Annotated in this window: 47 protein-coding genes (1 of these 47 running past the window's edge); 29 read left to right on the top strand and 18 right to left on the bottom strand. The window is 67.0% G+C overall.

Annotation, left to right across the window (positions count from 1 at the left end; genetic code table 11):
- The 5 genes in view from LDO29_RS24325 to LDO29_RS24305 are tightly spaced (at most 30 nt apart) and all read left to right on the top strand, a layout consistent with a single transcriptional unit that may run on beyond the window.
- A protein-coding gene (locus LDO29_RS24325; RefSeq protein WP_224082305.1) for a carbon-phosphorus lyase complex subunit PhnI crosses the window boundary here: on the top strand, nucleotides 1-427 show its 3' end. The gene continues 710 nt to the left of window position 1, outside the view; 427 of the gene's 1137 nt are visible here — the last part of the coding sequence; the start codon falls outside the window, past its left edge; the stop codon is at nucleotides 425-427.
- A complete protein-coding gene (locus LDO29_RS24320) occupies nucleotides 424-1320 on the top strand; it encodes an alpha-D-ribose 1-methylphosphonate 5-phosphate C-P-lyase PhnJ (protein WP_224082304.1) in 897 nt (298 codons plus the stop codon). Before LDO29_RS24325 ends, LDO29_RS24320 begins: the two co-directional genes overlap by 4 nt.
- Complete coding sequence (gene phnK, locus LDO29_RS24315; RefSeq protein WP_224082303.1) at nucleotides 1317-2093, top strand: phosphonate C-P lyase system protein PhnK; 777 nt, start codon at nucleotides 1317-1319, stop codon at nucleotides 2091-2093. The genes LDO29_RS24320 and phnK overlap by 4 nt, the downstream gene beginning before the upstream one ends.
- Nucleotides 2094-2095: 2 nt before the next feature.
- On the top strand, nucleotides 2096-2824 hold the full coding sequence (phnL, locus tag LDO29_RS24310; RefSeq protein WP_224082302.1) for a phosphonate C-P lyase system protein PhnL: 729 nt from the start codon (nucleotides 2096-2098) through the stop codon (nucleotides 2822-2824).
- 30 nt (nucleotides 2825-2854) lie between these two features.
- A complete protein-coding gene (locus LDO29_RS24305) occupies nucleotides 2855-4078 on the top strand; it encodes an alpha-D-ribose 1-methylphosphonate 5-triphosphate diphosphatase (protein WP_224082301.1) in 1224 nt (407 codons plus the stop codon).
- Between the two features lie 50 nt (nucleotides 4079-4128).
- Here LDO29_RS24305 and LDO29_RS24300 read toward each other — a convergent pair whose 3' ends face one another.
- The 3 genes from LDO29_RS24300 to LDO29_RS24290 all read right to left on the bottom strand — a co-directional run bounded on the left by LDO29_RS24300 (nucleotide 4129) and on the right by LDO29_RS24290 (nucleotide 7047).
- Nucleotides 4129-5145, bottom strand: a complete 1017-nt coding sequence (locus LDO29_RS24300) for a Bug family tripartite tricarboxylate transporter substrate binding protein (protein WP_224082300.1) — start codon at nucleotides 5143-5145, stop codon at nucleotides 4129-4131.
- 82 nt (nucleotides 5146-5227) lie between these two features.
- Nucleotides 5228-6049: a phosphate/phosphite/phosphonate ABC transporter substrate-binding protein gene (locus tag LDO29_RS24295; RefSeq protein WP_224082299.1), complete on the bottom strand. Its 822-nt coding sequence runs from the start codon at nucleotides 6047-6049 to the stop codon at nucleotides 5228-5230.
- Entirely contained in the window at nucleotides 6046-7047 is a 1002-nt protein-coding gene (locus LDO29_RS24290; RefSeq protein ID WP_224082298.1) for an ornithine cyclodeaminase family protein, read from the bottom strand. Before LDO29_RS24290 ends, LDO29_RS24295 begins: the two co-directional genes overlap by 4 nt.
- Nucleotides 7048-7302: 255 nt before the next feature.
- Here LDO29_RS24290 and LDO29_RS24285 point away from each other — a divergent pair, with 255 nt between their 5' ends.
- The gene (locus LDO29_RS24285) at nucleotides 7303-8190 is read left to right on the top strand and encodes a LysR family transcriptional regulator (protein WP_224082297.1); all 888 of its coding nucleotides are present in this window, start codon (nucleotides 7303-7305) and stop codon (nucleotides 8188-8190) included.
- 109 nt (nucleotides 8191-8299) lie between these two features.
- On the opposite strand, the gene ppk2 is transcribed toward LDO29_RS24285, so the two are convergent.
- From ppk2 to LDO29_RS24250, 6 genes are all read right to left on the bottom strand, one after another.
- On the bottom strand, nucleotides 8300-9067 hold the full coding sequence (ppk2, locus tag LDO29_RS24280; RefSeq protein WP_396022712.1) for a polyphosphate kinase 2: 768 nt from the start codon (nucleotides 9065-9067) through the stop codon (nucleotides 8300-8302).
- A gap of 101 nt (nucleotides 9068-9168) precedes the next feature.
- Nucleotides 9169-10143: a beta/alpha barrel domain-containing protein gene (locus LDO29_RS24275; RefSeq protein WP_224082295.1), complete on the bottom strand. Its 975-nt coding sequence runs from the start codon at nucleotides 10141-10143 to the stop codon at nucleotides 9169-9171.
- Nucleotides 10140-11084, bottom strand: coding sequence for a polysaccharide deacetylase family protein (locus tag LDO29_RS24270; RefSeq protein ID WP_224082294.1), 945 nt, complete (start codon nucleotides 11082-11084; stop codon nucleotides 10140-10142). The genes LDO29_RS24275 and LDO29_RS24270 overlap by 4 nt, the downstream gene beginning before the upstream one ends.
- A 122-nt stretch (nucleotides 11085-11206) precedes the next feature.
- Nucleotides 11207-11968, bottom strand: a complete 762-nt coding sequence (locus LDO29_RS24265) for an ATP-binding cassette domain-containing protein (protein ID WP_224082293.1) — start codon at nucleotides 11966-11968, stop codon at nucleotides 11207-11209.
- 450 nt (nucleotides 11969-12418) lie between these two features.
- Nucleotides 12419-13180, bottom strand: a complete 762-nt coding sequence (locus tag LDO29_RS24260) for a GntR family transcriptional regulator (protein WP_224082292.1) — start codon at nucleotides 13178-13180, stop codon at nucleotides 12419-12421.
- A gap of 1051 nt (nucleotides 13181-14231) precedes the next feature.
- Nucleotides 14232-14747: a hypothetical protein gene (locus LDO29_RS24250; protein WP_224082290.1), complete on the bottom strand. Its 516-nt coding sequence runs from the start codon at nucleotides 14745-14747 to the stop codon at nucleotides 14232-14234.
- 368 nt (nucleotides 14748-15115) lie between these two features.
- Between LDO29_RS24250 and LDO29_RS24245 the strand changes: the two genes are divergently transcribed.
- From LDO29_RS24245 to gabD, 6 genes are all read left to right on the top strand, one after another.
- On the top strand, nucleotides 15116-17359 hold the full coding sequence (locus tag LDO29_RS24245; protein WP_224082289.1) for an NADP-dependent isocitrate dehydrogenase: 2244 nt from the start codon (nucleotides 15116-15118) through the stop codon (nucleotides 17357-17359).
- Nucleotides 17360-17609: 250 nt separating this feature from the next.
- The gene (locus tag LDO29_RS24240; RefSeq protein ID WP_224082288.1) at nucleotides 17610-17939 is read left to right on the top strand and encodes a hypothetical protein; all 330 of its coding nucleotides are present in this window, start codon (nucleotides 17610-17612) and stop codon (nucleotides 17937-17939) included.
- Nucleotides 17940-18183: 244 nt separating this feature from the next.
- A complete protein-coding gene (locus tag LDO29_RS24235; protein ID WP_224082287.1) occupies nucleotides 18184-18495 on the top strand; it encodes a helix-turn-helix transcriptional regulator in 312 nt (103 codons plus the stop codon).
- The gene (locus LDO29_RS24230; RefSeq protein WP_224082286.1) at nucleotides 18495-19772 is read left to right on the top strand and encodes a type II toxin-antitoxin system HipA family toxin; all 1278 of its coding nucleotides are present in this window, start codon (nucleotides 18495-18497) and stop codon (nucleotides 19770-19772) included. Before LDO29_RS24235 ends, LDO29_RS24230 begins: the two co-directional genes overlap by 1 nt.
- A 273-nt stretch (nucleotides 19773-20045) precedes the next feature.
- Nucleotides 20046-20246: a DUF3079 domain-containing protein gene (locus LDO29_RS24225; protein WP_224082285.1), complete on the top strand. Its 201-nt coding sequence runs from the start codon at nucleotides 20046-20048 to the stop codon at nucleotides 20244-20246.
- A gap of 322 nt (nucleotides 20247-20568) precedes the next feature.
- Entirely contained in the window at nucleotides 20569-22017 is a 1449-nt protein-coding gene (gabD, locus tag LDO29_RS24220) for an NADP-dependent succinate-semialdehyde dehydrogenase (protein WP_224082284.1), read from the top strand.
- Nucleotides 22018-22037: 20 nt separating this feature from the next.
- Here gabD and LDO29_RS24215 read toward each other — a convergent pair whose 3' ends face one another.
- The 4 genes from LDO29_RS24215 to LDO29_RS24200 form a co-directional block, all read right to left on the bottom strand.
- Nucleotides 22038-22805, bottom strand: coding sequence for a hypothetical protein (locus LDO29_RS24215; RefSeq protein WP_224082283.1), 768 nt, complete (start codon nucleotides 22803-22805; stop codon nucleotides 22038-22040).
- A gap of 187 nt (nucleotides 22806-22992) precedes the next feature.
- Nucleotides 22993-23625 (bottom strand): flagellar transcriptional regulator FlhC, encoded by a 633-nt coding sequence (gene flhC, locus LDO29_RS24210; protein WP_224082282.1) that lies wholly within the window; start codon nucleotides 23623-23625, stop codon nucleotides 22993-22995.
- Nucleotides 23622-23939, bottom strand: a complete 318-nt coding sequence (gene flhD / locus LDO29_RS24205) for a flagellar transcriptional regulator FlhD (RefSeq protein WP_224082281.1) — start codon at nucleotides 23937-23939, stop codon at nucleotides 23622-23624. The genes flhC and flhD overlap by 4 nt, the downstream gene beginning before the upstream one ends.
- Entirely contained in the window at nucleotides 23926-24792 is an 867-nt protein-coding gene (locus LDO29_RS24200) for a helix-turn-helix domain-containing protein (protein ID WP_224082280.1), read from the bottom strand. The genes flhD and LDO29_RS24200 overlap by 14 nt, the downstream gene beginning before the upstream one ends.
- 527 nt (nucleotides 24793-25319) lie before the next feature.
- Here LDO29_RS24200 and LDO29_RS24195 point away from each other — a divergent pair.
- Nucleotides 25320-26468: an EAL and HDOD domain-containing protein gene (locus LDO29_RS24195; protein WP_224082279.1), complete on the top strand. Its 1149-nt coding sequence runs from the start codon at nucleotides 25320-25322 to the stop codon at nucleotides 26466-26468.
- A gap of 45 nt (nucleotides 26469-26513) precedes the next feature.
- Here the strand turns inward: LDO29_RS24195 and LDO29_RS24190 are convergent, their stop codons facing one another.
- Together LDO29_RS24190 and LDO29_RS24185 are read right to left on the bottom strand one after the other, a co-directional pair.
- A complete protein-coding gene (locus tag LDO29_RS24190) occupies nucleotides 26514-27353 on the bottom strand; it encodes an IclR family transcriptional regulator (RefSeq protein WP_224082278.1) in 840 nt (279 codons plus the stop codon).
- Nucleotides 27350-28144 (bottom strand): IclR family transcriptional regulator, encoded by a 795-nt coding sequence (locus tag LDO29_RS24185; RefSeq protein ID WP_224082277.1) that lies wholly within the window; start codon nucleotides 28142-28144, stop codon nucleotides 27350-27352. The genes LDO29_RS24190 and LDO29_RS24185 overlap by 4 nt, the downstream gene beginning before the upstream one ends.
- 289 nt (nucleotides 28145-28433) lie before the next feature.
- Between LDO29_RS24185 and LDO29_RS24180 the strand changes: the two genes are divergently transcribed.
- The 4 genes from LDO29_RS24180 to LDO29_RS24165 all read left to right on the top strand — a co-directional run bounded on the left by LDO29_RS24180 (nucleotide 28434) and on the right by LDO29_RS24165 (nucleotide 32887).
- Nucleotides 28434-29393: an MBL fold metallo-hydrolase gene (locus LDO29_RS24180; protein ID WP_224082276.1), complete on the top strand. Its 960-nt coding sequence runs from the start codon at nucleotides 28434-28436 to the stop codon at nucleotides 29391-29393.
- Nucleotides 29394-29451: 58 nt separating this feature from the next.
- Nucleotides 29452-31179, top strand: a complete 1728-nt coding sequence (locus tag LDO29_RS24175) for an FAD-dependent oxidoreductase (protein WP_224082275.1) — start codon at nucleotides 29452-29454, stop codon at nucleotides 31177-31179.
- Between the two features lie 46 nt (nucleotides 31180-31225).
- On the top strand, nucleotides 31226-31462 hold the full coding sequence (locus LDO29_RS24170) for a DUF2783 domain-containing protein (protein WP_224082274.1): 237 nt from the start codon (nucleotides 31226-31228) through the stop codon (nucleotides 31460-31462).
- 102 nt (nucleotides 31463-31564) lie between these two features.
- A complete protein-coding gene (locus LDO29_RS24165) occupies nucleotides 31565-32887 on the top strand; it encodes an MFS transporter (protein ID WP_224082273.1) in 1323 nt (440 codons plus the stop codon).
- A 60-nt stretch (nucleotides 32888-32947) separates the two neighbouring features.
- Here the strand turns inward: LDO29_RS24165 and LDO29_RS24160 are convergent, their stop codons facing one another.
- Nucleotides 32948-33256 carry a hypothetical protein gene (locus LDO29_RS24160; protein WP_224082272.1) on the bottom strand — a complete coding sequence of 103 codons (309 nt, stop codon included), beginning with the start codon at nucleotides 33254-33256 and terminating at the stop codon, nucleotides 32948-32950.
- 183 nt (nucleotides 33257-33439) lie between these two features.
- Here LDO29_RS24160 and LDO29_RS24155 point away from each other — a divergent pair, with 183 nt between their 5' ends.
- Complete coding sequence (locus tag LDO29_RS24155) at nucleotides 33440-33667, top strand: DUF2188 domain-containing protein (protein WP_224082271.1); 228 nt, start codon at nucleotides 33440-33442, stop codon at nucleotides 33665-33667.
- 71 nt (nucleotides 33668-33738) lie between these two features.
- Here the strand turns inward: LDO29_RS24155 and LDO29_RS24150 are convergent, their stop codons facing one another.
- Nucleotides 33739-34305, bottom strand: coding sequence for a BON domain-containing protein (locus LDO29_RS24150; RefSeq protein WP_224082270.1), 567 nt, complete (start codon nucleotides 34303-34305; stop codon nucleotides 33739-33741).
- 371 nt (nucleotides 34306-34676) lie between these two features.
- Between LDO29_RS24150 and LDO29_RS24145 the strand changes: the two genes are divergently transcribed.
- The 8 genes from LDO29_RS24145 to treY all read left to right on the top strand — a co-directional run bounded on the left by LDO29_RS24145 (nucleotide 34677) and on the right by treY (nucleotide 55617).
- Entirely contained in the window at nucleotides 34677-38075 is a 3399-nt protein-coding gene (locus tag LDO29_RS24145) for an alpha-1,4-glucan--maltose-1-phosphate maltosyltransferase (protein WP_224082269.1), read from the top strand.
- 42 nt (nucleotides 38076-38117) lie between these two features.
- Complete coding sequence (gene treS / locus LDO29_RS24140; protein ID WP_224082268.1) at nucleotides 38118-41483, top strand: maltose alpha-D-glucosyltransferase; 3366 nt, start codon at nucleotides 38118-38120, stop codon at nucleotides 41481-41483.
- Complete coding sequence (gene glgB / locus LDO29_RS24135) at nucleotides 41480-43732, top strand: 1,4-alpha-glucan branching protein GlgB (RefSeq protein ID WP_224082267.1); 2253 nt, start codon at nucleotides 41480-41482, stop codon at nucleotides 43730-43732. The genes treS and glgB overlap by 4 nt, the downstream gene beginning before the upstream one ends.
- A 2-nt stretch (nucleotides 43733-43734) precedes the next feature.
- Nucleotides 43735-45960 carry a glycogen debranching protein GlgX gene (gene glgX, locus LDO29_RS24130; RefSeq protein ID WP_224082342.1) on the top strand — a complete coding sequence of 742 codons (2226 nt, stop codon included), beginning with the start codon at nucleotides 43735-43737 and terminating at the stop codon, nucleotides 45958-45960.
- A 2-nt stretch (nucleotides 45961-45962) separates the two neighbouring features.
- Nucleotides 45963-48149, top strand: coding sequence for a 4-alpha-glucanotransferase (gene malQ / locus LDO29_RS24125; RefSeq protein ID WP_396022711.1), 2187 nt, complete (start codon nucleotides 45963-45965; stop codon nucleotides 48147-48149).
- A gap of 24 nt (nucleotides 48150-48173) precedes the next feature.
- Nucleotides 48174-50720, top strand: a complete 2547-nt coding sequence (locus LDO29_RS24120; protein ID WP_224082265.1) for a glycogen/starch/alpha-glucan phosphorylase — start codon at nucleotides 48174-48176, stop codon at nucleotides 50718-50720.
- 267 nt (nucleotides 50721-50987) lie between these two features.
- On the top strand, nucleotides 50988-52958 hold the full coding sequence (treZ, locus tag LDO29_RS24115; RefSeq protein WP_224082264.1) for a malto-oligosyltrehalose trehalohydrolase: 1971 nt from the start codon (nucleotides 50988-50990) through the stop codon (nucleotides 52956-52958).
- Complete coding sequence (gene treY / locus LDO29_RS24110) at nucleotides 52939-55617, top strand: malto-oligosyltrehalose synthase (protein WP_224082263.1); 2679 nt, start codon at nucleotides 52939-52941, stop codon at nucleotides 55615-55617. The genes treZ and treY overlap by 20 nt, the downstream gene beginning before the upstream one ends.
- 13 nt (nucleotides 55618-55630) lie before the next feature.
- Here treY and LDO29_RS24105 read toward each other — a convergent pair whose 3' ends face one another.
- Nucleotides 55631-56206, bottom strand: coding sequence for a malto-oligosyltrehalose synthase (locus LDO29_RS24105; protein WP_224082262.1), 576 nt, complete (start codon nucleotides 56204-56206; stop codon nucleotides 55631-55633).
- A 400-nt stretch (nucleotides 56207-56606) separates the two neighbouring features.
- Between LDO29_RS24105 and LDO29_RS24100 the strand changes: the two genes are divergently transcribed.
- The 3 genes from LDO29_RS24100 to LDO29_RS24090 are packed head-to-tail and all read left to right on the top strand — an operon-like array spanning nucleotide 56607 to nucleotide 57578.
- Complete coding sequence (locus LDO29_RS24100) at nucleotides 56607-56978, top strand: BON domain-containing protein (RefSeq protein ID WP_224082261.1); 372 nt, start codon at nucleotides 56607-56609, stop codon at nucleotides 56976-56978.
- Nucleotides 56979-56990: 12 nt separating this feature from the next.
- On the top strand, nucleotides 56991-57227 hold the full coding sequence (locus tag LDO29_RS24095; protein ID WP_224082260.1) for a hypothetical protein: 237 nt from the start codon (nucleotides 56991-56993) through the stop codon (nucleotides 57225-57227).
- An 18-nt stretch (nucleotides 57228-57245) separates the two neighbouring features.
- Entirely contained in the window at nucleotides 57246-57578 is a 333-nt protein-coding gene (locus LDO29_RS24090; protein ID WP_224082259.1) for a hypothetical protein, read from the top strand.
- Nucleotides 57579-57671 lie beyond the last annotated feature (93 nt).

The raw sequence follows: 57671 nt of genomic DNA, 5'->3' as shown, positions 1-57671 counted from the left end.
GTTCGTCGAAGAACTGGGTTTTGCGGTGACCATTGGCGAGGTCGAGCTGACCGAATGCCAGATGGTCAGCCAGTTCACGGGCAACGCCAGCGAGGCACCGCGCTTCACGCGCGGCTATGGCCTGGTGTTCGGCTACGGCGAGCGCAAGGCCATGTCGATGGCGCTGGCTGACCGTGCCATGCGCGCCGCCGAGCTTGGCGAAGCTGCCGACGCCCCGGCCAACGACGTGGAATTCATGCTGTACCACAGCGATAACGTCGAGGCCTCCGGCTTCGTGCAGCACCTGAAGCTGCCCCATTACGTGGACTTCCAGGCCAACCTGGAACTGCTGCGCCGCCTGCGTGCGGAACAGGAAACGGCCCGGCCCGAAGCCGCGCCCGCGGCTGCCACGCCCGATATCCAGCCCCAGGAGGAGACGCTGGCATGAGTCAGACCAACGCTACCGCCACACCGGCCACCGTGGCCCGCGACGACCACTACAACTTCGGCTACCTCGATGAGTCGACCAAGCGCATGCTGCGCCGCGCACTGCTGAAGGCCGTGGCGATTCCCGGCTACCAGGTGCCATTCGGCAGCCGCGAAATGCCGCTGCCCTATGGCTGGGGCACCGGCGGCATCCAGGTCACGGCGGCCATCATCGGCACGCAGGACGTGCTCAAGGTGATCGACCAGGGTTCGGACGACACCACCAACGCCATCAATATCCGCCGCTTCTTCGGCCGCGTGACAGGCGTGAAGACGACCGAACGCACCGCGGACGCCACCATCATCCAGACCCGCCACCGCATTCCCGAGTCGCCGCTGCGTGCCGGGCAGGTCATGGTGTTCCAGGTGCCGATTCCCGAACCGCTGCGCTGGCTGGAGCCGAGCGAGCGCGAGACGCGCACCATGCATGCGCTGGCCGAATATGGCTCCATGCACGTCAAGCTGTATGAAGACATTGCGCATCATGGCCATATCGCCACCACCTACGACTATCCGGTGATCGTCAACCAGCGCTACATGATGCGGCCATCGCCGATCCCGAAGTTCGACAACCCAAAGCTCGACCGCAGCCCCGCGCTGATGCTGTTCGGTGCCGGGCGCGAGAAGCGGGTTTACGCAGTGCCGCCGTACACCTCAGTGAAGAGCCTCGACTTCGTCGACCACCCGTTCACCGTGGAGAAATGGAGCAGTTGTTGCGCCCAGTGCGGCGCGACCGACAGCTTCCTCGACGAGATCATTACCGACGATGCCGGTACGCGCATGTTCGTGTGCTCGGACACGGAGTACTGCGGCGACCGCGTCGCCGCGCAGCAGGCTGAAGGAGCCGCACAATGAGCGCCACGCCACTGCTTTCCGTCCGCAACCTCACGCGCACCTGGGACGGCGTGCACGGCTGCCATGACGTCAGCTTCGACCTCTATCCCGGCGAAGTACTGTGCGTGGTCGGCGAATCGGGCTCGGGCAAGAGCACGCTGCTGCAGGCCCTGTCGATGCAGGCGCCGCCGCAGCGCGGCAGCGTCAGCTACGACATGCGCGAAAGCGGCCTGACCGACCTGGCCACGCTGTCCAGCGCGCGCATGCGCCTGCTGGCACGCACTGACTGGGGCTTCGTGCGACAGCACGCGCGTGACGGCCTGCGCATGCAGGTCAGCGCCGGCGCCAATATCGCCGAACGGCTGATGGCTGTGGGCGAGCGCCACTACGGCGACCTGCGCGAGATCGCCGGCGCCTGGCTGGAAAAGATGGAAATCGACCTGGCGCGCCTGGACGATGTGCCATCCACGTTCTCGGGCGGCATGCAGCAGCGCCTGCAGATCGCGCGCAACCTCGTCACGCATCCGCGCCTGGTCTTCATGGATGAGCCGACGGCCTCGCTCGACGTCTCGGTGCAGGCGCGCCTGCTGGACCTGCTGCGCCGCCTGGTGACCGACCTGGACCTGGCCGCCATTCTCGTCACGCACGACCTGGCCGTAGCGCGCCTGCTGGCGCACCGCACGCTGGTCATGCAGGGCGGCCGCGTGGTGGAGCAAGGCCTGACCGACCAGATCCTCGACGACCCGCAGCATCCGTATACGCAGTTGCTGGTTTCGTCCATCCTGCAAGGCTGACCATGACACAAGCCGAACCCAAGCAATCCATGATCGAGGTCCGCGGCCTCGGCAAGATGTTCACGCTGCACAACCAGGGCGGCATCCGCCTGCCCGTGCTGCGTGCGATCGACTTCGACGCAACCGCAGGCGAGTGCCTGGTGCTGTCGGGCCCGTCCGGCACCGGCAAGAGCACGCTGCTGCGCTGCCTGTATGGCAATTACCTGGCCACCGAGGGCACCATCCGCCTGCGCGACACGACTGCGCTAGACGCGCCGTGGGTCACGCTCAGCCATGCGCCCGAGCAGGTCGTCCTGAAACTGCGCCGCGACATGATCGGCTATGTCAGCCAGTTCCTGCGCGCGATTCCGCGCGTGGCCGCGCTCGATGTCGTGGCCGACCCGCTGCAGCAGCGCGGCACCGGCCGCGACGAGGCCCGCACCCGCGCCGCTGCCCTGCTGGAACGCCTGAACCTGCCGCGCCGGTTGTGGGACCTGCCGCCGGCCACGTTCTCGGGTGGCGAACAGCAGCGCGTGAACATCGCCCGCGGGCTGATCGGCGGACATCCGATCCTGCTGCTCGACGAGCCGACGGCCTCGCTCGATGCGGACAACCGCGCCGTGGTAGTGGAGCTGATTGGCGAAGCACTGGCCGAAGGCCGCTGCCTGATCGGCATCTTCCACGATGACGCCGTGCGCGAAGCCGTCGCCACGCGCTTGCTGGCGCTGCAGCCAGCCACGGCCATTGCCTGAACGTCCTGCTTACCGATACAGGAACCGAATATGTCTTCCACCTACCTGACGCACGCCACCCTGGTACTGCCCGACCGCGTGCTGCCAGACAGCGCCCTGCTGATCGAGCAAGGCCGCATTGCAGCCATCGAGCCCGCACCGCATGCCGTGCCCGCCTCCGCACAGGTCTTCGACCTGCGCGGCCACACTGTGATGCCTGGCCTGATCGACGTACATTCCGATGCCATCGAAAAGGAAGCCGAGCCGCGCGCGGGCGTGATGTTTCCGCTCGATTTCGCCGTGGCGCAGGTGGACCGCCGCAACGCCGCGGCCGGCATCACCACGCCTTACCACGCGCTGTCGTTCGCAAGCAACCAGTTCGGCGTGCGCAACAACGAGACCGCATCCACGCTGGTGCGTACCGTGGCCGCGTACCGCAGCCACAGCCTCGTCGACAACCACATCCACTGCCGCTATGAGGTGACCGATGCTTCCGCCGTGCCGGTGCTCGAAGCGCTGATGGCCGAAGGCGTGGTCGACCTGCTTTCGGTCATGGACCACTCGCCCGGACAGGGCCAGTTCAAGACGCTCGATGCCTACCTGTCGTACATGATGGGCAACCATGGCATGAGCCGCGAAGAGGCGGTCGACGCAGCGGAAAAGAAGACCGCGCAGCTCGAAGGTGCGCATGAGCGCGTACATCGCCTGCTGGCACAGGCCCACCGCCTGCAGATCCCGACGGCGAGCCACGACGACGATTCGCCGCAGCGCATTGCCGCCATGCATGCGCTCGGCGTGCGCATGAGCGAGTTTCCGATCAATGTGGCGACCGCGCAGGCCGCGGCCGGCCACGCGCTACCGACCATCCTCGGTGCGCCCAATGTGCTGCGCGGCAAGAGCCAGAGCGGTTCGATGCGCGCGATCGACGCCATCCATGCAGGCGTCGGCCATATCCTGTGCTCGGACTACCAGCCGTCGACGCTGATCGCCGCCGCTTTCGCCGCCGCGCAGCAGGCCGGGTTGCCGCTGAACGAGGCGCTCGCGCTGGTCACGGCCAATCCGGCCGATGCCTGCATGCTGGGCGACCGAGGCCGCCTGGTGCCGGGTGCCCGCGCCGACGTGATCGCCGTGGCCGGCGTCGCCGGCCAGCCATTGGTGACGCATACGTGGTGTGCAGGCCGGCTGGTCTTCTCGGCAGGCTATCCGGCGGTCCAGCACGCGCGTGCCCATGCGCCGTTGGCGGTGCCGCAGACGGCAGAGCGCGAGGTTGCCTGACATGCCGGCGCCCCGCGTGGTGGTCGTCAGCCGCAGCGCCGCACACGCGTTCAGTCGATGGTGATGTGCCGCTGGCGGATCAGCCCTGCCCAGCGGGCGCTTTCCTTCTGGATGGTCGCGGCAAGCTGCTCCGGCGTGCCGCCGGCTGTCTCCATGCCCAGCGTGGCCAGCTTTTCCTTGAGCACCGGGTCTGCCAGCACCGTGCCAGTCTCCTTGCTGAGCTTGCGCAGCACGTCCTGCGGCGTGCCGGCCGGTGCCATCAACGCATACCAGGACACCGCCTCGAACTTCGGCAGCCCCTGCTCGGCAATGGTCGGCACATCGGGCAGCACCGCGGAGCGCCGCGCACTGGCCACGCCCAGCGGCACCAGCTTGCCGGCCTTGATATACGGCAGCGCCGAAGAAAGCTGCGCAAACATCATCGTCACCTGCCCGCCCACCAGGTCGGTCATGGCCGGGCTCACTCCCTTGTAGGGGACGTGAATCAGCTTGACGTTGGCGTCCTGCTGCAGCAGTTCGCCCGCCAGATGTGCCTGGCTGCCGGCGCCCGGCGACGCGAAGGTGAGCTGGCCAGGCTTCTGCGCGGCCAGCTTGAGCAGGTCCGACAGCGATTTCACCGGTGTCGACGCGCTGACCACCAGCACGTTCTCCGCCGTGGCCAGCATGGCGACCGGTGCAAGGTCGGCCGGCTTGTACGGCAGGTTCGGCATCAGGGCCGGATTCACGGCAATATTGCCGACCGGCACGATCGCGAGCGTATAGCCGTCCGGCGCAGCCTTGGCCACCATGTCCACGCCGATGGTGCCGGCGGCACCGGCCTTGTTGTCGACCAGCACGCTCTGGCCGGTGGCCTTGGAAATACCCTCGCCGACAACGCGGCCGAGCACGTCGGCCGGTCCGCCGGCGGCGAACGGCACCACCATGCGCACCGGCTTCGCCGGATAGCTTTGCGCCGCGCCCTGCGCCAGTGCCGGCGCAAACGCAAGCCAGGGCATGCAGGCCGAGGCGCAGGCCAACAGCCAGCGTTTGGCAATGCGGTCGATGATGGTCTTGCTGACTAGCTTCATTGCGGTTCCCCTTGCGTAAGTACGTAACAATGGTCAGGCTTGCTGCGAACGACGGGCAGCGGCAGTGTGCCCGCATCGTGCCTCATACGAGTTCCCCGTCTGCGGTCAGGGCAAAGCCCGCCTCGTCCGACTCCCGGGCCAGCGCGGCCAGGCCGGCATAGTCCTGCGGCTGTACCGCGGCGAAGCACGCCAGCCCCAACTGCGCCATCAGGTCTGCGCCCAGTGGGTCGTGGTCCATGGCCAGCAATGCCTCACGTATGCGCGCGCACGCCTCGGCGCCGATCTGCGCGGATGCCACCAGCGGAGGAATCGGCGCGGCCGGCGTCTGGGCCAGGGTCCGCAACTGCGCGACGCGCTCGGGCGCGTGGCTGCGCAGCAGGTCGAGTACATAGCTGTCGACCACGCCGGCCTCGGCTTCGCCGGCGATCACCGCGTCGATGGTGGCGAGCGGCGTCGGCGTGGGCTGAGCAGTCGGCCTGTACAGCGTGCGCGCCCCGGCCGGCGCTTGCCGCATCAGGAAGTGGCGTGGCGCGTTGTAGCCCGAGTTCGATTCCGGGAGCATGCACGCGAGGCGGCCGCCGAACGTCTGCGCCAGCGTCTGCGCGGGGGAGTCTGCATGCACGACGAACTCGCTGAAATACACCGGCCGACCCTGGTAGCGCGGCGCGGCCGGCACCGGCGCAGCGAGCAGTTCGCGCCCTGCCGGCGCACACGCATAGGGATAGCCGCACATAAACACGCAGCCGCAGTCCGGCCGCGCCCACAGCGCGCTGACCGGTGCCGGGGCAGCGTGCTCGACATAGGCCAGGTCCACCCCGGCGCATTCGGCCACGCGCGCGAACAGTGCCTGCCAGGCGCGCGCCGCGGGCGCGGCCACGGCATACATGCGTGCGCTCGCAATCATGCGTACACCAGGCGCTGGCCCAGCCCCCGCTCCCGGGCCTTCTGCAGGATGGCGTGGCCCAGTGCGATGTCGCTGAGTGACAGGCCGCGGTGCCAGAACAGGTTGGTTTCGTCATCGCTTTGCCGGCCCGGCTTGCGGCCGGCGGCGATCTCGCCGAGTTCCGCATACAGGGTCTGCTCGGACAGCTTGCCTGCCTCGACGTGGGGCCGCAGCGATCCGAACATGCCACCCTTGCACTGGCCCCAGTCGTCCACCACCAGCCTGGTCATGATGTCGGTCAGCGACAACTCCACCGCGCTCATGGTGCCGTACGGCACCACAAAGGCGCCGCGCTTGATCCATTCGGTCTTGAGCATCGGCGTGGGGCGCTCCAGGCGCGACGCTTCCACCACGATATCGGCATCGCGCACGCACGATTCCCAGTCCTCGGTCACGACGATCTTCTTGCCAAGATCGCGTTCCAGCCGCGCCGCGAAGGCGTTCCGGCTTTCGGGGCGGCGCGAGTGCACGCGGATCTCGTCGAAGTCGAACAGGCTGTCGAGCAGCCGGACGTTCCAGTACGACGTCCCACGCGCGCCGATATGGCCGAGCACCTTGCTGTTGCGGCGAGCGAGGTGCCGCGCGCCGAGTGCAGTGAGCGCACCGGTGCGGGCATCGGTGATGAACGTCGCATCGACCATGGCCACGGGCATGCCGGTACGCGGGTCGAACAGGTTCAGCATCGCCATTTCCGACGGCAGGCCGAGCTTGTAGTTGTCGACATAGTCACCCACGATCTTCACACCGGCCAGCCCCAGCGGCGCCACGTAGCCGCGCAGCACATTGAAGTGGCCATTGAAGGCGGGATCCGGCATCAGGTGCACGCGTGGCTCGATCACGGTCTGCCCGTTGCCCTGCGCCACCAGCGCCTGCTCTACCGCAGACAGGATCTCGGCATCGGTCAGTTCCAGCCGCGCAATGTCCTTGCCGTTGATGTAGGTGAGATGGATGTTGCTCATACAGTCTCCTTTCCGCGTGATCGCCTGATCGCCTGATGAAAATGCCTGCACGCCACGAGTGCATCGCGCACCGGATCGCTATCCGCGCGGCCCTGCCTTGGTGCCCGAGGCGTTGCCGCGCTTCCCGTTGGTGCGCCACAGTGTTCGCCGGGTCTTGCGTCCTGCAGTGGCGTGTCGATGGGACTCAGTGTAGATACAGCATCCATAACTGTCATATGCTTATATATGTGCCATTCATAACACTGTGTTAATGCCATGAAGATGAATCTTCGCCAGATCGAGGTCTTCCGCGCGGTCATGCTGACCGGCTCGATCAGTGGCGCATCGAAACTGCTGTATGTGTCGCAGCCCGCCATCAGCCGGCTGCTCGCGCACACCGAGCAGCGGCTCGGCCTGACCCTGTTCCTGCGCACCAAGGGGCGCCTGCACCCCACGCCGGAAGCCCGCCGCCTGCTCGGCGAGGTCAATGCCGTCTACGAAGGCGTGGAGCGCGTCAACGAGATCGCCGAGGACCTGGCGGCCAACCGGACCGGCAGCCTGCGCATCTCATGCAGTCCCAATCTCGGCCTGACGGTGCTGCCGCGTGCCATAGCCGGCTTCCGCCGTGCGCATCCGGCCGTGCGCGTGGTGGTGCGCACCCAGATTCCGGTCAACATGCTGCGCGGCCTGCTCTCGGGACAGGCGGACCTGGCGGTATCGAACATGCCGCTGACGCATCCGAACCTGGACTCGCGCCTGCTGGTGAAGAACCCGATCATGGCGCTGATTCCCGCCGGGCACCGCCTCAGTACGCGAAGCTCGGTACGTCCGTCCGAACTGGCCGGGGAAGATCTCATCGGATACGGGCCGGATGTGCCCTTCGGCCTGCTGGTGCATGAAGTCTTCGGCAGGGAAGGCAGTCAGCCTGACATGCGGGTACAGGTGGAACAGGCCCACGTGGCCCGGGCACTGGCCCAGGCCGGCGCCGGCATCGCGCTGGTTGATGCCATGACGGTGTTTGGCCAGGACTGGCCCGACGTGGTGGCCGTTCCGCTGCGCACCAAGGTCAATGCCTCGGTGCAGATCTTCCACGTGCAGACCGAACCATTGTCACGCCTTGCGCTGGCGTTCGTGGATACGCTGACGGCAATCATGAAACGCTAGTGTCCTGAGTTGCAACGAACTTGCAACTCAGGACACTGGGGTGGCGGGGTCCGGATGGCTGCCGGTACTGCGGTCCGGGCGGCCATCCTGCAGATCCGATACCTTCGTGCTAGAAGCGCTCGGGCACGCGCCGGTACGGATAATCGGGCTCCTGGTAGCCCTGGGGTTTCTGCCTGGCCGGCAGTTTCGGTTTCTTGTGCGGAATCGCCTCATACGGAATGCGGTCGAGGATATGGCTGATGATGTTCAGCCGGGCGCGCCGCTTGTCGTCGGAGCGGGTAACGAACCATGGCGACTCCTCGCTGTCCGTCGCCGCGAACATGGCATCGCGCGCGCGGGAATAGTCGTACCAGCGTGAGTAAGACTTGAGGTCCATGTCGGTCAGTTTCCAGGTCTTGCGCTGGTCGGTGATGCGCGCCTGCAGCCGGCGCGTCTGCTCTGCCTCGCTGACTTCGAGCCAGTACTTCAGCAGCACCACGCCAGACTGGATGATGGCCCGCTCGACCAGTGGCACGCCGCGCAGGAAAACGTCCACCTGCTCCTCGGTGCAGAATCCCATGACCCGTTCCACGCCGGCCCGGTTGTACCAGCTGCGGTCGAAGATCACCACCTCCCCGGCCGCGGGCAGGTGGGGAATATAGCGCTGCACATACATCTGGCTTTTTTCGCGCTCGGTCGGCGCCGGCAGCGCCACCACGCGGAACACGCGCGGGCTCACGCGCTCGGTCATGGCCTTGATCACGCCGCCCTTGCCGGCGCCGTCGCGGCCTTCGAAGAGGATGCAGACCTTGGCGCCGGTGGCCTTGACCCAGTCCTGCAGCTTGACCAGTTCGACATGCAGCCGGTACAGCTCCTCGTCGTACTGCTTGCCCGTCATCTTCTCGCCGGCGACGCCGGCGTCGTCTGCATCGCGCTCGCCCTGCTTTTTCTTGCCCATGCGCAGTCTCCCGTGGATGACCGGTCCAGCCGGTCCACCTATTACTTTGGTGCGTCAGAAGCCATAGGGCAAGCCTTCGTTGCGCTGGCGAGCTGGGCGGGCGGAGCTGGCGGAAATCCCGCCGGCAGGCCCGCTACAGGGGTGAAGCCCTGCAGCGTCACGCCGGGCAGGTATTGTGCTACCGCAGTACGGGCGGCCAGCAGCGCCGGGAGGTCAATGCCAGTACGCAAGCCTACTGCCTCCAGCAGGAATACCAGGTCCTCAGTCACCACGTTTCCGCCCAGCCCTCCGAGCGAGGCATGAACCACGGGCACGCCGGCCTCGACGGCAGTCAGCGCGTTGGCCAGGCCCAGTCCTCGCGTATTGGCAAGATGGATGCCCGATACCGCCTGCACGCCCCCGGCTTCCCGGACCGCCTGCGTCAGCCGGCGCACCTGGCGCGGATCAGCACAGCCCGGTGTATCGCACAGGACGATGTCCTCGCAGCCCGCGGCCATGAGCGCTTCGGCCAGGCAGGCGACGGCGCTCTCGCCCATGGGCCCGGCCAGCGCGCAACCGAACGCCATCTCGAGCCGGACCTGCAGGCGCGGCCTTGCCTGACGCGGCACGGCGCCGATACGCTGGGCAATACGGCGCACCTCGCGCAGCATCTGCGCGTGGGTGCGATTCATCTGGCGCAGGCTGTCGGCCTCGCTGGCAAAGAGCGGCAAGGCAATGCGGTGCACCCCGGCGGCGATCGCGCGTTCCGCACCCAGGAAATTGGGCACCCGGGCCGCTACCGTCAGTCCCGCAATGCCCAGCACGTGCGACGCCGCGTCGGCCACGTCAGCCATCTGCGGCAACACGCCGGGGGGCGCAAACGTGCCGATCTCGATATCGCGCACGCCGGCCGCCGCTTCAGCGGCAACCCAGGCCTGCCTGGCGGCCGACGGCAGCCGCTGGCGCAACGCCCGCAGTCCGTCGCACAGCCCGGCTTCGCTGACCACTATGTCGACTGGCGGACGCCTTTGCGTCATGGCGCCGCCCTGCCCCCGCCGCACTGCTGCCCGGCAAGCGTCTTGACGATTTCACCAGCGCCGGCGCTCCACACGCCTTCGCGCGACATCACGTATTCCAGCGCGGCTTCCACATAGCGGACACGGTGCGGCTGGCCCAGTACCCACGGATGCAAGGAGAAAGAAAGAATGCGCCCGCCCTGCTCGCGCGCCTCTTCCAGCAGCAGGTCGCATGCGTCCTTGAACTGTCTTACCCAGGCGGCTTCCGCATGGAAGCTCTCCATCAGGACAAAGCGATCTTCCTGCTCGGTCGACAACGGCATCGACCACAGGTCGCCGAGCCGCGTATGGAAGCGATAGGGCATGTATTCATTGCCCCCGTCGCAGAAGTAGTCGATGCCCTGCGTGCGCAGCAACTCCGGCGTATGCGCGCTCTGCAGGTGCCTGGGCCCGAGCCAGCCGCGGATATCCCGCCCGCTCTCCTGGCGCAGCGTACCAAGTGAAGCCGCGACCAGCGCGCCCTCGCTGGCATTGTCGCGGCCGCATGCACGGGGCATGTCCAGGCTCGACGAATGGCCGATGATCTCGTTGCCACGCGAGACGATCTCCTGCATCAGTTGCGGGTACTGCTGCGCCAGGCGTTCATTGCAGGCGAAGGTCGGACGCACGCCGTGGCGATCGAAGGCCTGCAGCAGCCGGTAGATGCCGGTGCGATTGCCGTAGTCGCGCAACGTGAAATGCCTGAGGTGCGGATACGGCGCCATCGACTGCCCCTGCTCGGATGACGCCGCGGCGGGATGCAACGGAAGCCACTGCAGGCTGACATTGACCCATAGGGCAAGCAACTTGCCGCCGGGCCAGGTGACGGGATGCGGCTCTGCCAGCATGGACCACGCGCAGCGCTCATCTGCCACGCCATATGGATGCTGGGGATGCTGCAGGGTGTTTTCGTCCAGGGACATCAGGTCTTGCTCCGCGTCGATGACGCAATTTCGCCCGCGGCGGTCCAGGCCACGGTCGGGTCGTGTTCGTTGCGCGAATCGCGCCCGAAGCGAACCCGGTCTAAGTAGAAACGGTGCAGGTCTCACGCATGCGCCGGCCCCCTGGCCGCTCGGCCCGGATCCGGGCGGTTCCCGGCGTATGCACCGAAGACGGCGGGGTCACGCGATACTGCATGCGGCAGGCCCTGTGCGATCAGCTTTCCATCTTCCAGCACCAGCACATCGTCAGCCACCTTCGCGACACAGGGCATGATGCGCTCGGCCATCAGCACGGTCATCCCGTCGGCACGCAGGTCGCGGATCGTGGCCACCATCCAGGCCCTCTCCGAGGCACTGAGGCCCGCCAGGATGCCGTCGAGCAGTAGCAGGTGCGCGCGCCTTGCCACGGCGCTTGCGAGTGCCAGGCGCTTGCGCAGGGCCGGCTGCAAGCTGGCAGCGGCCTTGTGCAAATGGAATTCAAGGCCCAGGCGCCGGGCCACTTCGTCAGCCTGCGCGAGTGCGGCATGGTGGCCTCGCACATGCCACTGCGCGCCAAGCGCAATGCACTCGCGCACGGTCCGGGCGCCTTGCTCCGGCCCCGGGGGACCGATGTACTGCACCCCCAACCGGTTCAACACATGGGGGGACATGCCGGCGACGTTGCGCCCTTCTATCTCAACGGAGCCGCCGCACGGCGACAGGTTTCCCGACAGGACCCCCAGCAGCGCCGACTTTCCCGCCCCGGCCGGGCCGACCAGTGCGGTGACGCGTCCCCGGCTGACGGCCAGCCGGACATTGTCCAGCACGGCTCGACCGTCAAGCTGAAGATTCAGCACGTGGGTGGCGACGATGATGTCCGGCTTCATGCCTGGCTCTCCATGGCAGCGGCGTATGGCAAACCCGCAACACACCAGACAGGCCCGCAGGGGCAATACAACTCGGTACCCTGCAAGCGCTGCGTATAAAAAAAGCCGGCCGCTGCCGCTGGAGCGACAAACGCGGCAATGGCAACCAGACGGCCGCGCATCCGTTCGATGCGCGGCGCTCCGGCTGCACCCCTGTTGTCGCGCCCCGCCATCTGGCAGGCCCCGTAACGCGACAATTGCTGCCACCACCGGACGAGTCGTCCCGCGGCAGCAGACACAAGGGTGCAGCACTGGCAGCCAGCCTTGCCGGCAAACAGGAAATCGGGAAGACGGGGACGCGGACGCTGCAAACTGCCGGGAGTGGCCCATCGCGCCCCGAGGCACGATGGGCGGCGTGTTTGCCGCGCCGGATCATGGATGCTCATTTATGCCCTCTTGCTCTGCCACCGCTTATCGGACGGCGGTTGTGATATCACCGGCCAGCCAGATGCGCGCGGTGGCTTCCCCTGCACGTGTAAGGGCCATGCGGTAGTCGTAGCAATGCGGCCGGTACAGGCCGCGCAGCCATTGCACGGGATATCCGTCCACATCCCGCACGACGCGCACCACCGACAGCAACGCCGATCCCACGGGTTCGTCCAGCAGCGGCGCCGCCACGGCATCCGCAGGGCAACTCGACACCGACTGCTCGGCCGCGCCAATACGTATGCCGCCTTGCTCGAGCAGGGACAGCATGGGCTGCTGCTCAAGGTCGTGCGGCATGAGCAGGCGCGAGATGTGTGACGGCAGGAACGTCGTGATCAGCGACACCGGTTTGCCCTGATGGCTGCGCAGGCGCAAAATGCGCAAGGCGCTCTGCCCTTCGGCCAGCGATAGCCCGGCCGCTGCGTCGGCGGGGCATGGCTGCAGCCCATACTCCAGCAAGCGCACCGAGGTCTGCGCCGCCGAGGCAATCAGGTTGTCCAGCAGCCCCTGCATCTTCGGCTGGCATTCCATGCGACTCGGATGATCCAACTTCACAAAGGTGCCCTGCCCCGGGCGCCGGTAGACCATGCCCTCCCGCACCAGTTCAATGATGGCGCGGCGCACGGTGACGCGCGCCACCTGGTATTGCTCCATCAGCCTGAGTTCGGGCGGCAGTCCCGACTTGTCGTAGATCCCGCTGACGATCTGGTGACGCAAGGCCACATAGATCTGGTGATAACGGGGCATAGGCGAACGAGGGCTGTCCATAATCCTTTTCTTGGTTATCCGATAGCGTCAATGCCGTTGCAGGCTTAACGGACGACAATACCTGTCTATGGCGATGCGCGACCATCGCCGACCTGAATTGCCAAGATCGGTAGATTCTGAGAGTGGCGCCAAATGTAGCTCAGTAATATTGTTACCTCAACAGGACAATAAATGGGACATCCTAGATATTTACCCGAATGCAATTGGTTGAATCAGACCAGCCGAATTCCTGAAAATCCGGATTTCCGGAAATTCGGATTTTTGAACTCGATAATTTCCGGGTTTCCGGAATCTTATTTCAGTGCATACTTAATGTATGCGGCAAGACATATGCCTGAAAGTGGTATCGATCGTATCTTCGGAAGATTCAAGAAGTGATCTGTTCAATATGCGGGTGCGCCATGGAATTACATTTCCCCGCCTAGTCTCTCGATTTTCAAAATTTATCCGACAGGATAATGCAAAGGTGAATTATCCGACCGCAATAGCGATTTATTCACCTGGAATATGCCACTGGCTTATGGCCCCTCCCAAGGCACAGCCCGCCTGCCGGAAGGTCTTGCTCGCAGGGTCTCACCGACGCGTTATCCGTCTTGAAAAGCGTTCGGGTGTCAGCAAGTGCGGTCGGAAGCATGAACCGGTAATTTCGCACTGGGCAAGCGGCGTCAGCATCTCGTTCTCAGGGCGCACGGAATTGTCATCGCCGCAGCTGCCCCGGCCCTCTATACTAAAAATGCTGCAGCACAGCATTTTCTTGTTTCAGAGTAAAAAGCTTCCTGGAGTCAGCCATGTCCCTGTGCGCGCTCTGCATGGCCCAAATCGATCGCCCCGGCCATTATCCGCCCCACGCACGGCTGGTGAGGGCGGGCCAGGTAAGTACCGCCGCTGGGCTGCATGCCTTTGCATATCGGTGCACTGACTGCGGGCATGCCCTCCTGCTCGCAGCCGCGCACGAAGATGCACCGGACCGCTGGGTGCAGGCCGACGACATTGCCGGCACTCGCTGAGCCGATGGCGGCAACCGCCGCCTCTATTTGCTGCTGCTGCGGTCGTCACCACCGAGAGGATCGACGATGATCATGGTGCGGTCCAGCACGCCGCGGTCGTCAAAGTAGGCACTGAAATGCGCGGGCTGGTAGCCCGCCACGTATAGCCGATACGACCAGGCTTCCCGCTTCATCAAGGGGTAGTACTGCACCGGCTCGCGAGGCATCCCGAAACGCTCCGCGACGTCTCGCTTGGTCCAGACACCGGGGCGCGCGGTATAGATCTCTTCCTCGGTCAGCATCTGGCGAAAATTCGTCAACTTGCCGGCCGCATCGAAATCCGCCGCGTAGACCTCGAAGCCCAGTGGCTGCTTCGAATAGATCCAGCGGCTGGTGCCGTCGTGGAGCGGGTAAGTCTCGGTAGGCTTGCCAAAGGCGTCGCGCACGGCGGATTCCGGACTGCCGATCATCTTCTGGCCGGTCTCGACCGGTTGCAGCATTGCACAGGCACTCAACGCCAGGGCGGCAGCCGCCAGCCAGCTGCCAGTTCGAAATTGCATGACCATTCTCCAGTGTCAGCCGGGGCCGGGTGCCTCCTGCCTCACTATCTCAGGATAGTCCGCCCGCGCGTGATCTGCCCACAAGCTCCTAGGGTAAACACTTGCAAACGTCAGAATATTCCGGCGAACACGCTGTGGCGGCTGAAAATCGCGCGCGGACGCCCGATGTGACCGATTTGCCACTCGATTTTCGCACCAAAACCGGGCGGATCGACGATTTCCGCGCAAGAAATGCGGTGGAAGTCAGCCGCCCGAAAGCAAAGTCAGGCAAAATTCAGTGTTTGCCGGAGACTGAATGGTCCAGCCGCCGGCGCGTGGTTCTATTTGTCGTTCTATTCTTTGACATCCCCCCGATCCAGAGGCAAGCAATGAGTACGCAGCAACCCACCATCATCTACACCCTGACTGACGAAGCCCCCCTGCTGGCGACCAGTGCTTTCCTACCCATCATCCGCACCTTCACCAAGCCGGCCGGCGTTGACGTCGTGACCAGCGACATCTCGGTGGCAGGCCGTATCCTGGGCGAGTTCCCCGAGTTCCTGACTGAAGAACAGCGCGTGCCGGACAACCTGGCCGAGCTGGGCCGCCTGACCCAGGACCCGGACACCAACATCATCAAGCTGCCGAACATCAGCGCGTCGGTGTTCCAGCTGGTCAGCGCCATCAAGGAACTGCAGTCGAAGGGCTACAAGGTTCCCGACTACCCGGAAGATCCGAAGACCGAAGAGGAAAAGGCTATCCAGAAGCGCTACTCCAAGTGCCTGGGCAGCGCCGTGAACCCGGTCCTGCGCGAAGGCAACTCGGACCGCCGCGCGCCGGCCGCCGTCAAGAACTACGCCCGCAAGCACCCGCACAGCATGGGCGAGTGGAGCATGGCTTCGCGCACGCACGTCGCCCACATGAAGCACGGCGACTTCTACCACGGCGAAAAGTCGATCACGCTGGACAAGGCGCGTGAAGTCCGCATGGAACTGGTCACCAAAAGCGGCAAGACCATCGTGCTGAAACCGAAGATCGCGCTGCTGGACGGCGAGGTCATCGACAGCATGTTCATGAGCAAGAAGGCCCTGCTGGCCTTCTACGAAGACCAGATGGAAGACGCGCGCAAGACCGGCGTCATGCTGAGCCTGCACGTCAAGGCGACGATGATGAAGGTGTCGCACCCGATCGTGTTCGGCCACGCCGTGAAGGTGTTCTACAAGGACGCGTTCGCCAAGCACCAGAAGCTGTTCGACGAACTGGGCGTGAATGTGAACAACGGCCTGGTGGACCTGTACACCAAGATCGAGGCGCTGCCTGAGTCGAAGAAGGAAGAAGTCATCCGCGACATGCACGCCTGCCACGAGCATCGCCCGGAACTGGCGATGGTGGATTCGGCCAAGGGCATCTCGAACCTGCACGCGCCGAACGACGTGATCGTCGACGCCTCGATGCCGGCCATGATCCGTATCGGCGGCAAGATGTGGGGCGCCGACGGCCGTCCGAAGGACACCAAGTGCCTGATCCCGGAATCGACCTTCGCCCGCATCTATCAGGAAATCATCAACTTCTGCAAGACCAACGGCGCCTTCGATCCGGTGACGATGGGCACGGTGCCGAACGTCGGCCTGATGGCGCAGCAGGCTGAAGAATACGGTTCGCACGACAAGACCTTCGAGATCCCCGAAGACGGCGAGGCCCGCATCGTCGACAATGCCACCGGCGAAGTGCTGACGGCGCTGACGCAGAAGGTCGAGCAGGGCGACATCTGGCGCATGTGCCAGGTCAAGGACGCGCCGATCCGCGACTGGGTGAAGCTGGCTGTCACGCGCGCCCGCAACTCGGGCATGCCGGCCGTGTTCTGGCTGGACCCGTATCGTCCGCACGAGGCCGAGCTGATCAAGAAGGTGGAAACCTACCTGAAGGACTACGACACCAAGGGCCTCGACATCCAGATCATGTCGCAGGTTCGTGCCATGCGTTACACGCTGGAGCGAGTGATCCGCGGCCTGGACACCATCTCCGCGACCGGCAACATCCTGCGCGACTACCTGACTGACCTGTTCCCGATCATGGAACTGGGCACCAGCGCCAAGATGCTGTCGATCGTGCCGCTGATGGCGGGCGGCGGCATGTACGAAACCGGCGCCGGCGGTTCGGCGCCGAAGCACGTGGCGCAACTTGTGGAAGAAAACCACCTGCGCTGGGACTCGCTCGGCGAATTCCTGGCGCTGGCCGTGTCGCTGGAAGAGCTGGGCATCAAGACCGGCAACAGCAAGGCCAAGCTCCTGGCCAAGACGCTGGACGCTGCCACGGGCAAGCTGCTGGACAACGCCAAGAACCCGTCGCCGAAGACCGGCCAGCTCGACAACCGCGGCAGCCAGTTCTACCTGGCGATGTACTGGGCCCAGGAACTCGCCGCGCAAACCGAAGACGCCGGCCTGGCCGCCACGTTCGCGCCGCTGGCCAAGCAGCTCACCGACAACGAGAAGACCATCGTTGGCGAGCTGTCCGACGTGCAAGGCAAGCCGGCGGACATCGGCGGCTACTACATGCCGGATGCCGAGAAGCTGTCTGCCGTCATGCGCCCGAGCAAGACGCTGAACGCTGCGCTGTCGTCGGTCCAGGCCTGATCGGCAGCCCGATCCCCGCAGGCGCCGCAAGGCGCCTGCCTGAAGCCGGAGGTTGGCATTCCTGATGCCACCTCCGGCTTTTTGTTTCAGGCCGCACAGCCATACATCCCCCCTGATAGTTCAAAATAATTGAATAATTTATCCTAAACGCAGCCCGGATGCGAGGCGGCTCCCGGCCTATAGTTGCTCACATGAACGACAAACCTGAACACCAGGCGTTCTGAAAAATTCAACCAAACCGGAGATCATCATGTCGCGCACCCTCGTTATCCGTACCGCCGCTTCCGCCCTGCTGCTCTCGCTCGCTGCCGCCGTCGGCGTCGCCCATGCAGCCCCCTCGACGAGCACGCACGCCGGGGACCGCTATGGCTACGAGTACCGCGTGCGCAATGCCGATCCGTACAGCGATGGCGCCCGCTTCGTGGCCGACACCCATGCTGGCGACCGCTACAGTTACCAGTTCCGCACGGCAGATCCCTACACGGACGGTGCTCGCACGGTGGCAGGCCTGGACCGCAATGGCGTTTCCGAAAGCCCCGCACGCAGCTTCGACCCGTACAGCGACGGTGCGCACGCCTGACGCAGGCGTTGCATCGCGGAACAAGACCGGAGACTGCCATGACCCTTCGTGACAACGCACTGATCCTGGCCGGGTGGGTAACGCTTTGCCTAGCCAGCGGCCTGCTGATGAAGCTGGCGGCTCAGGCACTTTCCGTCTGAGCAGGTTGCCGCGTTCACCGGCGTTTGGATGGCATCTACATAAGGGCAACAATTTCTGCCAGATTTTTGTTGATATTATGGCGAATAACCCTTATTTTTGAGCCATGACATCGACTCCGCCGCGTCGCTCGCCGAAGCACACCCCCATTCTCGTCAAGGGCGCTCTGGAGCGCCTGGGGAAGCGCTTGATCATGGCGCGGAAGCTGCGCGAAATGACACAGGAGCAACTCGCCAGCCTGTCGGATGTGTCGCCCTCCACGCTGCGGTCACTGGAGGCGGGTGCCGACGGCGTGTCGATTGGCAACCTGCTCAAAGTCCTGCAAGGACTGCACTTGCTCGGCCAGTTGGACGAGGTGCTCGATCCACACCGCGACCCTGAGGCCATTTCGTTTGCCGAACGGCAGGTTGGCCGCTGATGACCACGGTTCCCGTCTGGGCTTGGCTGCCAGGTAGCGACACGCCATTGCATGCCGCCGATCTCACGGTCGATCGCGCGGCCCGGTTCAACTATCGGCCCGACTATCTTGCGCGCGGCGATGCGCTACCACTGGACCCGGTTGCGCTTCGCCTCGTGCGTAGTGCCCGCGGCATCGCCATTCCGGCCCCTGACGGCCTCCCCGGCGTGATCCGCGATGCCAAGCCAGCCGGCTACGGGGCGGACCGCCTGAATGCGCATGCGGGCACCGAGCTGAGCCCCCTCGAACTGCTCGAGCGCGGGGTCCCGGATGGTGTTGGTGCTATCGAGGTCTGTGTCGACATCGAACGCAAGCTGGCCTGGCGACCCAAGGGACTGGAGGATCTGAAACCGCTCGCCGAGGTGCTGGATGCGGCAACGCCCGCTAGCCGGGCGCTGCGCCGGCTCAATGAGGACCTAGACACGAGCGCCGGGGGCGAGCGCCCTAAGGCAACCCTCGTGCATGAGGGCCGCCTCTGGCTGGCGAAGATGCAGGACCGCGGTGACCGGCCTGCCATGCCGGCCCGCGAATTCGTCACGATGCAATTGGCGCAAATGGCCGGGCTCGACGTCGCACCGGTGGTGCTGCACACCTTCGGCTCGCACCAGGTGCTGCTGGTCGAGCGGTTTGACCGCGCGGGCGACCCATATCGCCCGCAGCGCCGCTTGTTCGCCAGCGCGCACACGGTGCTGCGGCTACCTTTGGACGCGGTGAGGGGCGATCCGCAGCGCTCCTATCTGAACCTCGGCGATGCCCTGCGAGTATGGGCCAGGGGGCGAGACGATCTGGGCGAGCTATTGCGTGAGTTGTGGCGGCGCATGGCCTTCAACGCGCTGGTTGGCAACGTCGACGATCACCCGCTGAACCACGGGCTGCTGCATGACGGCAATGCCCGACGCGGCTGGCGGCTGGCACCGGCGTTTGACATCACCCCAGCGATGTCGGCGGTGCCTCAGCCGCTCGCCGAAGGCCCCAGCCTTTCCATGGCCACCAGCGCAGACGGCTCGGCCCGCACCGGGGTGCCGCGTCTGACCGCCGCCGCGAGCCATTTCGGCATGGATGCCGACGCGGCGAGAGCCTGGCTGCAAGCCACGGCGGCGCTCGTGGCCACGAACTGGGAGCCGATGCTGCGCGAGGCTGCGCGTCCGGTCATGGAGGACGCCGCCAGGCTGGACGGGCTGATTGCTGAGGCTCGTGCGGCCTTTGCCTACAGTCAGTGGTTGATCGAAAACCCCTGATCGTCCTGCGGGTTCATCTCGCCCCAACCTACGCGCGCGGCCGTGCACCCAACGCCACCTCGGAAGCGCGGGCATCCTCCCAGTCCTGGTCCTCCCGACATAGCGTGTTCCTGATGCAGCATGGATCGCCGCGACGCGGACAGCATCACCGGAACCAAACATGGCCGCGTGCGCCGAGATTGATCTCCGGCAAATCACGTCTGCATCGCCGCGCCATACTTGACTAGATTCAACACTCTCGTTACATCGGCACAACGTCCGATGGGCGTCATCATGGCGAAGAAATTCCCGCTGCACCCCAGCCACCCGGAGCGCATCTGCTGGGGCTGCGATAAGTACTGTCCGGTGGACTCCATGGGCTGCGGCAATGGGTCAAGCCGTACCCAGCATCCCGCCGAACTGCTCGGCGACGACTGGCTGGAGTTTGGCGACTGGGGCATCGAGCCCGAGCAACCGACGACCAGTTCCAGTTGATTGGCAGATAGCACGCCATCTGGCCCATCCTGCGGCCACAACTTCCCTGTAATCCGTAACACGCGCGACTTGCTGTCGCTTCACGCCAGCCTGCCTGGCATTGCCCCGCTGAGATTGACGCGCCATGCAGGCGCGATACATGCTTGAACTCAACAAGCACTCGGGCACTCCTGCGTGAGACGCCTGCGGATTGCGCGGTTCGTCCCATCTTCATGCGCCGCAAATGCCACACCTGGCCATCCCGCCAGGACACGCGGTGGCGATTACAATGCTTCGATCGCGCCATCCCCATCCCGGCAGTTTTTTCAATGGACGAACGACCATGCTGAAGCTCCAAGACCCCTCCCTGCTGCGCCAGCAGTGCTATATCGACGGACGCTGGATCGACGGCGAACGCCGCATTGACGTTACCAACCCAGCCACCGGCGAGCGCGTGGCGCAAGTGCCGCAGTTCGGCGCCGAGGAAACCCGCCATGCGATCGAGGCTGCCAACCGCGCGCTGCCGGCCTGGCGTGCGCGCCTGGCCAAGGAACGCTCGGCGCTGTTGCGCAAGTGGTTCGAGCTGATCCTTGCCAACCAGGACGACCTGGCCCGCATCATGACCGCCGAGCAGGGCAAACCGTTTGCCGAGGCCAGGGGCGAGATTGCCTACGCCGCCTCATTCATCGAGTGGTTTGCCGAGGAAGGCAAGCGCGTCTATGGCGAAACCATCCCGGCGCCGGTCAGCAGCCAGCGCATTGTCGTGACCAAGGAGCCGGTGGGCGTGTGCGCGGCCATCACGCCGTGGAACTTCCCGGCGGCCATGATCACCCGCAAGGCTGGCCCGGCGCTGGCCGCTGGCTGCACCATGGTGGTCAAGCCGGCATCGCAAACCCCGCTGACGGCGCTGGCGCTTGCGGTGCTGGCCGAACGTGCGGGCATCCCGGCCGGCGTACTGTCCGTGGTGACGGGCTCGGCGGGCGCCATCGGCGGTGAACTGAGCAGCAACCCGCTGGTGCGCAAGCTGACCTTCACGGGTTCGACCGAAGTGGGCCGCGTGCTGATGGCGCAGACCGCGTCCACGATCAAGAAGGTGTCGATGGAACTCGGCGGCAATGCGCCGTTCATCGTGTTCGACGATGCCGACCTCGATGCCGCGGTCGAAGGCGCCATCATCTCCAAGTACCGCAACGCCGGCCAGACTTGCGTCTGTGCGAACCGGATCTACGTGCAGGACAAGGTCTACGACGCGTTTGCGGAAAAGCTGGTGGCCGCCGTGGCGCAGCTGAAGGTGGGCAATGGCATGGACGAAGGCGTGCGCATCGGCCCGCTGATCGACGAGAAGGCCGTGGCCAAGGTCGAAGAGCATATCGCCGACGCGCTCGGCAAGGGTGCCCGCGTGCTGCAGGGCGGCCATCGCCACGGGCTTGGCCATACCTTCTTCGAGCCGACCGTCCTGGCCGATGTCGCGCCCGCCATGCTGGTCGCGCGTGAAGAAACCTTCGGCCCGCTGGCGCCGCTGTTCCGCTTCAAGACCGAGGACGATGTCGTGGCCATGGCCAACGACACCGAATTCGGCCTGGCCAGCTACTTCTATGCGCGCGACCTCGGCCGTGTCTGGCGCGTCTCGGAGCGGCTCGAGTACGGCATGGTGGGCGTGAACACCGGGCTGATCTCGAACGAGGTCGCGCCGTTCGGCGGCGTGAAACAGTCCGGCGTGGGCCGCGAGGGCTCGCACTACGGCATCGAGGACTACCTGGTGATCAAGTACACCTGCATGGCTGGGATCTGAGCGTCGCCCGCCGTCTGCGTTCAGCGCTTGCCGTTCGCGTACGCCGCGCGGCGGGTCAGGTCAGACCAGCCGACGGCGTCCGGGCGGCTGGTCTTGTGGAATTGCTCGAGCTGATCGTGGAAGCACCGCATCAGCTCGAACTGGTAGGTCGCGTTCTCGAAGCTGAAACCGGTGCCGAACTCGTAGAGCGCGCCCTCGGCGGCGTGCGAGAGGCGCTCCAGCCGCTGGGCCAACGCCCGCCCTTCCACGCTGCGGTGCCGCCGTAGCCGCCAGCTCAAGGCCTCCTGGCCATCTTCCAGCAGGCTCTGGTCGAGGTAGCCCAGCCGGCCGGCCGCCGCGCGCGCCTCGTACATGGCGGACAGGTAGGCACAGACGGCCGACATCCGCTGGTTCATCTCGCCACCGCGCAGCAACAGGTCGCGCGCGCACGCCCGGAAGCGCTCGGCAGTGCCGTGGTCGGTCTCCGTCCCGACCTGCTGCGCGTAGTCGGCCAGCGGACGAATGCCCAGCGACAGGCCCGGCGGCAATACGCTGGTGATATGTTCCGCCAGCCCTGTCTGCAGGGCGCTGTCCAGTTCACAGCACGTACCGCAGTCTGCATCGACATAGAAATCCAGGGTGGCCCACCGGCCCGGTCCGATGGTGATCACCGAGCGCGCCGGTGGTCGCCCGGCGCTTTCCAGCACCCTCAGGCCGACCCGGACGCAGCGCTCGCGCTCCTCGTCGCCGCCCAGCGCGTTGATGATGTCCCTCGGCTTCATCGGCCCGATAAATTCGGTTCTCGTCATCGGCCGTATCATTGGTCCCAACCTGCGCCAGCCATCGGCTCGCGCCGGCGGCAGCAGCGTCTCGTGGCGACTGAATCCATTGCCTGTCATAGGGATAGGGCCTCCGGTGTCAGTTGTGCAGCCCGGACAGCCGGGCATGAATCGAGGTACAGCAATGCCCCTGGCAATCGGGACAGCACGGCCGTGCTCATAGCGCAGGCACCATCCCGAACGCCGGCTCTGCGACCGGAACTCGGCCGCCCGGCGTGGGCAAGTCAATTTCGGGTACGCGGGAAGGCGCCGCACGGCGCACGCCGCGGCGCACCCGTGACGGTGGCTCGCACAAGCTGCAGATGAACGAAGCCAGCGGCTCGTGGGCATGCGTCACATAGCGACCACCGCAGCAAGGGCATGTCGACAACTGCAGCAGCCCGCCTTCACGGAAGCGCACCAGTGTCCAGAAGCGCGTGAAGCTGATCAGGCATTCCTCGTTGCTGGCCTGCATGTGGCCGGCATACACGCGGTAGCTGTTCAGCACGGCGCGAATGCCTGGCAGCCCGGCCCGCTGCTGCATGAACTCATGGACGCTCAGCAGGTAGGACGCATGCGCATTGGGCCGCCATGTCACGAACCAGTCAGCCGAAAACGGCAGCATGCCCTTCGGCGGGGACGCTCCCGTCAGCTCCCGATACAGCCGGTACACGCGGCTGCGGGATAGCGCCACCTCGGCCTCCACGACCTGCGGACGGGCTCCTAGGCCGATCAGCTCGATGGCTAGCTGGGTATCGTTGGCATCCTGCAGGGCACTACGAGCCGGCGCAGGTTGCGAGGTGGTCTTCATCTTCCTTCCTCCAGGGCTTGTGCGGCCAATACGATGGCCGTATGCATGTTGCACAGCTCGTGCCGGGGCCTGATGCCCGCCAGCGCCTCGAGCAACGCACCGTTGTCCAGCCGGAAGCGGCACAGCACCATGCTCGAGCGCGCCAGGGCCAGCATTTGCGCCGGCGTCAACGCCACCAGCGCTTGCCCGATCTCCTTGCGGATGCCTAGCCTTAGCAGGGCCTCGGCCTCGTCCTGGCGCATCAGGCGCTGCACCAGCAGCAGGTAGGCCAGATTCACGTCCTTGATTTCGCGTACCAGGTCATTGCTGTCCATTGCCAGTCTCCCAAGCGAAAGGATTTGTCTTCACGCCGCTATCTGTATGTCGTGCGCCGCCGGCGGACTGGGGCGGGATCCGCGCCGCCCACGCCTGTTCGGGCGCCAGTGGTATCGCGCCTTGCGCCGGCGCATGTGGTACACCGGCGCGCCGGCTGCTTGTGGACGACGGTACCGCAGAGATCGCGGGACGGGCGGCAATGGCGCGCAGCCCCGCCTTGTCGACCAGCGCCACGCTGCGGTGCTTGACCCGGATCAGTCCATATTCCGCGAGCCGGGAAAACTGCCGGCTGACGGTCTCCAGCGTCAGGCCGATATAGCTGCCGATCTCCTCGCGGCTCATGCGCAGGATGAATTCGCTTGACGAGAAGCCACGCGCGGATTGCCCTTCGGAGATCCACAGCAGGAAGGTGACCAGCCGTTCTTCCGCCGTCATCAGCGCCAGCAGGGTCTGCAGCGCGCGTGTGCGCTGCGCCTGGCGGTCCAGCGCCAGGAACACACGGCTGGCGAGTGCCGGCGTGCTGGCCGCGAGTGTGCGTAGCGCGTCCATGGGGATCATGCATGCCTTGGTGTCCTCCAGCGCAGTCGCATACGAGGCGTATTGATGGCGGCCGATGCTGTCCAGCCCGACGATCTCCCCCGGGAAGTGGAACCCGACCACCTGGGTGCGCCCGTCCTCCGTCGCGACATGCGTCTTGACCGTACCGACCCGGATAGCGAACAGGGTCGCGACCGGATCACCGAGCAGATAGAGCGGTTCGCCCTTGCGCAGCCGGACGACGCGTTGGGCCAGCGTTTCGGCCGGGTCGATGCCGTCGGACTGGCACGGGCCAACCAGGCAGAAGCGTGCCATGGAGCATCCAGAGCAGCACGGTATCGAATCGGGCGATGGCGGTCGGATTGTCAGGGTCATGGGCACCTTGGAAGAAGGGATCTCAATGGATGGTTTCGGGTGATCCTTCGCAGGTATTACCAGTCAATTAGATTGGCTCCGAAAATCGAATCACGAAAACCTTAAATTTGATTTTATTGACCTGCACTCACAGCGCAATCTGTAGTTTCCGAATGCGTATTAGGAGTTTTCCGACCATGGTGCGGTAATGCTCTGGTACAGATCTCGGAAATGGGAGGAGAGTCCGGACGCGCCGGGATTTTTGGCTCGGATCAAGGAAGTCGAGGAACACCCTTCCTATCATCGCGGCGCTTTCCTGTTGATTCCTGTTGCGCCAGATACGATTTTTCTGATTTTTGCGGCATATCCGAAAAACGCTATCAAATCCCTTCCACGCGTTCTCTGCATTAATCCGCATCAGGAAATTGCCGGCCTCCTCCTGGAATATTCCCATGCAACACGCCCTTCGTTCTTTGTCAGCCGTACCCATGCCCGGTCCCCATGATGCCGAGGTACTGCATTTCGGGCGCCAGCCCATCGTCGATGCAGCCGGCATCCCGCAGGCCTTTGAACTGCTGTACCGGGAAGCCGGCGGGAACTGGGCAAACGTGCTCGATGACAGCGCCGCCACGGCCCACGTCATCGCGCGCACGCTCGGCGGTACCGGGCTGGACTGGGCGCTGCGCAAGCATGCCGGATTCGTCAACCTTGGCCGGCAGTTACTGCTTGACGATGTGCTGTTGCTGGCGCCCCCGGGGCATTTCGTCCTGGAAGTGCTCGAAAGCGTGCCGATGGATGCCTGCGTGCTGCACCGCCTGGCATGGCTGCGGGAGGCCGGCTATCGCCTGGCGCTCGACGACGTCCCGGCGCTGTCGGACGATGTCCGCAAGGCGCTGCCCGCGGTCGACTTCGTGAAGGTCGATTTCCGGCTTGCCAGCCGCGCGGAGCTTCCGCGCCTGGCCGATGCCGTGCTGCAGGCGGACCGCCTGCTGATCGCCGAGAAGGTTGAAACCGCGGAAGAATTCGCGCTGGCCCAACGGCTCGGGTTCCATCTGTTCCAGGGCTTTCACTTCGCACGTCCGGAGCCGCTGACGGCACCGTTGCCGCACCTGGACCGTGCTGCGCTGGCACGGCTGCAAGCGCTGCTGGCGCACGGCGGGCCCGGCGATGCGCTATTGGCTGAGCTGAAGGCCAACCCCGGCCTGGTCGCCCAGTTGCTGCGGCTCTCCGTGGCGATGGGCGTGCGGCCCGCCCGCGGTTTTGGCAGCGCGCGAGCACTGCTGCAGGCGGTTGGTCAGGACAGCTTGCTGCGTTGGGTGCAACTGCTCCAGATGTCAGACGGCTTCCGCCTGCCCAGCGAGCCCAGCGTGCGCGCCCAGGCGGCGCACCGCCGCGCCTGCTTCATGGAGCAAGCGGCACGCCACGTCCGGCCGCACGATGCCGCGTTCGCGGAAGCCGCATTCCTGACAGGTGTGCTGTCGCTGGCCCCGCTGCCGCCTGACGGCACGCGACGCGACATCCAGGACACATTTCCGGTGACCCGGGCGATCCGCGATGCCGTGCTCCATCGCCAGGGCGAACTGGGCGGGCTGCTGCATGCGGCGGAGGTCTACGAACGCGGCGGCGGGATGCGCTGATCCGGTCCGCCAATATCCGCGTGGCGCAGCAGCAAGCCGCACATCTCAGCCCGGCGCCTGCATGGCGCCGAAGCGCCACGAAAGCCGGTGCGCCGCCTGGCGCACCAGGTCGGCGGTGGCGCCTTGCGTACTGCTGTCGAAACTGCCGGTCGACCCCATCACCGCCACCACCAGCGCCAGGCTGCCCGTGTGGTCGAATACTGGCGCCGCGAGCGTGTCGATGCCGGGTACCGGCCGGCTCAGCGCGTTGTCGACCTGTTCGCTGCGCACCTGCGCCAGCCGGCTGGCATAGTCCGGGGCAAGCTTTCCATCATCGCCAAGCACCTCGGCACGCGCAACGCCGGCCATGCGCAGGTCATCGCGCGCGAGCAGGCCGGCCAGCACGTTCTCCGGCAGGTACGCCGCCATGGTGCGGCCGATCGCGGTATTGACGAGCGAAAGCACCGTGCCGACGCGCAGGCTCACATGCTGCGGCCGTGCCGACTCCTCCAGCCGCACCACGGTAGGCCCCAGCGGCCCGAGCACCGCCATGGCCACGCTCAGGCCCGTGGCGCCCGCAAGTTCGATGATTTCCGGCTCCGCTTCACGCGCGGGCGACAAGCGCTGCAGGGCGATCAGCCCCAATTCCAGGCTCAGAGGGCCGCACAGGAAATTTCCCGCGGCATCGCGCGCGAGCAGGCCGGTCTTCTGCAGGCTCACCAGGTGCGGGAACGCCTTGGCCGGCGCCATGCCGGCCGCCTGCGCCAGGTCGCGCAGCGACAGCGGCCTGCCTGCCGCCACCAGCGCCACCAGCAACTGGCCGGTGCTGTCGAGCGACTGGATGCCGCGCTGCGGCTTGCCCCCGTCGGCAGTCCGGTCATCGTTCGGTGCCGCTTGCGTACTCATGCTTGTCCAAGGTTTGCGCCGATATCGCGCGCGGTAGCCTGCAATGCCGTTGCCACCGGCCCCTGCCAATCCACATTGATGGCGCCCGTGGAACCCACGACGGTCAGCACCAGCCGCAACGCGCCGCCCGCATCGAGTACGGGCACGCTCAGGCTGCTGACGGCCGGGCTGGGGGTGTCGATGCTGCGCTCCATGCCGCGCGCGCGAATGGCCTGGAGCGTGTCGTCGAATACGGCGCGATCCGCGGGGCTGGCCTGCGGCTGCTGCTGCCGCCAGATCGCCTCCCAGCCGGCGCTTGGCTTGAACGCGCAATACACGCGCCCGGTCGCCGTCGCCGCCAGCGCCATGACGGTGCCAACGTGCAGGTTCACGTGCAGCGGCGCCGCAGCCGGCACGTAACGCACGATGGCGGGCCCCTGCGGGCCGGCAATGCTGATCGCCACACTGAAACCCGTGGCCTCGGCCAGCTCGTCCACGCGCGGCACGGCGGCGCGGTAGGCCGGATCGGAGTCCAGGTGTAGCATGCCGAGCTGCAGCGACAGCGGGCCCGGCTCGTAGCGGCCCGACAGGTGGTCGCGCTTGATCAGCCCGAGCCGTGTCAGGCTGACCAGGTAGGCATGGGCCTGTGCGGGCGCGAGCTGTGCCGCTTCCGACAGTTCGGCGAGCGTCATCGGCACACGCACGGCCGCCAGCGCGCCCAGGAACCGGCCAGCGACCTCCACGCTCTGGATGCCGCGCTGCACCTTCTCCTCGCATTCCGCTTGCGCCGTCTTGCGCCCCGCTGCCGCCATCGTCCTCTCCGGAAAGCCCAGATATTAATCGAGCGTCACCGGGATGGATGCCGCATCTAAGTGTTTACCCTCGATTTTTTGCGCTCCATCCAAAATTAATCATAGGCTAATCACTTAGCTATTGATTAATTAAACGCCGTTTCCTAAGATGGCACTACCCCGTCGCCGAGCACGCACAGCGTCGCTGCGGCAAGACAAAGATCAACGAACGGGGCGAGACAGCCGCGCGGAGCCGCGCAAGGATTCGCGTGCCGCTGTCCCGCCCGCCCCCATGAAGAGGACCGACAGCATGAGCAAGGCATTCGCATCCCAGGCCGACCTGGAAGCCAAGCAGATCACCTTCACCCAGTTGTCCGAGAACGCCTACGCCTACACGGCCGAAGGCGACCCCAACTCCGGCGTGATCATCGGCGACGACGGCGTGATCATCGTCGACACCACCGCCACCCCGGCCATGGCGCAGGACCTGATCGCCAGGATCCGCGCGGTGACCGACAAGCCCATCAAGTACGTGGTGCTGTCGCACTACCACGCGGTGCGCGTGTTGGGCGCATCGGCATACTTCGCCGAAGGCGCGCAGCAGGTCATCGCCAGCCGCGGCACCTATGAAATGATCGTCGAGCGCGGCGAGGCCGACATGAAGTCGGAAATCGAACGCTTCCCGCGCCTGTTCGCCGGCGTCGAGACCGTGCCGGGCCTGACCTGGCCGACGCTGGTGTTCGAGAAGGAAATCACGCTGTTCCTGGGCAAGCTGGAAGTGCGCATTGCCCACCTCGGCTCGGGCCACACCAAGGGTGACACCGTGGTCTGGCTGCCGTCCCAGAAAGTGCTGTTCTCGGGCGACCTGGTCGAATACGACGCCGCCTGTTACTGCGGCGATGCCCAGCTTGCCGAATGGCCCGCCACGCTCGACGCGCTGGCCGCGCTGCAGCCCGAGAAGCTCGTTCCAGGCCGCGGCCCTGCCCTGACCACGCCTGAAGAGGTCAGCAAGGGCATCGCCTACACCAAGGACTTCGTCACCACGCTGTTCCAGGCCGGCAAGGAAGCCGTGGCCGACAAGCTCGACCTGAAGGCAGCCATGGCCCACACGCGCCGCGCCATGGACCCGAAGTTCGGCCAGGTATTCATCTACGAGCACTGCCTGCCGTTCGACGTCTCGCGTGCCTACGACGAAGCCAGCGGTATCCGCCACCCTCGCATCTGGACCGCCCAGCGCGACAAGGACATGTGGGCCGCGCTGCAGGACTGAGGCGCCGGCGGCAACAGGGAATCAAGCACGAGAAGAGAGAGTGGACGGAGACATTGGCATGACCATCGATTACCAGCACCTGACATTCGAGTACCAGCCCTGCGCGGAACAGCGCGGCGGCCACGCGGATGGCGCGGCCTATCCAGTCGTCGTGGTCGGCGCCGGGCCCATCGGCCTGGCGACCGCCATCGACCTGGCCCAGCGGGGCGTGCCCGTGGTGCTGGTGGACGACGACTGCACGCTGTCCGCCGGATCGCGCGCCATCTGCTTCGCCAAGCGCACGCTGGACATCTTCGACCGCCTGGGCTGTGGCCAGCCCATGGTCGACAAGGGCGTGAGCTGGAACGTGGGCAAGGTGTTCCTGCGCGACCAGCAGGTCTACAGCTTCGACCTGCTGCCGGAGGCGGGCCATCGTCGCCCGGCCTTCATCAACCTGCAGCAGTACTATCTGGAAGGCTTCCTGCTGGAGCGCGCGCAGGCGCTGCCCAATATCGAGATCCGCTGGCGCAACAAGGTGGTCGGGCTCGAACCGCGGCAGTCCGGCACGCCCGACGAAACCATCGCGCTGACGATCGAAACGCCGGAGGGCTGCTACACGCTGTCCGCCCGTTACGTAGTGGCTGCCGACGGCTCGCGCAGCCCGGTGCGCAAGCTGCTGGGCCTGGACAGCAAGGGCCGGACCTTCAAGGACCGATTCCTGATCGCCGACGTGAAGATGGAAGCGGACTTTCCCACCGAGCGCTGGTTCTGGTTCGACCCGCCGTTCCACCCGAACCAGTCGGTGCTGCTGCACCGCCAGCCCGACAATGTCTGGCGCATCGACTTCCAGCTCGGCTGGGAGGCAGACCCCGTCCTGGAGAAAGCGCCTGAGCGCGTGATCCCGCGCGTACAGGCACTGCTGGGCCCGGACGCGAAGTTCACGCTCGAATGGGTCAGCGTCTATACGTTCTCGTGCCTGCGCATGGACAGCTTCCGGCACGGCAACGTGCTGTTCGCGGGCGACTCCGCGCACGGTGTCTCGCCGTTTGGCGCACGCGGCGCCAACAGCGGCGTGCAGGATGCCGAGAACCTGGCCTGGAAGCTCGCCTACGTGCTGCAGGGCCGCGCGGCCGACAACCTGCTCGACACCTACGCGAGCGAACGCGAGTACGCCGCCGACGAGAACATCCTCAACTCCACCCGCGCGACGGATTTCATCACGCCCAAGAGCCCGGTCAGCCGCCTGTTCCGCGATGCCGTGCTGGGGCTGTCTCGTCGCCATGCCTTTGCACGCGGCCTGGTCAACAGCGGGCGCCTGTCGGTACCGGCGGTGCTGCACGGCTCGCCGCTCAATACGCCTGATGCGGATGGACTCGGCGGCACCATGGCGCCCGGCGCGGCCTGCGCGGACGCCCCGGTCTCGGACGCGCATGGCGCGGGCTGGCTGCTCCAGCATCTCGGTGGCGAGTTCACCGGGCTGGTGTTCGGCACGCCTGACAGCCTCGACAGCGAGAACCGCCTCGCGCTCGAACAATTGACGCAGTCAGGCTTGCCGATCCGCCTCGTGTACATCGGTACATCGGCGCAGCCCGCGTCCGGCATCACCGTAGTACGTGACGACGAAGGGCTGGCGGCGCAACGCTACAGCGCCGCACCGGGCACCTTCTACCTGATCCGGCCGGACCAGCATGTCTGCGCGCGCTGGCGCCGCATCGACGCGCAACGCATCGGCGACGCGCTGGCGCGCGCGAGCGGCGCGCAACTGCCTGCCGGCAAGGCGCACCAGCCGGCCGCCATGGCGGCATAAGGCCTGACCGATGACAGGCCGCCCCACAGAATCCGGAGACAACGCCATGCCCAGCCAAGCCCAGGCACATACCCTCAATACCGAACCCAACCTGGCCCGTCCTGACGACTTCTACGAAGCGCTGATCGACATGCACCGCGACCTGGACGACGCGCAGAGCCAGGCCGCCAACGCCCAGCTCATCCTGCTGCTCGCCAACCACATCGGCGACCACGACGTGCTGCTCGCGGCGATGCAGGCCGCACGCGAAGGCATCGCCGGCGACACCGCCAGCGCAAGCTGACCCTGCGGGCACGCGTCCCGCGTGCCCGGCCCTTTCCGCCCGACCCGTTGCGAAGGCCTGTCAAAGGCCGGCGCGGGCGGCGCTTACACCGGAGACAAAGCAATGAGCAATCTGGCCTCAGGGGCGATTGCGGCCCCCGCTTACGCCGCGCACGAAGAAGACGCGCTATACCGCAAGGTCTGGCTGCGCCTGATCCCGTTCCTGTTCGTGTGCTACGTGGTTTCATTCCTGGACCGCATCAACATCGGCTTCGCCCAGTTGCAGATGAAGCAGGACCTCGGGTTCAGCGACGCCATGTACGGCCTGGGCGCCGCGGTGTTCTACGTCGGCTACGTGCTGTGCGAGGTGCCCAGCAACATGCTGCTGGCGCGCTTCGGCGCGCGCCGCACCTTCACGCGCATCATGGTGCTGTGGGGCGTGGCCTCGGTCGGCATGATGGCGGTATCGTCGCCGACGCAGTTCTATACGCTGCGCTTCCTGCTTGGCGTGTTCGAGGCAGGCTTCTTTCCCGGCATCGTGCTCTACCTGACCTACTGGTTCCCGGCAAAACGCCGCGCCGCGGTGATGGCGATCTTCTTCGCCGGCGTGGCTATTGCCGGCGTGCTGGGCGGGCTGGTGTCGGGCTGGATCATGCGCGACATGGCCGGTGTGCTCGGCATGCAAGGCTGGAAGTGGATGTTCGCGATCGAAGGTGCGCCGGCCATCGTGCTGGGCGTGATCGCCGCGTTTTTCCTGGTCGACGAACCGGGCCAGGCGAGCTGGCTCACCGACCGCGAAAAGGCGTTCCTGGCGCGGGCCCGCGCCGAAGACCATGGCGTCAAGGCGCACTCGCTGCAGGCGCTGCTACAGGTACTGCGCAACCCGCGCGCCTACCTCTTCGCCTTCATCTACTTTTCGCTGACCTGCGGCTCGCTGGCGCTGAGCTTCTGGATGCCGCTGATGATCCGCGACTTCGGCATCACCGATGTCGTCTCCATCAGCCTCTACTCGGTCGTGCCCAATGCGGTCGGCGCGGTCGGCCTGATCCTGATTGCGCGGCACTCCGACCGCACTGGCGAACGCCACCGGCATTTCCTGCTATGCACGGCCGGCGGCGCGCTGGCGCTGGCCGCGCTCACGCTGCACCTGCAGAGCCTGGCCGCGATGCTGGCCATCCTGTCCGTGGCCGCCGTGCTGATCTTTGCCGCGCTGCCGGTATTCTGGTCGCTGCCGCCAAGCCACCTGCCCGCCAGCGGCGCAGCGGCCGGCATTGCATTCATCAGCAGTGTGGGCATCACCAGCGGCATTGTCAGCCCGTGGGTGATCGGACAAATCAAGGTGCAGACGGGAAGCCTCGACAATGCGCTGTACCTGCTGGCCGCCTTGCTGCTGGCCAGCGGCCTGTCGATGTGGCTGGGCGTGCCGCGCCAGCCGGATCGGTCCTGACGGCCGCCTGGCCGCGCCTGACCTGCGCCCGCGGCGATGCCGCCGGGCGCACCTGCCATCTCAATGCGGATGGCTGCACGGAATCACTGCGGCAATCTCCTCGCGCATGACTTCGACCACATCGTCGATTTCCAGGCCTTCCGCAGTGACGAGCACTTCCTGGCCCCGGCTGATGGCATAGACCACGCCGCGCCAGCGCCCGGGGGCGACGACCTCATTGAGACGGACATCGAACTCCGTGTCCTGGTCCTGGCTATAGACTGTCACCAGGTCCCCGAGTTGTGGCATCCACCCGACCTCGCCGTCGAAAGCGCGGGCCACCACGGTCACTGGAGACTGTGTGAGTCCCCGCGCAAATCTTGCACGCATGGCTTGCTCCTTTGCACGCGATCCCTGTCCAGCTTACAAGAGCAAGCCCAAATGACCAGAAATTTTCGCCGGCAAGTCGCCCTTGCTGCTCCTGTCTTGTCAGAGGGCGACCGATAGACAGCGGCGCTCATGGGGCCACAATGGATTTGCCGACACAAGCATCGGCATTTCAGGAGACAAAAGATGGGCAGTAACCTACACGTCGTGCCGTACGAAAATGGCTGGGATGTCATTTATGAAGACGCACGTTACGCGGAATCCCACCACGCCACGCAGGCGGAAGCGATCCAGGCCGCCACCGGCATGGCACGGCGCAAGAAGGTGGAACTGGTGGTCCACGCCCGGGACGGAAGCGTCCGGACGCGCAGCAACCGCTACGTTGGCCCCGATCTCAGCGCCATCGCTGGCTAGTGCACTAAAAATGATGGCGTCTTGCGCCGCACGCTTGTGCGGCATGCCGCGCAGCACCGGCCGATGCGCAGTCAGCCCGCCGGACTTCGTTGTCCTCCACGGTTTACGCGCAGACGGTTGAGCAGGTCGCGCACGCCAAAGACGTCATCCACGATATCTTCCACGCGATACTTCTGCAGGCGGTCCGGCACGCTGCCTTCCAGCGTGACCACGCCGCTTTCCACGTGGACCTCCACGTCCCGCACATCGAGGCGGCCGCTTCGCGTCAGGCGGTCGCAGATATCCTCCAGGACCCGTGCATCGCTGCGATGATACCCACGCGGCCCCACCGGCCGATACCGCCCGAGAGCCCTTTGCCCGCCGCGCGACACGCGCTCATTGAACCCCGTGAACTGGTGGTAGGCATCGGCGGGCTGGTAGTTGTCGTAGTTGTCCTGCGGTGGCGCACCACGGTATTGCATGTCCTGGCGCCATCGCCCGCTTGCGTCGCGCGGCCCCGTGAACTCGGCGGGATCCACGGGCTGGTCGTAGTCAAAGACGCCATAGGCGCCCACGTAGTGGCTGCGCATATCGGTGTCCGCAAGCGGCGGATCGCGCCATGGCGCGTCCGGCGCTGCAGGTCGGCGGTTTCTGTCCATGTCTGTCTCCGGCAAACATTGCGAGGTGACGACAATTCCCTCGCAAGATGGGCGCCACGCTGTGTGCCAGTCACCGGACCAATCATGAACCGTACCTGACTGGTGCTGGCTGTCCTGACGTCAAGCCGCGCATGCGCCGCGCAGCCAAGGCAATTTTTGCAATCGCCGCGGCGCTGGCTGAAGCTTTTACACGGATGCCCATGGAAGCCGTGGCGCTGGCGTGGCCGGGTGGCCGGCGCGCGCGCCTTGCCCACACACGGATTGCGGCCTCTGCGCCAACCGCCGGAGCACCTGGCACGCACTTCGCATGGCTCCGTTCAATTTCGTCCCGCCCTGGGGATACTGGGCATGCAGGCCTGTACCGGCGCCGCATGTCGGCCAGCCCTTGTTGGCCCAACCAGCCAGGGGAATACTCCGTGCGGATCTGCCTGCTCAACCTCGACCGAACTTCCGACCTGTCCGACGGACAGCACGACACATTGCGGCGCATCGCCGCGCTGGGCTTCGACTACGTCCTGCTGTCCGGATGGCACGCCGCCATACCAGGGAGCCGCGACGCGCTGTCGGCACTGACAGCCCTTTGCGCAGACTGTGCGCGACACGGCCTTTCCCCGTTGCTGGACGTCTCCCTTGACCGCTATCCGGAGAACGGCCCCGCCATCGACCTGGCATGGATCGATCATCGGGCGCCGGCGTTTGCCCCACACGATACCGACAACCACCTGCCCGGCCAGCGGCTGCGCTGGGACGCTTCCGCGATCGCGGCCGGTCTCGTGGACTGGTGGGCCACGCAATTGCGCGCGGCGCTGGCGGCCGGCGTTGCCGGCTTCTGCCTGCGCGCACCCGGTCGGGTGCCCGGCCGTCACTGGGCCACGCTGACCGCTGCGCTGCGCGCCGATCCGGTCGGCACGCAGGAAACCCGGCCGCTGTTCCTGGCCTGGACGCCGGGCCTGACGCCGGAACAGCTTGACGACCTGACCCCCGGGCAATTCGACGGCGCCTTCTGCTCCCTGCCATGGTGGGACTTCCGCAGTGCATGGCTGACCGAGGAGATCGCACGCCTGCGTCCGTTCGGGCGCGTGCTGGCGGCGCCATCGCAGTCGCCCGCGAGCCAGGACGCATTGTCCGCGCGTCGCGCGCTGTGGACCGCCGCGGCGATCGGCGACGGCCTGCTGGTCCCGGCCGGCTTCGAGACCGGCGGTACGAAGGCCCACGATCCGCTGGCCGACGACGGCGGCGCCCGCGACGGTGCTCCGTACGACATCACCCATGAAGTGCTGCAGGCCAACGCCTGGCTGGCCACGCGCCCGCTCGCGCCGGCGGTGTCGGTCAGGCTGCTGAGCGGCCCCGACGCCCCGCTGACCGTGCTGGCCCGCCTGCAGGCGCTGGACGGCAGCGATGGCGACAGCGCTGTCCTGTCGGAATCCGCGCTGACCATCGTGGTCAACCCGGACACACAGGAGCCCGGCACGCTCGGCGTCGACCGCGTGCTCGCAGCGCTGCCCCGCGCGGCAGCGCGGCTCGAGGCGTCGGACGGCGGGCCGGGCGGCACCCTGGACGCCAGCGCCATGCTTGATGCCCTGGCCGACATCACGCTGGCGCCTGCCGACATCCGCCTCTACCGCGCCATTCCCGCGCCTGCGCGCCAGGCCGCGCCCACGCCACAGCCCGGCACCGCCATCAGCGCCAGCGGTCTTGGCAGCGTGGTGGCCGCGCTGGAGGCACCGCGCATTGCGATCGAGGCGGTCGAGCCCGCCTGTGACGGCGGGCGCTTCGCGGTGCGCCGCGTGGTCGGCGAGCGGGTCGAGGTCAGCGCCGATATCTGGATGGACGGCCACGACAAGCTGGCCGCCGCCGTCCTGTGGCGTGCCCCCGGTGAGCAGGCCTGGCATGAAGCGCCGATGCGCCATATCGTCAATGACCGCTGGTACGGTCATTTCCCGCTGGTCGCCCTGGGCCGTCACGCGTTCACGGTCGAAGCCTGGCGCGATACCTTTGCGAGCTGGCTCGACGAGATCGGAAAGAAGCGCGCAGCCGGCGTGGACATCACGCTGGAGATCGAGGAAGGGGCGCGCCTTGTGGCAGACGCGCTATTGCCCTCGCAAGGCGACGCGCCAGCGCCGGACAGCGAACTGGCAGCCCTGGTCGACGAACTGGCTGCCAGTGCCGGCGACGACGCCGCGCGCCTCGAGATCCTGCTGTCACCGCGTACCGCCGCGGCCATGCATGCCGCCATGCAACAGCCCGGAGGGCGACCGTTCGCGAGCCGGCATCCGGTGCCGATGCCCGTGGAAGCGGAGCGGCTGGCCTGCCGCTTTGCAAGCTGGTACGAGCTGTTCCCGCGCTCGGCCAGCGAAGACGAGAACCGCCACGGCACCTTCGACGACGTCATTGCGCGCCTGCCGGCCATCCGCGCGATGGGCTTCGACGTGCTCTACTTCCCCCCCATCCACCCGATCGGCAAGACGCATCGCAAGGGCCGCAACAACAGCCTGCGCGCGGAGCCGCTCGATCCGGGCAGCCCATACGCGATCGGCGCGGAGGACGGCGGCCACGACGCCCTGCACGCACAGCTTGGCACCTTCGAGGACTTCGAGCGCCTGCGCGTGGCCGCCGCGGCGGCCGGCCTGGAGCTGGCGCTGGATTTTGCGATCCAGTGCTCCCCCGACCACCCCTGGCTCAGGCAGCACCCGGAATGGTTCACGCGCCGGCCGGACGGCACGCTGCGCTACGCCGAGAACCCGCCGAAGAAGTACGAAGACATCGTCAACGTCGACTTCTACGCGGCCGCGCCCGCTGCAGCGGCGCTGTGGCAGGCGCTGCGCGACGTGGTGATGTTCTGGGTCGAGCACGGCGTGCGCATCTTTCGCGTGGACAACCCGCACACCAAGCCGCTGCCGTTCTGGGAATGGATGATCGCCGACGTGCGCGCGCGCCATCCCGACACCATCTTCCTGGCCGAAGCGTTCACGCGCCCGAAGATGATGGCGCGGCTGGCAAAGCTCGGCTTCAGCCAGTCATACACGTATTTCACGTGGCGCAATACCCCCGCCGAGCTGGCCGAGTACATGACCGAGCTCACGCAAAGTCCGCTGCGCGAATTCTTCCGCCCGCATTTTTTCGTCAACACCCCCGACATCAACCCGTACTTCCTGCATCGCGGCGGGCGCCCGGCCTTTCTGATCCGCGCGGCGCTGGCCACGCTGCTGTCGGGGCTGTGGGGCATGTACAGCGGCTTCGAGCTGTGCGAGTCCGCGCCGCTGGTGCTCGACGGCAAGGAGCGCGAAGAGTACCTGGACTCGGAGAAGTACCAGCTCCGCGCACGCAACTGGCACCAGCCCGGCAATATCGTGGCCGAGATTACCCGGCTGAACCAGATCCGGCTGGGGCATCCGGCATTGCAGAGCCACCTGGGGCTGCGCATCTACCCCGCCGGCAATGACGCGATGCTGTACTTCGCGCGCTTCGTGCCCGGCATCGGCTCGACATTCGGCGACGACGTGCTGCTGGCCGCCATCAGCCTGGACCCGCATTCGGCGCAGGAAGCCACCGTCGAGATCCCGTTGTGGGAATGGGGCCTGCCCGACCACGGCAGCGTGGCCGTGCAGGACCTGATGGACGAGCACCGCTTCACGTGGCACGGCAAGCGCCAGCACATCCGGCTCGATCCGGCGCGGCGGCCGTTTGCGCTGTGGCACCTGACACCGATCGGCAGGCCTGCACGGCGCGATGCCACGCCGCCCGCGGCCGCCGATCCGCACGGCGCATGAAGGCGCGGCAACGCACGGCAGACATACGGCACGGAGACACGGATGAAACGCCTGACCGAACCCGCCAACGCCCTGCTGCTCAATGCGGATCCGCTCTGGTACAAGGACGCCGTCATCTACCAGCTTCACATCAAGTCCTTCTACGATGCCAATGGCGACGGCGTCGGCGACTTCGCCGGCCTGCTGGCCAAGCTGGACTATCTGGTCGACCTTGGCGTCGACACGATCTGGCTGCTGCCGTTCTACCCCTCGCCGCGCCGGGACGACGGCTACGACATCGCGGACTACCGCAACGTGCATCCCGACTATGGCACGCTTGCCGAAGCACGCCGCTTCGTGGCGGCAGCGCATGCACGCGGCATCCGCGTCATCACGGAGCTGGTCATCAACCACACCTCGGACCAGCACCCATGGTTCCAGCGCGCGCGCAAGGCCAGGTCAGGCTCCGCCGCGCGCCGCTACTACGTCTGGGGCGACAACGACCAGGCCTACGCCGGCACCCGCATCATCTTCTGCGATACCGAGAAGTCCAACTGGAGCTGGGATCCTGTCGCGGGCGCCTACTTCTGGCACCGCTTCTATTCGCACCAGCCGGACCTGAACTTCGACAACCCGCAGGTGCTGAACGAGGTGCTGTCCGTCATGCGGTTCTGGCTGGACATCGGCGTGGACGGGCTGCGGCTGGACGCCGTGCCTTACCTCGTGGAACGCGAGGGAACCACCAACGAGAACCTGCCCGAGACGCATGCCGTCATCCGCCACATCCGCGCCCACCTGGATGCCCGCTATCAGGGGCGCATATTGCTGGCCGAGGCCAATATGTGGCCTGAGGACGCGCAGCAGTACTTCGGCCGCAGTGCCACGGGCGCCCATGGCGACGAATGCCATATGGCCTTCCACTTCCCGCTGATGCCGCGCATGTACATGGCCATCGCGCGCGAGGACCGCTTCCCGATCACCGACATCATGCGCCAGACACCGGAGCTGCCGACCGACTGCCAGTGGGCAATCTTCCTGCGCAACCACGACGAGCTGACGCTGGAGATGGTGACCAGCAGCGAGCGCGACTACCTGTGGGAAGTCTATGCGTCCGACCGGCGCGCGCGCATCAACCTTGGCATCCGGCGCCGGCTCGCCCCACTGATGGAGCGCGACCGGCGCCGCATCGAGCTGATGAACAGCCTGCTGTTTTCCATGCCCGGCACGCCGGTGATCTACTACGGCGACGAGATCGGCATGGGCGACAACATCCACCTGGGCGACCGCGACGGCGTGCGCACGCCCATGCAATGGTCGCCGGACCGCAATGGCGGCTTCTCGCACGCCGACCCTGAACGGCTGGTGCTGCCGCCGCTGCAAGGCCCGCTGTATGGATACGAGGCGGTCAATGTCGAAGCCCAGGCGCGCGATCCGCATTCGCAGCTCAACTGGATGCGCCGCATGCTCGCGCTGCGGCGCAAGCACCGCGCATTCGGCCGCGGCACGCTGCGTTTCCTGTTTCCGGGCAACCGCAAGATCCTGGCCTACCTGCGCGAGTATGAAAGCGAGCACATCCTGTGCGTGGCCAACCTGTCGCGCGCGCCGCAGGCTGTGGAACTCGACCTGGCCAGCTTCAACGGCCGGGTGCCCGTGGAGATGATGGGGGCTACGCCGTTCCCTGCCATCGGTACGCTGACCTACCTGCTCACGCTGCCGCCCTACGGCTTCTACTGGTTCGTACTCAGCGAAGAAGCGCAGCCGCCCGCGTGGCACGTGACCGCGCCCGAACAAATGCCGGACCAGATCACGCTGGTGCTGCAGAGCAGGGGGCGACCCGAATTGACCGAGGCGTCGCGCCACATCCTCAACGTAGAAGTGCTGCCGCCTTATATCCGCCGCCGGCGCTGGTTCGGCGCGAAGGACGAGAACATCCAGCGCGCGTCGCTCGCATACCTGGTGCCATTTGTGCAGGCCGAGACGGGCGAGGAAATCTATCTTGGCGAAGTCGAGGTCTGCCTTTCCAGCGGGCGCACCGAGCGCTACCAGCTTCCGGTTGGCCTGCTATGGGACCGCGAGAGTGCCGATAGCCTGTCCCAGCTTGCGCATGGGCTGTCGATGGCCCGTGTGCGCCAGGGCAGCCGCGTCGGACTGGCCACAGACGGCTTCGTGCTGGAGCCATTCGCGCGCGAGGTGATCCGTGCATTGCGGGCCGGCACCGAACTGCAAGGCCCGCAGGAGACGATCCGGTTCCGAGCGGAGCCGGGCCTGTCTGCGCTGCAGCCGGAGCAGGAGGAGATCCAGTGGATGTCGGCCGAGCAGTCCAACAGCTCGCTCGTCTATAACAACACGGCCGTGCTCAAGCTGGTGCGGCGGCTATCGGGCGGCATGCACCCGGAAGTGGAGATGACGCGCTACCTGACGGCCCAGGGCTATCCGCATTCGCCACCGCTGCTGGGCGAGGTCTCGCGCACCGGCAGCGACGGCGTCCCGCACACGCTGATGCTGGTGCAGGGCTATATCCTCAACCAGGGAAACGGTTGGGACTGGACACTCGACTACCTCGGCCGCGCCATCGACGACGCGCTGCCCGCCCAAGAGAGCGAGGACGAGTTCGCCGAAGCCATGAACGGCTACGCCACCATGGCCGGCACGCTCGGGCGCCGGCTGGCGGAGCTTCATGCGGTGCTGGCGCGGCAGACGGACGACCCGGCCTTCGCACCGCAGCCGGCAGCCGAAGCGCAGACGCGGCAATGGGCGGAACAGGCGATGGCAGCCCTGGCGCGTGCGCTCGAGCTGCTCGAAAAGTGCCCGCGCGATGATCCGAAACCCGCGGGCACGCGTTTCATGGCCGATGTCGATACCCTGCTGAAGGCCCGTGACGCCTTGCCCGAGCTTGTCGCCCGGCTTGCCGCGGCTGCGCCCGGAAGCCTGCAGACCCGCATCCATGGCGACTTCCACCTGGGCCAGGTGCTGATCGCGCAGAACGACACCTACCTGGTCGACTTCGAAGGCGAGCCCGGCCAGCCGCTCGAGTGGCGCCGGCACAAGACCTCGCCGTTGCGCGACGTGGCGGGGCTGCTGCGCTCCATCGACTACGCCGCGGCCACGGTCGGCACCGACCGGCAGGAGCGTACCCACGCCGAGCTGCCGCCGGCGCTGGCCGAGCGGCGCGGCGGCCTGCTGGAGCGCTTCCGGACGACCGCGAGCGATGCCTTCCTGAGCTGCTACAGCCAGCACATGGAGGCCTCCGGCGCGCCATGGGTGCAGCCCGGGCAGCTCCAGCCGCTGCTGGACCTGTTCCTGCTGGAGCGTGCGGCCTACGAAGTGGAATATGAGGCCGCCAACCGCGTGACGTGGATCGACCTGCCGGCCAGCGGGCTCGCGCGCATGGTGCGCAAGCTGCTGGCCGAGAACCTGGAGGCACAATGAGCCGTGTCGACAACCGGCCTGCCGAGCGCCGCACCGGCATCATCCCCGACGGCGAGTTGAGCGCCCTGCTCGAAGGCCGTCATCGCGATCCGTTCGCCGTGCTTGGCCCGCACATGCACGGCGACGTGCTGGTCGTGCGTGCCTGCGTGCCGGGTGCGCGATCCGTGACGCTGACCGATTCCGGGGGCTCGCCGCTGGCGGAAATGGCGCCCGTTCATGCCGATGGCGTGTTCAGCGGGCACTTGCCTGCCGGCATTTCGGTCTACCAGCTGCTGGTGCGCTGGCCGGACGGCAGCGAACAGCTCAGCCACGACCCGTATGCCTTCGGACTGCTGCTTGGCGAGCTGGACCTGCACCTGATCTCGGAAGGACGCCACTTTGAACTGGGAGCATGCCTGGGCGCGCAGTGGCGCCGGATCGACGGTGTCCAGGGCGTGCGCTATGCCGTGTGGGCACCCAATGCACGGCGCGTGTCGGTGATCGGCGACTTCAATGGCTGGCAGCCTGCCCGGCACCCGATGCGCCTGCGCCACCCCAGCGGCATCTGGGAGCTGTTCATCCCCGAAGCCATGGGCGCCCGGCCGGGCTGCCGCTACAAGTTCGACCTGCTCGACCCGCACGGCGCCGAACTGCCCGACAAGGCGGACCCGCTCGCCCTGGCAACCGAACCGCCCCCGGCCACCGCGTCGGTCGTGACCGAACCCGAGGTCTCCGCCCCGCCCTTCCCCTGGCAGGACGATGACTGGATGCGCCTGCGCAATGCGGTCGATCCGTACGCCGCACCGCTTTCCATCTATGAGGTCCATGCCGGGTCCTGGCTGCGTGCGGCAAATGATCCCGAGCACGGCTGGGAAATCCTGGCCGAGCGGCTCATCCCCTATGTCCGCGAGCTCGGTTTCACGCACATCGAACTGTTGCCCGTGACCGAGCACCCGTTCGGCGGCTCGTGGGGCTACCAGCCGCTGTCGCTCTATGCGCCCACGGCGCGGCTGGGGCCGCCGCAGGCGTTCGCGGCCTTCATCGACCGCTGCCACCGGAACGGCATTGGCGTCATCCTGGACTGGGTGCCCGCGCATTTCCCGACGGACCCGCACGGGCTGGCGCATTTCGACGGCACCGCGCTTTACGAACACCAGGACCCGCGCGAAGGCTTCCACCAGGACTGGAACACGCTGATCTACAACCTGGGGCGCAACGAGGTGCGCGGCTTCCTGCTGGCCGGCGCGCTGCACTGGCTCGAGCATTTCCATGTCGACGGGCTGCGCGTGGATGCGGTGGCGTCCATGCTCTATCGCGACTACAGCCGCACCGCCGGACAGTGGGTTCCCAACCGTTTCGGCGGACGCGAAAACCTGGAGGCCGTGGCCTTCCTGCGCGAACTCAACACGGTCGTGCATGAACGCTGCCCCGGCGCGCTCACCATTGCCGAGGAGTCCACCGCGTGGCCCGGCGTCACGGCCAGCGCCGCCAGCGGCGGGCTGGGCTTCGACTTCAAGTGGAACATGGGCTGGATGCACGACACGCTGCGCTACCTCTCGCTGGACCCGATCCACCGCGCATGGCACCACCAGGACATGACGTTCGGGACGGTCTATGCCTGGTCGGAGGCCTTTGTGCTGCCGCTGTCGCACGACGAGGTCGTGCACGGCAAGGGATCGATGATCCGCAAATGTCCGGGCGACAACTGGCAGCACTTTGCCGGCCTGCGCGCCTACTATGGATTCATGTGGGCGCACCCGGGCAAGAAGCTGCTGTTCATGGGCGGCGAACTCGCCCAGTGGCAGGAATGGAACCACGACGCGGAGCTCGACTGGGCGTTGCTCGACCACCCCATGCACCGTGGCGTCCACACCCTGGTGCGCGATCTCAACGCCCTCTACCGGGCGCTGCCGGCCTTGCACGAACTTGACCATTCTCCCGCGGGATTCCAGTGGGTGGTCGGCGACGACCATCAGAACAGCGTCTTTGCCTGGCTGCGCCGGCCCGCGCCCGGCAGCAGCGACGTGGTGCTGGCCGTGGCCAATATGACGCCGGTGCCGCGGCACAGCTACCGCATCGGCGTGCCCTTTGCCGGCTGCTGGCATGAGCGGCTCAACACCGACGCAGCCTGCTATGGCGGCAGCAACGTCGGCAACGACGGTGCGGTGATGGCCGAGGCCGTGCCGGCGCACGGTCAGGACGCCTCCCTTTCCCTCACCCTGCCGCCGATGGCCACACTGGTATTGCAGCACGCCGGGGCGCAGGCATGACCATGACGCTCCAGGTCAACGACCGGCTGATGTCCGGCAAGCCCTACCCGCTCGGCGCCCACTGGGACGGCCTCGGCGTGAACTTTGCGGTGTTCTCGGCCAATGCCTCGCGCGTCGACCTGTGCCTGTTCTCGGCAAATGGGCGCAAGGAACTGTCGCGCATGCCGCTGCCCGAATGCACCGACGAGATCTGGCATGGCTACCTGCCCAACGCCGCGCTCGGGACCTTGTACGGGTTCCGCGCCTTCGGGCCGTACGACCCCGCGCGCGGGCACCGCTTCAACCCGCACAAGCTGCTGCTGGACCCGTACGCGCGCCAGCTCAGCGGGCCGGTGCGCTGGTCCGACGCGCTGTTCGGCTACCGCCTGCAGAGCGCGCGCGGCGACCTGACGCCGGACCGCCGCGACAGCGCGCCGACCATGCCCAAAGCCATCGTCGTCGACGAAAGCTTCCACTGGGGCGACGATCGGCCGCCCGGCGTGCCGTGGCAGGACACGATCATCTATGAAACCCACCTGCGCGGCGTGTCGATGCTGCGCGACGATGTGCTGCCGCACCTGCGCGGCACCTTCGCAGCGCTATGCGACCCGCGTTTCCTGGACCACCTGCTGCGCCTGGGCGTCACCGCCGTGGAGCTGCTGCCGATGCACGCCATCCTGCAGGACCGCTTCCTGCTGGAACGCGGCCTGCGCAACTACTGGGGCTACAACACCCTGTCGTACTTCGCGCCCGAGCCGTCCTACCTCGCAACGGACCAGCTCCACGAACTCAAGGTCGCCGTACGGCGGCTGCACGCGGCGGGCATCGAAGTCATCCTGGATGTGGTCTACAACCACACCTGCGAAGGCAACGAACTCGGGCCGACGGTGTCATGGCGGGGGCTGGACAACGCCAGCTACTACCAGCTCGTGCCCGGCGACGAACGCCGCTACCTCAACGACACTGGCTGCGGCAACATGCTCAACCTGCCTCATCCGCGCGTGCTGCAGATGGTGCTCGATTCGCTGCGCTACTGGGTCCGGTGCTACCACATCGACGGCTTCCGCTTCGACCTGGCCAGCACGCTCGGCCGTGAGCACAACGGCTTCGACCCGGGCGCCGCGTTCTTCGACGCGGTGCTGCAGGACCCCGTGCTCAGCTGCGTCAAGCTGATCTCGGAACCGTGGGACCTGGGGCCGGGCGGATACCAGCTTGGCAACCACCCGCCGGGCTTCGCCGAATGGAACGACAAGTTCCGCGACACCGTGCGCCGCTACTGGCGCGGCGACGCCGGCCAGCGCGGCGAGCTGGCCGCGCGGCTGGCCGGCTCGGCCGACCTGTTCGACCGCCGCCACCGCCGGCCGTGGTCGAGCCTCAACTTCATCACCGCGCATGACGGCTTCACGCTGGCCGACCTGGTCAGCTACAGCGCAAAGCACAACGAAGCCAACGGCGAAGACAACCGCGACGGCACCGACCACAACCACAGCGCCAACTGGAGTCCCGACGGCAGCGTCGAAGGCCCCACGGACGATCCCGCGATCCTCGAACGGCGCGCGCGCGTGGCCCAGGCAATGATGGCCACCCTGCTGCTGGCCCAGGGCACGCCGATGCTGACCGCCGGCGACGAATGGGGTCGCAGCCAGCAGGGCAACAACAATGCGTACTGCCAGGACAATGCGCTGTCCTGGCTGGACTGGAAGCAGGCGCAGACGCCGCAGGGCCAGGCGCTGCTGCAGATGGTGCGCCGCCTGCTGGCGCTGCGCCGCAGGCTGCACGCCATTGGCGCCAACCGCTTTGCCCACGGCAACCATGAGCCCGTGCCTGGCATCGGCGACATCGCGTGGTTCGACACCGACGGGCGCCCGCCGAGCCCGGAAGCGTGGGCCGACCCCGAAATCCGCACGCTCGCGCTGCGCCGGGCCGCCGCACCGCCTCGGGCGGAGCGCCCCGAACTGGCCCGCCCCGCGCGCATTGGCCAGGCGAGCCCGGTGCAGGTGACGCTGGTGCTGCTCAATGCCGGCGACACCGATGTGGTGTTCCACCTGCCCGAGCCGGCGCTGGGCTGGCAGTTGCTCTTCGACAGCAGCCAGCCCGATCTGCCGGAAGCCGGCCTGCCCATGGCCGGCGTGACAGTGCAGGCCGTGCCCGCCCATGCCCTGGTACTGCTCGCCGCGCAGGCCGAGCCGCCACGGCCTCCGCGCCCGGCCATGCCGGCGCGCGCCACCTCGCAGGAGCCAACCGCATGAGCATGCTGACCGACTCTCCTCACGCCCCCTTGCATGCACTGGCGCTGCGTGCGGGCCTGCGGCCGCGCTGGCTCGATGCCTGGGGCCAGCCGCAACAGGTCTCGGACGAGGCCCTGCGCCGCCTGCTGCATGGCCTGGCGCTGGCCTGCGACACGCGTGCGCAGTGCCAGGCCTCATGCGCATGGCTGGACGCCGAGGATGCCGCCCGCGGCCTGCCCCCGCTGATCACGGCCGACCAGGGGCAGCCCATCGCCGTGCCATGGCCGGACGGCACCGAAGCGCGGCCGTACGAGATCGAACTCGAGGATGGCGGCCTTCTCGACGGAACCGCAGCGCCCGCCGCGGACGGGACGCTGCGCCTGGCGCCCGTCGGCGCATGCGGCTACCACCGCCTGCACATCGCCGAAGCAGAAACCATGCTGGCCGTTGCCCCGCAGCGCTGCTTTGGCGTGGGCGACGCCCTGCGCGCAGCCGGCCGCGAGGCGGCAGGCGAGCACGCCTGGGGCCTGGCCGTGCAGCTCTACGGCCTGCGCCGCGGCGCGCCCACGGGCATGGGGGATCTCACCGCGCTGGCGCAGTGCTGCCAGGCCGCCGCGAGCGAGCATGCCGATGCCGTGGCGATCAATCCGCTCCATGCGGGCTTTGCCGCGCTGCCCGAGCGCTACAGCCCCTATTCGCCGTCCAGCCGGCTGTTCCACAACCCGCTCTATGCGGACCCCGCCAGACGCTTCGGGCAGGACGTGGTCGACAGCGCCATCGCGGCGCTGAACGCCGGTACGGCATTCGCGCAGCATGAAGCCCGCAGCGAGATCGACTGGGTGGCCTTGTCCCGCCTGCGCCTGTCCGTGCTGCGCTGGCTCTGGGAGCACCGCGAACGGCTGTTGCCGCGGGCGGCGCTGGATGCATGCACCGCGTTCCGCGCACGCGGTGGCACCGCGCTGCACGACCACGCGTGCTATGAAGCGATCCAGGCCAGCCGCCTCGGCGAGGCGGCCAATGGCATGAACGCCGACGGCGCGGCGGACTGGCGCTGCTGGCCGGTGACGCTGCGCTCCCCCGCCGATCCCGCCGTCGCCGCATTCGCGATGGCCCACCCGCACGAAATCGACTACCACATCTTCCTGCAATGGCTGGCCGACGACGGCCTGGCATGCGCCCAGCAGGCCGCACGCGACGCGGGCATGGCGATCGGCGTGATCGGCGACCTGGCGGTGGGCGCGGATCCGGGCGGCAGCCAGGCATGGTCGCGCCAGCAGGACATCCTGGCCGGCTTCCATGCCGGCGCGCCGCCCGATGTCTACAACCCGCACGGACAGGACTGGGGCGTGACGGTGTTTTCGCCGCGCAGCCTGTATCAGCATGGCTACGGCGCCTTCATCGAGATGCTGCGTGCCAACCTGGCCCATGGCGGCGGACTGCGCATCGACCACGTGCCGGGCCTCGCGCGCATGTGGCTGGTACCTGCCGGCGCGTCGGCGCGCGACGGTGCCTATCTCGATTTCCCGCTGCCGGCGCTGCTGCGGCTGGTGGCGCTGGAATCGTGGCGGCACCGCGCGATCATCATCGGCGAGAACCTGGGCACGGTGCCGGCGCACTTGGACAGCGCGCTGGCCGCGCGCGGCGTGCTCGGCATCGACGTGCTGTGGTTCGCGCGCGAAACGCCGGCGCCGCAAGGCGATGCCGGCACCGCGCCCGAAGTGCTGCCGTTCCTGCCCGCCGAGAACTGGCCCAGGCACGCCGTGGCCACCACTTCGACGCACGACCTGCCCACCGTCGCGGGCTGGTGGCAGGGGCGCGACCTTGCCTGGCGCGAGCGGCTGGGACTGCTCGCGCACACGGAATCCCCGCAGGGCGTGCGTGATGCCCGCGTGCGCGAACGCACGGCGCTGTGGCAGGCGCTGTGCGACGCTGGCCTTGCCGGCGGGGACATGCCCGAGCCGCAACATCCGCCCCTGGACGCCGTGCTGGCCTGGCTTGGCCGCACGCGCACGCCGCTGCGCCTGTTGCCGATGGAGGACCTGCTCGGCATGGCCGAACAAGCCAACCTGCCCGGCACCACTTCGGGTCATCCCAACTGGCAGCGCAGGCTCGATGCGGACGTGCGCCGCCTGTTCGATACGCCGGCCTTGCGCGCGCGGGCACAGGCGGTGCGCCAGGGCCGCCTGCCGGACCCGCCGCGCCAGCGCTGACCGACCTTTGAACGGAGCTCGCCCATGACGGAAACCAGCCGGTCCGAGCATGCCGACGATACCCGCACCGCGCTGTCGAGTGCCACCATCCGGCGCGCCTTCCTGGACCACGTGTTCCATACGCAAGGCAAGCCGCCGGAACACGCCAGCCAGAACGACCTTTACCAGGCGCTCGCGCACACCGTGCGCGACCGGCTCGTGCAGCGCTGGATCAGCACGTCCGAGGCTTACCTCGACCAGCCCTCGCGCACGGTTGCCTACCTGTCCGCGGAATTCCTGATCGGCCCGCACCTGGGCAACAACCTGATCAACCTCGGCATCTACAGCGAGGTGCAGGCGGCGATGCAGGCGCTCGGGCTGGACCTGGAGCAGATTCTCGCGCAGGAGATCGAGCCGGGGCTTGGAAACGGCGGCCTGGGCCGGCTCGCCGCATGCTTCATGGATTCGCTGGCCACGCTGGAGATCCCCGCGCTGGGCTACGGCATCCGCTACGAATACGGCATCTTCCAGCAGGCCATCATCGACGGCATGCAGGTCGAAAAGACCGACAGCTGGCTGCGCAACGGCAACCCGTGGGAAATCCAGCGTTCGGAGTGGGCGGTGCAGGTGCGCCTGGGCGGCCATACCGAGCACTACACCGACGACCGCGGCCACTACCGAGTGCGCTGGGTACCGGCCAAGACCGTGGTGGGCGTGCCGTTCGATTCGCCGATCCTTGGCTACCGCGTCAATACCGTCAACACGCTGCGCCTGTGGCGTGCCGACGCGACCGAGGCCTTCGACTTCCCGACCTTCAACCGCGGTGACTATCTCGGCGCGGTCAGCAAGAAAATCACCTCCGAGAACCTGACCAAGGTGCTCTATCCGAACGATGAAACCGAACAGGGCAAGGAACTGCGGCTTGAACAGCAGTACTTCTTCGTCGCCTGTTCGCTGCAGGACATGCTGCGGCTGCTGGCGGCCGACGGCATGCCGGTGTCCCGCTTCCACGAGAAGTTCGCGGTGCAGCTCAACGACACGCACCCGGCGGTCGGCATTGCCGAGCTGATGCGGCTGCTCGTCGACGAGCATGACCTGCCATGGGACGAGGCCTGGCACGTCACGCGCCATGCCTTCGCCTACACCAACCATACGCTGCTGCCCGAAGCGCTGGAGCAATGGCCGCTGCCGCTCTTTGGCCGCGTGCTGCCGCGCCATCTCGAGATCATCTTCGAGATCAACACGCGCTTCCTCGAAGAAGTCCGCATCCGCTTCTATGGCGATGAATCGCGCCTGGCCCGCCTGTCGCTCATCAACGAGCACGGCGAGCGGCACGTGCGCATGGCGCACCTGGCGTGCGTGGGCAGCTACGCCATCAACGGCGTGGCGGAACTGCATTCGCGGCTGATGCGGGAAGACGTGCTGAAGGACTTCCACGACTTGTGGCCGGGGAAATTCACCAGCATCACCAACGGCGTCACGCCGCGGCGCTGGCTGGCGTTGTCCAACCCGCGCCTGTCGCGGCTGGTGACCGATGCCATCGGCGAGGGCTGGATCACGGACCTGGAGCAGCTGCGCGCGCTGGAGCCGTTCGCCGACGATGCCGGCTTCCGCGAGCAATGGCAGGCCGTGCGGCGCGACAACAAAGTAGCGCTCACGAAACTGGTACGCGATTGCACGGGCGTGGTTATCGACCCGTCGTCGATGTTCGACGTCATGGTCAAGCGCATCCATGAGTACAAGCGCCAGCACCTGGCGGTGCTGTACGTCATCGCGCTGTACCACCGCATCAAATGCAACCCCGGCCTCGACCTCGCGCCGCGCAGCTTCCTGTTCGGCGGCAAGGCCGCACCGGGCTACGAGTACGCCAAGCTGATGATCCGCTTCATCACCAGCGTGGCCGACGTCGTGAACCATGACCCGCAGGTGCGCGACCGACTCAAGGTGGTGTTCCTGCCCAATTTCAACGTCACCTACGGGCAGCGCATCTATCCGGCAGCGGACTTGTCGGAGCAGATCTCGCTGGCCGGCAAGGAAGCCTCGGGCACCGGCAACATGAAATTCGCCATGAACGGCGCGCTTACCATCGGCACCATGGACGGCGCCAATATCGAGCTGTGCGATGCCATCGGCGCCGACAACTTCTTCCCGTTCGGGCTGACCGCGCCCGAGGTCTACGCGCTGCGCGCCGCCGGCTACGACCCGGCCGCCTACTACCACCGCAACCCCGAATTGCGCGCGGTGATCGACCTGGTCCAGCAGGGCTTTTTCTCGCATGGCGATCCCGGCGTCTTCCGCGGTCTTTTCGACGAGCAGTTGCGGCAAGACCCTTACATGCTGCTGGCTGATTTCGGCGCCTATGTGGAGTGCCAGCGGCGCGTGTGCGAAGCCTACGTGCAACCGCAGCGCTGGCAGCGCATGTCGGTGCTGTCCTGCGCGCGCTCGGGGTACTTTTCTTCGGACCGGGCCATCCACGAGTACTGCGAGCGGATCTGGAAGGTCGAGCCTGTACCGGTCCACCTGCTGCACCGCGCAAGCGGCGCGCCACGGCATGCCGACAGCCGGATTCGTGCCGAGGGCAAAGGCCATTAATGATGGTTTCCATAATTCACGACAACGCCCAATATTCGTCGTCCCCGCGCAGGCGGGGACCCAGTGACTTTTTGTCCCCCTTTCGGGGGACTTCAAAGACGCTGGATTCCCGCCTGCGCGGGAATGACGGTGGTTATTTTGATGTTGTCAGCTCAATAGGGATATGCACCTTCTACAAACCGGTGTTCTGACGCCTGACGTGCCATATCGACCGCGCCGCGGCAGGCCCGCAACGGCCCTTCCGGCCAGAACCGTCTGGAGCTGATCTTGAACCTGAATTCATTCTTCCTCGGAACCGGCGCCACCTCGGCGACGCCGCGCCTGGCGCCGCTGGAGAGCTTCTCAGCCGGCGCGCCGGCGGTGCCAGCGGCCAACGACGATCCGCACGGCTATGCGTTCGGCCCGGTGTGGCTGCCCGAGGGCCGCATCGGCTTCCGTCTGTGGGCGCCGGACGCCGCCCAGCGCGGAGAGTCGGTGCGGCTGGAGATCGCGGGCATGGGACCGGTGCGGATGACCCCATCCGAAGACGGCTGGTTCCGGGCCGCCGTACCGTGCAGCGACGGCACGCGCTACTGGTTCCGGCTCGATGACGGCACCACGTTTCCCGATCCCGCATCACGCTGGCAGCCGGGCGATGTGCACGGCCCCAGCGTGGCGTGCCAGCCCAAGGGCGCTGCCTACCCGTGGAAATGCCCCGACTGGCGCGGGCGCCCGTGGCACGAGGCCGTCATCTGCGAGCTCCACGTCGGCCTGTGCGGCGGCTACGCGGGCGCCATGCAGCAACTGCAGCGGCTCTGCGCGCTGGGCTTCACCGCGGTCGAGCTGATGCCGCTTGCGGAGTTTCCCGGCACGCGCAACTGGGGCTACGACGGCGTGCTGCCGTTTGCCCCCGAATCCGGCTACGGCTCCCCAGACGAACTGCGCGCGCTGGTGGACCACGCGCACAGCCTCGGCATGATGGTGCTGCTCGACGTGGTCTACAACCACTTCGGCCCCGAGGGCAACTACCTGCATCACTATGCGAGCGCTTTCTTCCGGCAGGACCGGCAGACCCCTTGGGGGCCCGCCATCGACTTCCGCCGCCGCGAAGTGCGCCGCTTCTTCACCGAGAACGCGCGCTACTGGCTGGAAGAGTTCCGCTTCGACGGCCTGCGCCTGGACGCCGTGCATGCCATCGACGATGAAGGCTGGCTGACGACGTTGCCGTCGGACCTGCGCGCCTGGCCGAACATGCAGGGGCGCCATATCCACCTGGTGCTGGAGAACGACCACAACGACGCCGCGCGGCTGGCCGCAGGGTTCGACGCACAGTGGAACGATGATGCCCATCATGCGCTGCACGTACTGCTGACCGGCGAACAGGACGGCTACTATTGCGACTACGCCTCGGGCCCCCTCCACCCAGGCCAGTCCAGCCGGCAATCACCGCTGCAGCACCTGGCACGCGTGCTTGCCGAAGGCTTCGCCTACCAGGGCGAAGTGTCGCCGTTCCGTTCGGACACCGGGGCCGCGCGCGCACCGGTCCGTCGTGGCAAGCCCAGTGGCCACCTGCCGCCCACGGCCTTTGTCAGCTTCCTGCAGAACCATGACCAGACCGGCAACCGCGCCTTCGGCGAACGGCTGGCCGCCCTCGCCGATCCACGTGCGCTGCGCGCCGCCGTGGCGCTGCAGCTGCTCTGCCCGCAGGTGCCGCTGGTGTTCATGGGCGAGGAATGCGGCGCGCAGACGCCCTTCTACTATTTCACCAGCCATTCTCCGGAACTGGCCGAGGCCGTGCGCCAAGGGCGCCGGCAGGAATTCGCCAGCATGGCTGTCTTCGGGGACGACGCGCGGGCGCGCGAGATTCCCGATCCCAACGACCCGGCAACCTTCGAAGCCTCGCGGCCGCCGATGGATGTCGAGAACGACTGGACCCGCTACTACCGGCGGCTGCTTGCGATCCGGCACGAATGGCTCATGCACCGTCTGCCGCGCGCCCGCAGCGCGGGGGTCGATGTGCTGGGGCAAGCCGCGCTGTGCGCACGCTGGCGCTTGGGCGACGGCGCGTGCCTGTCGATCTGGCTGAACCTGGGCCACGACGCGGTGGCCTGCCAGCCGCCCGCGCCCGGTTACGCCATGCTTCACGAAACGGCTGCCGGCCATGCCGATACCCTGGCCGGCGGTTCGCTGCCCGCGCTGAGCTGCATTGCCATCCTGTCCGGCCGGGGCGAGCCAGGCCATGGCACCGGCGCCCGCTGACCGGACTGTGGCGCCAGGCGCGCCGCTGCCGCCGCGCGCCACGGCTCGCCTGCAACTGCACCCCGGCTTCACGCTGGCGGACGCGGCTGGCGTGGTCAGCTACTACGCCGCGCTCGGTGTCAGCCACCTGTATCTCTCTCCGGTGTGCGGCGCGCGCCCCGGCTCCACACACGGCTATGACGTGACCGACTTCACGCGCGTGCGCGACGAGCTTGGCGGCGAGACGGCGCTGCATGCCCTGGCACAGCGCGCGCGGGACGCCGGTCTCGGGCTGATCCTGGACATCGTGCCCAACCACATGGCCGCCGACCCCACGCACAATGCGTGGTGGCGGGACGTACTCGCGCATGGCCAGGACAATCCGCATGCCGCATTTTTCGATATCGACTGGCAGCCTGCCGACCCGACGCTGCACGGCAAGGTGCTGGTGCCCATGCTCGGCCACCCTTACTGGGAAACGCTTGCGCGCGGCGAGCTCTGCGTTGTACCCGCCCCCGGCGGCGATGCGGCAACACTGCGCTACTTCGAGCACGACTTTCCGCTCGCCCCGGACAGCCTGCTCCGACATGCCTTGAACAGCCCCGACTGGTTCGATGCCACGCACGAGGCCGGCCGCGAACACCTGCATGCCTTGCTGGAGCGCCAGCACTACCGCCTGGCCTGGTGGCGCACCGCGGCAACCGCGCTCAACTGGCGACGCTTCTTCGAGATCAGCGACCTGGTCGGCGTACGGCAGGAAGACCCGGCGGTATTTGCCGCGACGCATGCGCTCGTATTCCGCCTGCTGCGCGAAGGGGTCATCGACGGCGTGCGGGTGGATCACGTCGACGGCCTTGCCGACCCCGCGGCCTATTGCCGGCAACTGCGCGCGTGCCTGGACGAGCACGCAGCCCCTCGATCACCGGCGCCAACCCGGCCGCGCCCGTGGCTGGTGGTCGAGAAGATCCTGGCCCCGGGCGAGATCCTGCCCGCGGACTGGCAGGTCGACGGCACCACGGGCTACGACTTCATGGATCAGGTCTCCGCCGTCCTGCATAGCGAAGCGGGCCACGCGCCGCTCGGCGCCTTGTGGCGGCACGCCGGCGGCCGGCCCGGCAGCTATGCGGCCGCGCTCGCGGATGCCCGCCGCCAGATCCTGATGCATCACCTGGTCACCGAATTCGAAGGCGCCACTGCCCGGCTGCACGCTTGCGCGGCTGCCGATCCTGCCACGCGGGACCTGACGCTGCCGGCCTTGCGGCAAGCGCTGGCCGCCTGGCTGGAGGCCATCCCGGTCTATCGGAGCTATCAGGACGGCGCCTCTTGCGGGCGCGACGCGGCTGCCCTGCGTGCCGAGCAGGCCATGCTCGACAAGGCGACCCGCTCCGCACGCGCCACGCTCGCGCCGGAACAGGCGGCAGCGCTCGATTTCATCGTGGCCTGCCTGCGCACGCCGGACGCACACGGCAGCGCGCCAGCGCAGATCCGTCGCCGCGTGCAGCAGCTGATGCCTGCACTGGCAGCCAAGGCCGGCGAGGACACGGCTTTCTATCGCTACGGCCGGCTGCTGTCGCGCAACGAGGTTGGCAGCCATCCGGACGCCCTGGCGCTGTCGCCTGCCGGCTTCCATGCCGCCATGGCAGCGCGGCGCCAGTCCTTTCCGCATGCGATGCTGGCCACGGCCACCCACGACCACAAGCGCGGCGAAGACGCGCGCATGCGCCTGGCGGTGCTGAGCGAGCTGCCGCAGCAATGGGCGGTCGCGGTGCGCGCATGGGAGACCGATGGCGCGCGCTTGCTGGCCTTGCTGCCCCGCGTTCCGGACGCGGCCGACCGCCTGGTGCTTTACCAGTCGCTACTGGGCGCATGGCCCATGCAGCGCGATGCGCTGGAACAGGGCGAAGCACTGGCGGCATTCCTGCAGCGCATCGGCCAATGGCAGCGCAAGGCCATTCGCGAAACCAAGCTGCATGGCAACTGGACACAGCCGAACCCGGGCTACGAAGACGCCTGCGACGCCTTCCTGCACGGCCTGGCAGCGGACTGGCCGCATGGCGGCCTGCTCGTCCGGATCGGCCAGTTCGTGCAGCGCGTGGCGCCGGCCGGCGCCATGAACAGCCTCGCGCAGGCCATGATCCAGCTCACGGCGCCCGGCGTGCCCGACCGCTACCAGGGATGCGAAGACTGGGACCTGAGCCTGGTCGATCCGGACAACCGGCGCCCGCCCGACTACCGGCGCCTGCAAGCCCGACTGGACTGCGGCGCCGGCTGGGCCGAATGGCTGGCGCACTGGCGGGACGGCCGCGTGAAACAACAGCTCGTGCGGCATGTGCTGGCTGCGCGCCGCGCGCACGAAATGCTGTTCCTGGAGGGCGGCTACCAGCCGCTCATCGCAGAAGGTCCGCTGGCGGAACATGTACTGGGCTTCGCGCGGACGCTGGGCGGAGACGAAGCGTTGACAGTGGTATCACGCCTCGGTGCCACGCTCGTCGACCGTGAGCTGCCGCGGGTTCCGCCAGCCCGCTGGGGCCACACTACCGTCAATGCCGGCACGCGGCAGTCCGGCCACTGGACCGATGCCCTGACGGGACAAACATTCATTGCGGGGCCGGACGGCAAGCTGCCGATGCAGGAAGTACTGGCCGTGCTGCCTGCCGCCCTGCTGCTGCGGCAGGATTAGCGGTACAGACGCTTCACAAAAGGGACGGGGCGCCAGAGGTACGCTGCGCAGCGATCGGCGTCAGGGGATTACCCGTCCCGGCCTGGGTCGGTGACGCGCCCTGCTGCTGCGGCAGGTATGGCCGGATCACCAGCGCCACGTAATCGTCTTCCTTCGGCGTCACGACAATGTACGCCAGGCCCGACATCACCAGGCCGACCTCGCCGAGTTCCGTCGAGATGCGCGCGACGATAAAGCGCTGCAGCAGGCGCGGATCCATCGATTCGTCAATGGCCAGCGCTGCCGTGCAGATGGTCAGGAAGCACCGCTCCACTTCCTGGCAGACCACCACGACCTCGTCGAGCGCATAGCCGGAACGGCTTGCGCGCACCAACACCGATACCCCCGTACTGGGCACTGCCCGGTGCCAGCCAGCCTTGACCTGGAAGGCAGGCAGGGTCAGCCCCGAGCCGGTGTCATGGGCCACGGTATTGAACCGCTGCGAGAAGTCCGTGGGTGTGATGGCGAGGAGCTGCCGCTCGACAGGTGTGGAAGACACCGCCACGGACGAGGCGAGAACAAGGGAAGACAGGACGGCGGCCAGATTCATAGCTTCCTCCCAATCGGTGAGCCGCTCCCCCCGGCCGGCTCCCTGGACGCCCCCCAGCACGCGATCCAAGGCCAGCATCTCTCTTCACTATAGACGTGGCTGCACGCAAGTGCCGCGCCATAGACGCACCGGCTTCGCCTGGGACGAACGCTTGCGCATCACGCGCAGCCACGGGGGCAGCGTCGCGGCACCGCAGGCGCCCATGCAGTTTCTGCAGCCGGTGTAAAAAGTACTGCAGCGCGGTTCCGTCCCCGCCACACGGGCCAACGCATGACGCACTGCCTGCGCGGGAACGGAGCTTGCAGAGATACCGCAGGGCCGGCCTGCGGCCGCGCCATGTCGCGGCCACCGCCGTTGCATGGCGCCCGGCCGGGCCCGCCGCTATCCGGAGGACATCGCCATGAACACCCGTCTGCGCGCCAAGCTTGCATCCACCGCGCCAGCCGTGGCAGCCGCGCTGCTGTTCGCTGGCACCGCTACCCATGCCGCCCCGACCGATCCGCCACTGGCGCCGTCTTCACCGGGCCGCACCGCCGAGCCGCGCGACACGCAGGCCAGCAACGACCGCACCATCACCACCGAAGTCCGTTCACGCCTCTCGGCGGCACGGGGCCTGGACCCGGCGAATATCCGCGTCAGCACCACCGACGGCGTGGTGCGGCTGGAGGGTACGGTGCGCGACGACGCACAGCGCGCGAGCGTGATGGAGATGGCACGCAGCGTGCGCGGCGTCACCGCGGTGTCCGACGAGTTGAAGGCTCGCACCGACTAGGAGCGCACCGCGATGAGCACGCACCGCCAGCATGAGCATGACAACCAGCAGGACCTGAAGCGGACTTTCCGCAAGGGTCCGGATGTTGACCACGAACGCGGCAAGCCCGGACGGGACCGCCGCCGCGACGTGGAACGCGAACACGACATTCCCGACGAGAACGGCGAGCCGCCATCGGTACGGCAACGCGGCGGCAATCCTGGTGCAAAGGAGCCGCCAGTAGAGGGTGGAGAACACCCGAATGTCTGATTTCAATTGGAGAGCAGGATGAGCAAGACCGTACGAACCGGGGGACGCGCTGACAAGCGGGCCTCTGCGGCATTACGCCCGCAGGCTTCGACGGCATCCGCGCGCAAGCGCGACGAAGACCGCAAGCGCAGCGCCGTGAAAGCGGCAGGCGGCAACGTGCCAAGCACGCTTGACCCCGACCTGACCGAGTCCGCGCAAGACATCGACGCCGAACTCGCTCAGGTCGACCGCGACCGGCACGGCCCGCCCGACGAGGCGCTTCCGGAAGAGGAAATCAACGAGGAGATCGAGCGCGCGGCGCAGCGGCTACCCGCCGACGTGCCGGTCGACAAGCGGCGCGAGTCAAGCTAGTTGTCGCCTCGGTCATGCGGCCAATGTCTGTATATTGACGCTCCCAGAATGCGTCTGGACGATGGAATCGCGTTCGGGGTTCAGGGTCACTGC

The sequence above is a fragment of the Cupriavidus laharis genome, assembly GCF_914271435.1.
Classification (GTDB): domain Bacteria; phylum Pseudomonadota; class Gammaproteobacteria; order Burkholderiales; family Burkholderiaceae; genus Cupriavidus; species Cupriavidus laharis.
Note: the sequence above shows the minus strand (reverse complement) of the source record. Positions and strands in the feature narration are given on the sequence as shown.

Excerpts from the sequence above, each read along its gene's own strand:
- LDO29_RS24275 (WP_224082295.1), bottom strand. The coding sequence starts at position 10,143 with ATGACGCAAAGGCGTCCGCCAGTCGACATAGTGGTCAGCGAAGCCGGG.
- glgB (WP_224082267.1), top strand. The coding sequence starts at position 41,480 with ATGAGCCGTGTCGACAACCGGCCTGCCGAGCGCCGCACCGGCATCATC.
- LDO29_RS24235 (WP_224082287.1), top strand. The coding sequence starts at position 18,184 with ATGACATCGACTCCGCCGCGTCGCTCGCCGAAGCACACCCCCATTCTC.
- LDO29_RS24120 (WP_224082265.1), top strand. The coding sequence starts at position 48,174 with ATGACGGAAACCAGCCGGTCCGAGCATGCCGACGATACCCGCACCGCG.
- flhC (WP_224082282.1), bottom strand. The coding sequence starts at position 23,625 with ATGAAGACCACCTCGCAACCTGCGCCGGCTCGTAGTGCCCTGCAGGAT.
- LDO29_RS24090 (WP_224082259.1), top strand. The coding sequence starts at position 57,246 with ATGAGCAAGACCGTACGAACCGGGGGACGCGCTGACAAGCGGGCCTCT.
- LDO29_RS24245 (WP_224082289.1), top strand. The coding sequence starts at position 15,116 with ATGAGTACGCAGCAACCCACCATCATCTACACCCTGACTGACGAAGCC.
- LDO29_RS24200 (WP_224082280.1), bottom strand. The coding sequence starts at position 24,792 with ATGGCACGCTTCTGCCTGGTTGGCCCGTGCCAGTCCGACGGCATCGAC.
- flhD (WP_224082281.1), bottom strand. The coding sequence starts at position 23,939 with ATGGACAGCAATGACCTGGTACGCGAAATCAAGGACGTGAATCTGGCC.
- treY (WP_224082263.1), top strand. The coding sequence starts at position 52,939 with ATGGCACCGGCGCCCGCTGACCGGACTGTGGCGCCAGGCGCGCCGCTG.
- glgX (WP_224082342.1), top strand. The coding sequence starts at position 43,735 with ATGACGCTCCAGGTCAACGACCGGCTGATGTCCGGCAAGCCCTACCCG.
- LDO29_RS24160 (WP_224082272.1), bottom strand. The coding sequence starts at position 33,256 with ATGCGTGCAAGATTTGCGCGGGGACTCACACAGTCTCCAGTGACCGTG.
- LDO29_RS24185 (WP_224082277.1), bottom strand. The coding sequence starts at position 28,144 with ATGGCGGCAGCGGGGCGCAAGACGGCGCAAGCGGAATGCGAGGAGAAG.
- ppk2 (WP_396022712.1), bottom strand. The coding sequence starts at position 9,067 with ATGACGGGCAAGCAGTACGACGAGGAGCTGTACCGGCTGCATGTCGAA.
- LDO29_RS24195 (WP_224082279.1), top strand. The coding sequence starts at position 25,320 with ATGCCCGGTCCCCATGATGCCGAGGTACTGCATTTCGGGCGCCAGCCC.
- treS (WP_224082268.1), top strand. The coding sequence starts at position 38,118 with ATGAAACGCCTGACCGAACCCGCCAACGCCCTGCTGCTCAATGCGGAT.
- LDO29_RS24285 (WP_224082297.1), top strand. The coding sequence starts at position 7,303 with ATGAAGATGAATCTTCGCCAGATCGAGGTCTTCCGCGCGGTCATGCTG.
- malQ (WP_396022711.1), top strand. The coding sequence starts at position 45,963 with ATGCTGACCGACTCTCCTCACGCCCCCTTGCATGCACTGGCGCTGCGT.
- LDO29_RS24250 (WP_224082290.1), bottom strand. The coding sequence starts at position 14,747 with ATGCAATTTCGAACTGGCAGCTGGCTGGCGGCTGCCGCCCTGGCGTTG.
- LDO29_RS24155 (WP_224082271.1), top strand. The coding sequence starts at position 33,440 with ATGGGCAGTAACCTACACGTCGTGCCGTACGAAAATGGCTGGGATGTC.
- LDO29_RS24295 (WP_224082299.1), bottom strand. The coding sequence starts at position 6,049 with ATGATTGCGAGCGCACGCATGTATGCCGTGGCCGCGCCCGCGGCGCGC.
- LDO29_RS24100 (WP_224082261.1), top strand. The coding sequence starts at position 56,607 with ATGAACACCCGTCTGCGCGCCAAGCTTGCATCCACCGCGCCAGCCGTG.
- LDO29_RS24230 (WP_224082286.1), top strand. The coding sequence starts at position 18,495 with ATGACCACGGTTCCCGTCTGGGCTTGGCTGCCAGGTAGCGACACGCCA.
- LDO29_RS24180 (WP_224082276.1), top strand. The coding sequence starts at position 28,434 with ATGAGCAAGGCATTCGCATCCCAGGCCGACCTGGAAGCCAAGCAGATC.
- gabD (WP_224082284.1), top strand. The coding sequence starts at position 20,569 with ATGCTGAAGCTCCAAGACCCCTCCCTGCTGCGCCAGCAGTGCTATATC.
- phnK (WP_224082303.1), top strand. The coding sequence starts at position 1,317 with ATGAGCGCCACGCCACTGCTTTCCGTCCGCAACCTCACGCGCACCTGG.
- LDO29_RS24190 (WP_224082278.1), bottom strand. The coding sequence starts at position 27,353 with ATGAGTACGCAAGCGGCACCGAACGATGACCGGACTGCCGACGGGGGC.
- LDO29_RS24145 (WP_224082269.1), top strand. The coding sequence starts at position 34,677 with ATGTCGGCCAGCCCTTGTTGGCCCAACCAGCCAGGGGAATACTCCGTG.
- phnL (WP_224082302.1), top strand. The coding sequence starts at position 2,096 with ATGACACAAGCCGAACCCAAGCAATCCATGATCGAGGTCCGCGGCCTC.
- LDO29_RS24270 (WP_224082294.1), bottom strand. The coding sequence starts at position 11,084 with ATGTCCCTGGACGAAAACACCCTGCAGCATCCCCAGCATCCATATGGC.
- LDO29_RS24305 (WP_224082301.1), top strand. The coding sequence starts at position 2,855 with ATGTCTTCCACCTACCTGACGCACGCCACCCTGGTACTGCCCGACCGC.
- LDO29_RS24175 (WP_224082275.1), top strand. The coding sequence starts at position 29,452 with ATGACCATCGATTACCAGCACCTGACATTCGAGTACCAGCCCTGCGCG.
- LDO29_RS24165 (WP_224082273.1), top strand. The coding sequence starts at position 31,565 with ATGAGCAATCTGGCCTCAGGGGCGATTGCGGCCCCCGCTTACGCCGCG.
- LDO29_RS24260 (WP_224082292.1), bottom strand. The coding sequence starts at position 13,180 with ATGCCCCGTTATCACCAGATCTATGTGGCCTTGCGTCACCAGATCGTC.
- LDO29_RS24240 (WP_224082288.1), top strand. The coding sequence starts at position 17,610 with ATGTCGCGCACCCTCGTTATCCGTACCGCCGCTTCCGCCCTGCTGCTC.
- LDO29_RS24150 (WP_224082270.1), bottom strand. The coding sequence starts at position 34,305 with ATGGACAGAAACCGCCGACCTGCAGCGCCGGACGCGCCATGGCGCGAT.
- LDO29_RS24215 (WP_224082283.1), bottom strand. The coding sequence starts at position 22,805 with ATGACGAGAACCGAATTTATCGGGCCGATGAAGCCGAGGGACATCATC.
- LDO29_RS24225 (WP_224082285.1), top strand. The coding sequence starts at position 20,046 with ATGGCGAAGAAATTCCCGCTGCACCCCAGCCACCCGGAGCGCATCTGC.
- LDO29_RS24290 (WP_224082298.1), bottom strand. The coding sequence starts at position 7,047 with ATGAGCAACATCCATCTCACCTACATCAACGGCAAGGACATTGCGCGG.
- LDO29_RS24105 (WP_224082262.1), bottom strand. The coding sequence starts at position 56,206 with ATGAATCTGGCCGCCGTCCTGTCTTCCCTTGTTCTCGCCTCGTCCGTG.
- LDO29_RS24320 (WP_224082304.1), top strand. The coding sequence starts at position 424 with ATGAGTCAGACCAACGCTACCGCCACACCGGCCACCGTGGCCCGCGAC.
- LDO29_RS24095 (WP_224082260.1), top strand. The coding sequence starts at position 56,991 with ATGAGCACGCACCGCCAGCATGAGCATGACAACCAGCAGGACCTGAAG.
- LDO29_RS24265 (WP_224082293.1), bottom strand. The coding sequence starts at position 11,968 with ATGAAGCCGGACATCATCGTCGCCACCCACGTGCTGAATCTTCAGCTT.
- LDO29_RS24300 (WP_224082300.1), bottom strand. The coding sequence starts at position 5,145 with ATGAAGCTAGTCAGCAAGACCATCATCGACCGCATTGCCAAACGCTGG.
- LDO29_RS24170 (WP_224082274.1), top strand. The coding sequence starts at position 31,226 with ATGCCCAGCCAAGCCCAGGCACATACCCTCAATACCGAACCCAACCTG.